Source organism: Pseudomonas sp. 8Z, assembly GCF_902506535.1.
Lineage (GTDB): Bacteria > Pseudomonadota > Gammaproteobacteria > Pseudomonadales > Pseudomonadaceae > Aquipseudomonas.
Genome location: NZ_LR733826.1, coordinates 511,200 through 567,773 on the forward strand (window position 1 = coordinate 511,200; position 56,574 = coordinate 567,773).

Annotated in this window: 55 protein-coding genes, 7 tRNA genes and 1 pseudogene (2 of these 63 running past the window's edge); 19 read left to right on the forward strand and 44 right to left on the reverse strand. The window is 56.6% G+C overall.

All coding sequences use genetic code 11. The annotated features are described in order from the left end of the window. Positions 1-73: pseudogene (locus tag AERO9A_RS22820) on the forward strand (site-specific integrase); its annotated part reaches 256 nt to the left of the window's first position; the annotation flags it as partial. A gap of 20 nt (positions 74-93) precedes the next feature. Beyond that, positions 94-1,680 carry an ABC-F family ATPase gene (locus AERO9A_RS11690; protein ID WP_159972119.1) on the forward strand — a complete coding sequence of 529 codons (1,587 nt, stop codon included), beginning with the start codon at positions 94-96 and terminating at the stop codon, positions 1,678-1,680. Between the two features lie 180 nt (positions 1,681-1,860). Here AERO9A_RS11690 and AERO9A_RS11695 read toward each other — a convergent pair whose 3' ends face one another. Together AERO9A_RS11695 and AERO9A_RS11700 are read right to left on the reverse strand one after the other, a co-directional pair. Continuing rightward, a complete protein-coding gene (locus AERO9A_RS11695) occupies positions 1,861-2,310 on the reverse strand; it encodes an Hsp20 family protein (protein ID WP_159972120.1) in 450 nt (149 codons plus the stop codon). Between the two features lie 257 nt (positions 2,311-2,567). After that, entirely contained in the window at positions 2,568-3,515 is a 948-nt protein-coding gene (locus AERO9A_RS11700; protein ID WP_159972121.1) for a tRNA-dihydrouridine synthase, read from the reverse strand. A 94-nt stretch (positions 3,516-3,609) separates the two neighbouring features. Here AERO9A_RS11700 and AERO9A_RS11705 point away from each other — a divergent pair, with 94 nt between their 5' ends. Next, positions 3,610-3,987: a hypothetical protein gene (locus tag AERO9A_RS11705; protein ID WP_159972122.1), complete on the forward strand. Its 378-nt coding sequence runs from the start codon at positions 3,610-3,612 to the stop codon at positions 3,985-3,987. Between the two features lies 1 nt (position 3,988). On the opposite strand, the gene AERO9A_RS11710 is transcribed toward AERO9A_RS11705, so the two are convergent. From AERO9A_RS11710 to AERO9A_RS11750, 9 genes are all read right to left on the reverse strand, one after another. Then, positions 3,989-4,420 carry a thioesterase family protein gene (locus AERO9A_RS11710; RefSeq protein WP_159972123.1) on the reverse strand — a complete coding sequence of 144 codons (432 nt, stop codon included), beginning with the start codon at positions 4,418-4,420 and terminating at the stop codon, positions 3,989-3,991. A gap of 250 nt (positions 4,421-4,670) precedes the next feature. Next, a tRNA-Glu gene (locus AERO9A_RS11715) sits at positions 4,671-4,746 on the reverse strand. A 48-nt stretch (positions 4,747-4,794) separates the two neighbouring features. Beyond that, positions 4,795-4,870: transfer RNA gene (locus AERO9A_RS11720), tRNA-Ala, on the reverse strand. A 47-nt stretch (positions 4,871-4,917) separates the two neighbouring features. Next, positions 4,918-4,993 (reverse strand) — tRNA-Glu (locus AERO9A_RS11725). A gap of 48 nt (positions 4,994-5,041) precedes the next feature. Then, positions 5,042-5,117, reverse strand: a tRNA-Ala gene (locus AERO9A_RS11730). 49 nt (positions 5,118-5,166) lie between these two features. Next, positions 5,167-5,242, reverse strand: a tRNA-Glu gene (locus tag AERO9A_RS11735). Positions 5,243-5,302: 60 nt separating this feature from the next. Continuing rightward, positions 5,303-5,378: transfer RNA gene (locus AERO9A_RS11740), tRNA-Ala, on the reverse strand. A gap of 250 nt (positions 5,379-5,628) precedes the next feature. Continuing rightward, positions 5,629-7,110, reverse strand: a complete 1,482-nt coding sequence (gltX, locus tag AERO9A_RS11745; protein WP_159972124.1) for a glutamate--tRNA ligase — start codon at positions 7,108-7,110, stop codon at positions 5,629-5,631. Positions 7,111-7,143: 33 nt separating this feature from the next. Then, the gene (locus tag AERO9A_RS11750) at positions 7,144-8,064 is read right to left on the reverse strand and encodes a LysR family transcriptional regulator (RefSeq protein WP_159972125.1); all 921 of its coding nucleotides are present in this window, start codon (positions 8,062-8,064) and stop codon (positions 7,144-7,146) included. 107 nt (positions 8,065-8,171) lie between these two features. On the opposite strand from AERO9A_RS11750, the gene AERO9A_RS11755 reads away from it, so the two are divergent. Continuing rightward, the gene (locus tag AERO9A_RS11755) at positions 8,172-9,221 is read left to right on the forward strand and encodes an HlyD family secretion protein (protein WP_159972126.1); all 1,050 of its coding nucleotides are present in this window, start codon (positions 8,172-8,174) and stop codon (positions 9,219-9,221) included. A 49-nt stretch (positions 9,222-9,270) separates the two neighbouring features. Then, entirely contained in the window at positions 9,271-10,764 is a 1,494-nt protein-coding gene (locus tag AERO9A_RS11760) for an MDR family MFS transporter (protein WP_178111135.1), read from the forward strand. A gap of 275 nt (positions 10,765-11,039) precedes the next feature. Here the strand turns inward: AERO9A_RS11760 and uvrB are convergent, their stop codons facing one another. Further along, positions 11,040-13,055 (reverse strand): excinuclease ABC subunit UvrB, encoded by a 2,016-nt coding sequence (gene uvrB / locus AERO9A_RS11765; RefSeq protein ID WP_159972128.1) that lies wholly within the window; start codon positions 13,053-13,055, stop codon positions 11,040-11,042. 245 nt (positions 13,056-13,300) lie between these two features. Between uvrB and AERO9A_RS11770 the strand changes: the two genes are divergently transcribed. Together AERO9A_RS11770 and AERO9A_RS11775 are read left to right on the forward strand one after the other, a co-directional pair. Further along, positions 13,301-14,497 carry an amino acid aminotransferase gene (locus AERO9A_RS11770; protein ID WP_159972129.1) on the forward strand — a complete coding sequence of 399 codons (1,197 nt, stop codon included), beginning with the start codon at positions 13,301-13,303 and terminating at the stop codon, positions 14,495-14,497. 339 nt (positions 14,498-14,836) lie between these two features. Next, a tRNA-Asn gene (locus AERO9A_RS11775) sits at positions 14,837-14,912 on the forward strand. Positions 14,913-15,312: 400 nt separating this feature from the next. Here the strand turns inward: AERO9A_RS11775 and AERO9A_RS11780 are convergent. The 25 genes from AERO9A_RS11780 to AERO9A_RS11900 form a co-directional block, all read right to left on the reverse strand. Then, positions 15,313-15,633 carry a helix-hairpin-helix domain-containing protein gene (locus AERO9A_RS11780; RefSeq protein WP_159972130.1) on the reverse strand — a complete coding sequence of 107 codons (321 nt, stop codon included), beginning with the start codon at positions 15,631-15,633 and terminating at the stop codon, positions 15,313-15,315. A gap of 74 nt (positions 15,634-15,707) precedes the next feature. Next, positions 15,708-17,714 carry a nucleoside-diphosphate sugar epimerase/dehydratase gene (locus AERO9A_RS11785; RefSeq protein ID WP_159972131.1) on the reverse strand — a complete coding sequence of 669 codons (2,007 nt, stop codon included), beginning with the start codon at positions 17,712-17,714 and terminating at the stop codon, positions 15,708-15,710. Between the two features lie 75 nt (positions 17,715-17,789). Continuing rightward, positions 17,790-18,341, reverse strand: coding sequence for a sugar transferase (locus AERO9A_RS11790; RefSeq protein ID WP_159972132.1), 552 nt, complete (start codon positions 18,339-18,341; stop codon positions 17,790-17,792). Further along, positions 18,325-19,260 carry an SDR family oxidoreductase gene (locus AERO9A_RS11795; RefSeq protein WP_159972133.1) on the reverse strand — a complete coding sequence of 312 codons (936 nt, stop codon included), beginning with the start codon at positions 19,258-19,260 and terminating at the stop codon, positions 18,325-18,327. The genes AERO9A_RS11790 and AERO9A_RS11795 overlap by 17 nt, the downstream gene beginning before the upstream one ends. Then, on the reverse strand, positions 19,257-20,588 hold the full coding sequence (locus tag AERO9A_RS11800) for a UDP-glucose/GDP-mannose dehydrogenase family protein (protein ID WP_159972319.1): 1,332 nt from the start codon (positions 20,586-20,588) through the stop codon (positions 19,257-19,259). Before AERO9A_RS11800 ends, AERO9A_RS11795 begins: the two co-directional genes overlap by 4 nt. An 8-nt stretch (positions 20,589-20,596) precedes the next feature. Then, entirely contained in the window at positions 20,597-21,547 is a 951-nt protein-coding gene (locus AERO9A_RS11805; protein ID WP_159972134.1) for a UDP-glucuronic acid decarboxylase family protein, read from the reverse strand. Then, positions 21,544-22,338, reverse strand: a complete 795-nt coding sequence (locus AERO9A_RS11810; RefSeq protein WP_159972135.1) for a glycosyltransferase family 2 protein — start codon at positions 22,336-22,338, stop codon at positions 21,544-21,546. The genes AERO9A_RS11805 and AERO9A_RS11810 overlap by 4 nt, the downstream gene beginning before the upstream one ends. Beyond that, on the reverse strand, positions 22,335-23,891 hold the full coding sequence (locus tag AERO9A_RS11815) for a capsule biosynthesis protein (RefSeq protein WP_159972136.1): 1,557 nt from the start codon (positions 23,889-23,891) through the stop codon (positions 22,335-22,337). The genes AERO9A_RS11810 and AERO9A_RS11815 overlap by 4 nt, the downstream gene beginning before the upstream one ends. Continuing rightward, positions 23,888-25,204, reverse strand: coding sequence for a hypothetical protein (locus AERO9A_RS11820; protein WP_159972137.1), 1,317 nt, complete (start codon positions 25,202-25,204; stop codon positions 23,888-23,890). The genes AERO9A_RS11815 and AERO9A_RS11820 overlap by 4 nt, the downstream gene beginning before the upstream one ends. Continuing rightward, positions 25,191-26,249 carry a pseudaminic acid synthase gene (gene pseI, locus AERO9A_RS11825; protein ID WP_159972138.1) on the reverse strand — a complete coding sequence of 353 codons (1,059 nt, stop codon included), beginning with the start codon at positions 26,247-26,249 and terminating at the stop codon, positions 25,191-25,193. The genes AERO9A_RS11820 and pseI overlap by 14 nt, the downstream gene beginning before the upstream one ends. Then, on the reverse strand, positions 26,242-26,886 hold the full coding sequence (locus AERO9A_RS11830) for a formyltransferase family protein (RefSeq protein ID WP_159972139.1): 645 nt from the start codon (positions 26,884-26,886) through the stop codon (positions 26,242-26,244). Before AERO9A_RS11830 ends, pseI begins: the two co-directional genes overlap by 8 nt. Next, positions 26,876-28,006, reverse strand: a complete 1,131-nt coding sequence (gene pseG / locus AERO9A_RS11835) for a UDP-2,4-diacetamido-2,4,6-trideoxy-beta-L-altropyranose hydrolase (protein WP_256665944.1) — start codon at positions 28,004-28,006, stop codon at positions 26,876-26,878. Before pseG ends, AERO9A_RS11830 begins: the two co-directional genes overlap by 11 nt. After that, positions 28,003-28,803, reverse strand: coding sequence for an SDR family NAD(P)-dependent oxidoreductase (locus AERO9A_RS11840; RefSeq protein WP_159972140.1), 801 nt, complete (start codon positions 28,801-28,803; stop codon positions 28,003-28,005). Before AERO9A_RS11840 ends, pseG begins: the two co-directional genes overlap by 4 nt. Further along, positions 28,800-30,428 carry an aldo/keto reductase gene (locus AERO9A_RS11845; RefSeq protein ID WP_159972141.1) on the reverse strand — a complete coding sequence of 543 codons (1,629 nt, stop codon included), beginning with the start codon at positions 30,426-30,428 and terminating at the stop codon, positions 28,800-28,802. Before AERO9A_RS11845 ends, AERO9A_RS11840 begins: the two co-directional genes overlap by 4 nt. Further along, a complete protein-coding gene (gene pseC / locus AERO9A_RS11850) occupies positions 30,425-31,582 on the reverse strand; it encodes a UDP-4-amino-4,6-dideoxy-N-acetyl-beta-L-altrosamine transaminase (RefSeq protein WP_159972142.1) in 1,158 nt (385 codons plus the stop codon). The genes AERO9A_RS11845 and pseC overlap by 4 nt, the downstream gene beginning before the upstream one ends. 3 nt (positions 31,583-31,585) lie before the next feature. After that, positions 31,586-32,584, reverse strand: a complete 999-nt coding sequence (gene pseB, locus AERO9A_RS11855) for a UDP-N-acetylglucosamine 4,6-dehydratase (inverting) (RefSeq protein ID WP_159972143.1) — start codon at positions 32,582-32,584, stop codon at positions 31,586-31,588. Further along, a complete protein-coding gene (locus tag AERO9A_RS11860) occupies positions 32,574-33,176 on the reverse strand; it encodes a DapH/DapD/GlmU-related protein (RefSeq protein ID WP_218580142.1) in 603 nt (200 codons plus the stop codon). Before AERO9A_RS11860 ends, pseB begins: the two co-directional genes overlap by 11 nt. A 22-nt stretch (positions 33,177-33,198) precedes the next feature. Next, complete coding sequence (locus AERO9A_RS11865) at positions 33,199-34,362, reverse strand: hypothetical protein (RefSeq protein WP_159972145.1); 1,164 nt, start codon at positions 34,360-34,362, stop codon at positions 33,199-33,201. Continuing rightward, entirely contained in the window at positions 34,355-35,251 is an 897-nt protein-coding gene (locus AERO9A_RS11870; RefSeq protein ID WP_159972146.1) for a phytanoyl-CoA dioxygenase family protein, read from the reverse strand. Before AERO9A_RS11870 ends, AERO9A_RS11865 begins: the two co-directional genes overlap by 8 nt. A 70-nt stretch (positions 35,252-35,321) precedes the next feature. After that, positions 35,322-36,593 carry a Wzz/FepE/Etk N-terminal domain-containing protein gene (locus AERO9A_RS11875; RefSeq protein ID WP_256665945.1) on the reverse strand — a complete coding sequence of 424 codons (1,272 nt, stop codon included), beginning with the start codon at positions 36,591-36,593 and terminating at the stop codon, positions 35,322-35,324. An 87-nt stretch (positions 36,594-36,680) separates the two neighbouring features. Continuing rightward, the gene (locus tag AERO9A_RS11880) at positions 36,681-38,147 is read right to left on the reverse strand and encodes an MBL fold metallo-hydrolase RNA specificity domain-containing protein (protein ID WP_159972148.1); all 1,467 of its coding nucleotides are present in this window, start codon (positions 38,145-38,147) and stop codon (positions 36,681-36,683) included. A gap of 194 nt (positions 38,148-38,341) precedes the next feature. Further along, positions 38,342-38,626, reverse strand: coding sequence for an integration host factor subunit beta (gene ihfB / locus AERO9A_RS11885; protein ID WP_037002350.1), 285 nt, complete (start codon positions 38,624-38,626; stop codon positions 38,342-38,344). 305 nt (positions 38,627-38,931) lie between these two features. Then, positions 38,932-40,128, reverse strand: coding sequence for an N-acetylmuramoyl-L-alanine amidase (locus AERO9A_RS11890; protein WP_159972149.1), 1,197 nt, complete (start codon positions 40,126-40,128; stop codon positions 38,932-38,934). Positions 40,129-40,323: 195 nt separating this feature from the next. Next, positions 40,324-41,031 (reverse strand): type 1 glutamine amidotransferase, encoded by a 708-nt coding sequence (locus AERO9A_RS11895; RefSeq protein WP_159972150.1) that lies wholly within the window; start codon positions 41,029-41,031, stop codon positions 40,324-40,326. A gap of 79 nt (positions 41,032-41,110) precedes the next feature. Then, the gene (locus AERO9A_RS11900) at positions 41,111-41,473 is read right to left on the reverse strand and encodes a ribonuclease E inhibitor RraB (protein WP_159972151.1); all 363 of its coding nucleotides are present in this window, start codon (positions 41,471-41,473) and stop codon (positions 41,111-41,113) included. A 320-nt stretch (positions 41,474-41,793) separates the two neighbouring features. Here AERO9A_RS11900 and AERO9A_RS11905 point away from each other — a divergent pair, with 320 nt between their 5' ends. Continuing rightward, on the forward strand, positions 41,794-42,672 hold the full coding sequence (locus tag AERO9A_RS11905) for a DNA-3-methyladenine glycosylase (RefSeq protein WP_159972152.1): 879 nt from the start codon (positions 41,794-41,796) through the stop codon (positions 42,670-42,672). Between the two features lie 3 nt (positions 42,673-42,675). Further along, a complete protein-coding gene (locus tag AERO9A_RS11910) occupies positions 42,676-43,173 on the forward strand; it encodes a methylated-DNA--[protein]-cysteine S-methyltransferase (protein ID WP_159972153.1) in 498 nt (165 codons plus the stop codon). Positions 43,174-43,179: 6 nt separating this feature from the next. Here the strand turns inward: AERO9A_RS11910 and AERO9A_RS11915 are convergent, their stop codons facing one another. From AERO9A_RS11915 to aroC, 5 genes are all read right to left on the reverse strand, one after another. Continuing rightward, positions 43,180-43,737 carry a histidine phosphatase family protein gene (locus AERO9A_RS11915; RefSeq protein WP_159972154.1) on the reverse strand — a complete coding sequence of 186 codons (558 nt, stop codon included), beginning with the start codon at positions 43,735-43,737 and terminating at the stop codon, positions 43,180-43,182. Next, positions 43,734-43,925, reverse strand: a complete 192-nt coding sequence (locus tag AERO9A_RS11920; RefSeq protein ID WP_159972155.1) for a PLDc N-terminal domain-containing protein — start codon at positions 43,923-43,925, stop codon at positions 43,734-43,736. Before AERO9A_RS11920 ends, AERO9A_RS11915 begins: the two co-directional genes overlap by 4 nt. 61 nt (positions 43,926-43,986) lie before the next feature. Next, positions 43,987-44,526, reverse strand: a complete 540-nt coding sequence (locus AERO9A_RS11925) for an acireductone dioxygenase (RefSeq protein ID WP_159972156.1) — start codon at positions 44,524-44,526, stop codon at positions 43,987-43,989. A gap of 16 nt (positions 44,527-44,542) precedes the next feature. Beyond that, positions 44,543-45,694: an MFS transporter gene (locus AERO9A_RS11930; RefSeq protein WP_159972157.1), complete on the reverse strand. Its 1,152-nt coding sequence runs from the start codon at positions 45,692-45,694 to the stop codon at positions 44,543-44,545. 13 nt (positions 45,695-45,707) lie between these two features. Further along, complete coding sequence (gene aroC / locus AERO9A_RS11935) at positions 45,708-46,799, reverse strand: chorismate synthase (protein ID WP_159972158.1); 1,092 nt, start codon at positions 46,797-46,799, stop codon at positions 45,708-45,710. A 124-nt stretch (positions 46,800-46,923) separates the two neighbouring features. On the opposite strand from aroC, the gene AERO9A_RS11940 reads away from it, so the two are divergent. From AERO9A_RS11940 to AERO9A_RS11960, 5 genes are all read left to right on the forward strand, one after another. Continuing rightward, the gene (locus tag AERO9A_RS11940) at positions 46,924-47,916 is read left to right on the forward strand and encodes an alpha/beta hydrolase (RefSeq protein ID WP_178111128.1); all 993 of its coding nucleotides are present in this window, start codon (positions 46,924-46,926) and stop codon (positions 47,914-47,916) included. Between the two features lie 36 nt (positions 47,917-47,952). Continuing rightward, positions 47,953-48,753, forward strand: a complete 801-nt coding sequence (locus AERO9A_RS11945; RefSeq protein ID WP_159972159.1) for a hypothetical protein — start codon at positions 47,953-47,955, stop codon at positions 48,751-48,753. A gap of 171 nt (positions 48,754-48,924) precedes the next feature. Continuing rightward, on the forward strand, positions 48,925-50,829 hold the full coding sequence (locus AERO9A_RS11950; RefSeq protein ID WP_159972160.1) for a phospholipase effector Tle1 domain-containing protein: 1,905 nt from the start codon (positions 48,925-48,927) through the stop codon (positions 50,827-50,829). Beyond that, positions 50,826-51,467 (forward strand): DUF2931 family protein, encoded by a 642-nt coding sequence (locus AERO9A_RS11955; protein WP_159972161.1) that lies wholly within the window; start codon positions 50,826-50,828, stop codon positions 51,465-51,467. The genes AERO9A_RS11950 and AERO9A_RS11955 overlap by 4 nt, the downstream gene beginning before the upstream one ends. Beyond that, positions 51,461-52,117: a DUF2931 family protein gene (locus AERO9A_RS11960; protein WP_159972162.1), complete on the forward strand. Its 657-nt coding sequence runs from the start codon at positions 51,461-51,463 to the stop codon at positions 52,115-52,117. Before AERO9A_RS11955 ends, AERO9A_RS11960 begins: the two co-directional genes overlap by 7 nt. A gap of 120 nt (positions 52,118-52,237) precedes the next feature. Here the strand turns inward: AERO9A_RS11960 and prmB are convergent, their stop codons facing one another. After that, positions 52,238-53,158 carry a 50S ribosomal protein L3 N(5)-glutamine methyltransferase gene (gene prmB, locus AERO9A_RS11965; protein WP_159972163.1) on the reverse strand — a complete coding sequence of 307 codons (921 nt, stop codon included), beginning with the start codon at positions 53,156-53,158 and terminating at the stop codon, positions 52,238-52,240. Between the two features lie 353 nt (positions 53,159-53,511). Here prmB and AERO9A_RS11970 point away from each other — a divergent pair, with 353 nt between their 5' ends. The 5 genes from AERO9A_RS11970 (at position 53,512) to AERO9A_RS11990 (ending at position 56,188) form a co-directional block, all read left to right on the forward strand. Next, a complete protein-coding gene (locus tag AERO9A_RS11970; RefSeq protein WP_159972164.1) occupies positions 53,512-54,108 on the forward strand; it encodes a cysteine hydrolase family protein in 597 nt (198 codons plus the stop codon). Positions 54,109-54,185: 77 nt separating this feature from the next. After that, the gene (locus AERO9A_RS11975) at positions 54,186-54,506 is read left to right on the forward strand and encodes a hypothetical protein (RefSeq protein WP_159972165.1); all 321 of its coding nucleotides are present in this window, start codon (positions 54,186-54,188) and stop codon (positions 54,504-54,506) included. A gap of 80 nt (positions 54,507-54,586) precedes the next feature. Then, a complete protein-coding gene (locus AERO9A_RS11980) occupies positions 54,587-55,147 on the forward strand; it encodes a Smr/MutS family protein (protein ID WP_159972166.1) in 561 nt (186 codons plus the stop codon). A 68-nt stretch (positions 55,148-55,215) separates the two neighbouring features. Next, on the forward strand, positions 55,216-55,761 hold the full coding sequence (gene folE, locus AERO9A_RS11985; RefSeq protein WP_159972167.1) for a GTP cyclohydrolase I FolE: 546 nt from the start codon (positions 55,216-55,218) through the stop codon (positions 55,759-55,761). A gap of 58 nt (positions 55,762-55,819) precedes the next feature. Then, positions 55,820-56,188: a glutathione S-transferase N-terminal domain-containing protein gene (locus AERO9A_RS11990; protein ID WP_159972168.1), complete on the forward strand. Its 369-nt coding sequence runs from the start codon at positions 55,820-55,822 to the stop codon at positions 56,186-56,188. Positions 56,189-56,193: 5 nt separating this feature from the next. On the opposite strand, the gene AERO9A_RS11995 is transcribed toward AERO9A_RS11990, so the two are convergent. Then, positions 56,194-56,574, reverse strand: partial view of a tRNA-uridine aminocarboxypropyltransferase gene (locus AERO9A_RS11995; protein ID WP_159972169.1) — the 3' portion only. It continues 213 nt past the right edge of the window; 381 of the gene's 594 nt are visible here — the last part of the coding sequence; its start codon lies off the right edge, out of view; it ends in the stop codon at positions 56,194-56,196.

Sequence of the window (56,574 nt, forward strand, 5' to 3'; positions counted from 1 at the left end):
GCTCTGGCTGGGGTGAGCTGGAAAAGCTGGAAACGGTATCAAATCGGTATCGGAGCAAACCAGGCGCACATAAGTCATTGATAGGTAAGTCCTTTGATCTCCACCGCTAACATCACCATGCAGTTCGGCGCCAAGCCGCTGTTCGAGAACGTTTCCGTCAAGTTCAACAACGGCAACCGCTACGGTCTGATCGGCGCCAACGGCTGCGGCAAGTCGACCTTCATGAAGATTCTTGGCGGCGATCTGGAGCCATCGGGCGGCCAGGTGATGCTTGAGCCGAACGTGCGCCTGGGCAAGCTGCGTCAGGATCAGTTCGCCTACGAAGAATTTAACGTGATCGACACCGTGATCATGGGCCACGCCGAGCTGTGGAAGGTCAAGGCCGAGCGTGACCGCATCTATTCGCTGCCGGAGATGAGCGAAGAAGACGGCATGAAGGTCGGCGAGCTGGAAGGTGAGTTCGCCGAGATGGATGGCTACACCGCCGAGTCCCGCGCCGGCGAGCTGCTGCTGGGCCTGGGTATTCCGCTGGAGCAGCACTTCGGCCCGATGAGCGAAGTCGCCCCCGGCTGGAAGCTGCGCGTGCTGCTGGCCCAGGCGCTGTTCGCCGACCCGGATGTGCTGCTGCTCGACGAGCCAACCAACCACCTGGATATCAACACCATTCGCTGGCTGGAAAACATTCTCACGGCGCGTAACAGCACCATGATCATCATTTCCCACGACCGTCACTTCCTCAATGCGGTCTGCACCCATATGGCCGACCTGGACTACGGCGAGCTGCGCCTGTTCCCAGGCAACTACGACGAGTACATGACGGCCTCGACCCAGGCCCGTGAGCAACTGCTGGCCGACAACGCCAAGAAGAAGGCGCAGATCGCCGAGCTGCAAACCTTCGTCAGCCGCTTCTCGGCCAACGCCTCCAAGGCCAAGCAAGCCACCAGCCGCGCCAAGCAGATCGACAAGATCCAGCTAGCCGAGGTCAAGCCATCGAGCCGCGTCAGCCCGTTCATCCGCTTCGATCAAAACAAGAAGCTGCACCGCCAGGCGGTGACCGTCGAGAAGCTATCCAAGGCCTTCGACGACAAGGTGCTGTTCAAGAACTTCGGTTTCACCATCGAAGCCGGTGAGCGCGTGGCCATCATCGGCCCCAACGGCATCGGCAAGACCACCCTGCTGCGTACCCTGGTTGGCGAAATGACCCCGGACGCAGGCGCCGTGAAATGGACCGACAGCGCCGAGGTGGGCTACTACGCTCAGGATCACGCCCACGACTTCGAAGCCGATGAAACCCTGTTCGAGTGGATGGGCCAGTGGACCAGCGGTGAGCAAAACATCCGCGCCGCACTGGGCCGTATGCTGTTCTCCTCCGACGAAATCCAGAAGTCGGTGAAAGTGCTCTCCGGTGGTGAGCAGGGCCGCATGCTGTTCGGCAAGCTGGCCTGCCAGAAGCCCAACGTGCTGGTGATGGACGAACCGACCAACCACCTGGACATGGAGTCCATCGAGGCGCTCAACCTGGCGCTGGAGAACTACCCCGGCACGCTGATCTTCGTCAGCCATGACCGCGAGTTCGTCAGCTCGCTGGCTACGCGCATCATCGAGCTGTCGGATAACGGTGTGACCGACTTTAGCGGCACCTACGACGATTACCTGCGCAGCCAGGGCGTCATCGTCTGAGCCTAAGTTGCACGCAGGCTTGAAAGAATGCCCCTGTCTATCGACAGGGGCATTTTCGTTTATGGGCAACGCTACGCTCAGCAACCCGCTCCTGAGCCAGACAAAACGCAAACGCCCCGAATCGATCGGGGCGTTTGGTTGTTTCACAGACGAGGCGTGAGCACCGTCTACCCCGTGCAATCAGCTCTCCAAAGCCGGGCGCTGACTGCCGATGGGGATGCGCTTGGCCTTGGCTTCTTCCGGCACGATGCGCTCAAGCTCGATATTGAGCAGGCCGTTAGCCAGAGCCGCACCCTTGACCTCGATATGGTCGGCCAGACGGAAAGACAGCTTGAAGGCACGCTGGGCAATGCCCTGGTGCAGGTAACTGACGCTCTCGGCGCTGCGATCACGCTTGTTGCCGACGACGGTGAGCACACCGCGCTCGACCTGCAGCTCCAGATCGTCCTCTTGGAAGCCAGCCGCTGCAACCACGATGCGGTAGCTGTCTTCGCCATGCTTCTCGACGTTGTAGGGCGGATAGGAGCTGCCCGCGTCATTGCTGCGCAGGGCGGACTCGAAAAGATCGTTGAAACGATCGAAACCGATGGACTGGCGGAACAAAGGGGCCAGGGACAGTACATTGCTCATGAGTATTCTCCTGATAAGTCAGCAAGTGTCATAGCGCGGAACCCGACTTCGGCATCCCGCAGTCACTTATCTAGGGTCGTCCAGAAGAATTTCAAGGCATGTCTTGAGCACCGAGCACAACACCGGAAATGCTCGCGAAAAGGCATTGGCGAGCAGAGCTCGCGCCTACGCTGAGTGTTCAATCAACCGCAGGAACTCGGGCGTAAATGGGTAGCTTGGCGCCCGCTACCCCTGGCTTTTATCCAGACAAAGGGGCTTTAACTGGCCGCCATCAGCAGCCGATCAATACGCTCGCAATGCTGCTCACGACGCACCTCGGCGAACAGCTCGACCGCTTCGGGATAGGTACGCGTCAGCATCGCCAGCCACTGCTTCAGGCGTCCCGGCGCATAGCGTGGTGCGAGCTTGCGCCGCGCCTGCAGCCAGAAATCCAGCAGCAGCGGCTGCAGCTCACGCCAAGTCATGTCCTGCGGCTCATCACCGGCCCTGACCGACGCGATCTGTCGCGCCAACCCCGGACGCGAGACCAAGCCGCGCCCCAGCATGATGTCATCGACGCCACTGATTTCACGGCACCTCCGCCAGTCATCCAGCGTCCACACCTCACCATTGGCAAACACCGGCACAGCGACCACGTCCTGCACGCGCGCCACCCACTCCCAATGCGCAGGCGGCTTGTAACCCTCGACCTTGGTGCGCGCATGCACGACGATCTGGCTGGCACCGCCATCGGCCAGCGCTCGCGCACAATCCAGAGCCCCCTCCTTGCTCTCGAAGCCCAGACGCATCTTCGCCGTCACCGCAATCTCGGCAGGCACGCTGCGCCTGACTTCACGGACGATGGCATGCAGCAACTCCGGCTCCTTGAGCAACACGGCACCGCCACGCGACTTGTTCACCGTCTTGGCTGGGCAACCGAAATTGAGGTCGATCACCGGCGCCCCCAAGGTGCAAGCGAAAGCCGCGTTATCGCCCAGGCACTGCGGATCGGAGCCGAGCAGTTGCACTCGCATCGGCGCTCCAGCCCGCGTACGCGCCCCCTCGAACAACTCAGGGGCGAGCTTGTGATAAGTCGCGGCAGGCAGCAGGCGGTCACTCACACGGATGAACTCCGTTACGCACCAATCGATGCCACCTACGCGCGTCAGTACATCACGCAGGATTTCGTCAACCAGCCCCTCCATGGGTGCCAGAGCGATTTGCATGGGGTCTTCCAGAAAAATGGGGCGCACAGTTTAAGAGCTGGCGCCAGCCGTGCAAGATGGTTGGCCTCGAACGGTCGACAAAGGAGTCATTTGCATGCGCCCTCTGCTCATCACCGCCCTCACCCTACTCTGCAGTCACGCAGCGGCTACAAAACTGCAGCCGCCAGCCCCGGTTGCGGACGCGCCAGCCCGACTGATCATCAACCGCGATGGCAATGCACCGACCGCCTGCGATGTGGAGCTGTACCTCAACGAGCAAGTCGTCGCGACCCTGGCCCCGAATCAGCACACCAGCCTGGACGTACCCAGCGGGCAAATGAGCCTGGCCGTGGCGATATCGCCTTCAGGCTACTGCGGCGGCACGGGGCCAACGGTTGCCCAGTCGATCATCGTCGCGCCAGGAGAGACGCGCCAATTCGACGTGGTGGTGAAGCCGGAGCAGATTTTTCTATCGCCGCGCCTGAGCGACTGAGTCACGCCAACAGCGCACGGCCATAGCCCTCAACGAACTCAGCAGGCATTCGCTTGGGCCGCCCCGTGGAGAGTTCGATACAAACGAAGGTGGTGCGGGCACGCAACAACGTCAGCCCATCCTCAAGTCGCAACAGTTGAAAGCATCGATCCATTTTCAGGCGCTGGTCAGATTCGACGATCCAGGTCGCCATCTGCAGTTGCTGGCCCTCATAAGCACTGGCCAGGTAGTCGATTTCATGCCGCACGACCGCCATGGCGCGATCCAGTCGGCGATACTCCGTCAGATCCAGCCCGAGATACTGCGAGTGCCGCCAGGCGCAACGCTCTAACCAACTGACGTAAACCGCGTTGTTGGCATGCCCCAGCCCATCGATATCTTCGGCGCCCACGTGTAGATCGATGACGAAGGGCGCGGGACGATCCCAGCTCATAGCCGTGCCTCCAAATCCCTCACCAGCCGCAGCACCTGATCCATCTTCAGCTTCATCCCGCCTCCTGTAACGGCTGCTAGGGTTCGCTGCCTAGCGAACACCCGGTACGGCGGCATGATACGCCGCCCACTCAAACACCGCGACAAACCGAGCAACCACGCAGAGCCTCAAACAGATTCTTTCTTCGACGCAAACAAAAAGGGCCACTTCCTAAGAAGCAGCCCTGGTTCCGCAAACGCGGCAAGAAAAATGGCGTCCCCTAGGGGACTCGAACCCCTGTTACCGCCGTGAAAGGGCGGTGTCCTAGGCCACTAGACGAAGGGGACGAAACCTTCGAACAACAAGGCCAGCACGAGGCTGGCCTTGAGTGTGATTGGTGGAGCTAAACGGGATCGAACCGTTGACCTCTTGCATGCCATGCAAGCGCTCTCCCAGCTGAGCTATAGCCCCGAAACCTTGCGGTCGGCACACAACGCCTAAGTGTTGCGGCTGGAAAATGGCGTCCCCTAGGGGACTCGAACCCCTGTTACCGCCGTGAAAGGGCGGTGTCCTAGGCCACTAGACGAAGGGGACGAAACCTTCGAACGACAAGGCCAGCATGAAGCTGGCCTTACGTGTGATTGGTGGAGCTAAACGGGATCGAACCGTTGACCTCTTGCATGCCATGCAAGCGCTCTCCCAGCTGAGCTATAGCCCCGAAACCTTGCGGTCTGGCTGCAACGCCTGAGCGCTGCGGCTGGAATAAGTGGCGTCCCCTAGGGGACTCGAACCCCTGTTACCGCCGTGAAAGGGCGGTGTCCTAGGCCACTAGACGAAGGGGACGCAAAACCCTAATCGTGAACCGACTTATATCGATTCTGGCACCCCCGAAGGAGTCGAGATTGGTGGAGCTAAACGGGATCGAACCGTTGACCTCTTGCATGCCATGCAAGCGCTCTCCCAGCTGAGCTATAGCCCCATCTCGAGGACGGGGCGCATGTTAAGAGCGCCCCGGTTACCTGTCAACAATATTTTTCCTGCAGCCCTAAATTTTTTGCCACTAGAACAATTACTTAGGGCCTTCACTCGCAGAGAGTTAGCCGTAACCGTGGGAGGCGCTTTCGACTCTGGCATCCTGCTTCGTTCTACCTCCTGCATCCCTGCAGTCGTAGCGGCGACAAAATCAAATCATCGCGGCTAAAGCCCCTCCCACAGTTGCACGCCTCGACTTAGCCGATGCTCGCCAGCAGCTTTTCCCACTCCTTGGCTTCTTTCTTCGAGGTGCCGCCCAGAAGCTCCAGCGCCTGGCGCAAGCGGAAGCGGGTCAGATCCGGGCCAAGGATTTCCATGGCATCGAGTACCGATACCGAGCTGGCCTGACCGGTGATCGCGGCGAACATCAGCGGCATGGCATCACGCAGTTTCAGCTCCAGATGCTCGACCACAGCCTGGATGCAGCCGGTGATACGGTCTTTCTCCCACTGGCGCAGCGCTTCGAGCTTCCACAGGATCAGTTGCATCAACTGGCGCACCTGATCGGCCGACAGTTTTTTGTGCTCGAACAGCTTGGCATCCAGGTTCAGCCCACCGGAGAAGAAGAAGCCAGCCAGCGGTGCAATCTGGCTAAAGGTTTCCACCCTGCCCTGCACATGCGGCGCAATTTTCATCAGGTAATCGGGGTTGAGCGCCCACTTCTGCACTTCAGCGGCGAAGGTTTCCACCGGCAGCTCACGCAGCCACTGGCCGTTGAGCCAGGAGAGTTTTTCCAGATCGAAGATCGGCCCGCCCAGCGACACACGGCTGATGTCGAAGTGTTCGATCATCTCGTTCAGGGAGAACTTCTCGCGCTCGTCGGGCATCGACCAGCCCATGCGCCCCAGGTAGTTGAGCATGGCTTGCGGCAGATAGCCCATGCGCTCGTAGAAGGTGATGCTGGTGGGATTCTTGCGCTTGGACAGTTTGCTCTTGTCCGGGTTACGCAACAGCGGCATGTAGCACAGCGCTGGCTGCTCCCAACCGAAGTATTCGTAGAGTTTGATCAGCTTGGGCGCCGACGGCAGCCATTCCTCGCCGCGCAGCACATGAGTAATACCCATCAGGTGGTCGTCGACCACGTTGGCCAGGAAGTAGGTGGGCAGGCCATCGGCCTTCATCAACACCTGCATGTCCATGCGATCCCACGGAATCTCGACATCGCCACGCAGCATATCCGGCACCGTACAGACGCCTTCGCTCGGCACCTTCATGCGTACCACGTGCGACTCGCCCGCCGCGATGCGCGCCTGCGCCTGCGCTGGATCGAGGTGCATGCAGTGACCGTCGTAACGCGGGGTTTCCTTATTGGCCATCTGCTGCGCGCGCACTTCATCGAGGCGCTCGGCGCTGCAGAAGCACGGGAAAGCGTGGCCCTTGCCAACCAGTTCGTCCGAGTATTTCTTGTAGATCTCGCCACGCTCGCTCTGCCGATACGGGCCGTGCGGGCCGCCAACGTCCGGGCCTTCGTCCCATTCGATACCCAACCAGCGCAATGCATCGAAAATCTGCTGTTCGGACTCGCGGGTCGAACGCAACTGGTCGGTGTCTTCGATACGCAGGATGAACTGACCACCGTGCTGACGAGCGAAGCACAGGTTGAACAGTGCGATGTAGGCGGTGCCGACATGAGGGTCGCCGGTCGGCGATGGCGCGATACGGGTACGAACGGTGGTCATGAATGCTCTCGGATGGAAGACACGAGGTTTAAATCAAGCGGGCGATGTTAGCAGGCCGATGGCCCCTGGCTCCAGCAACCCACCACGGGTGATCGGCAAGCTGGCAATAAGGAAGTCGAGAAAAGCCTTGACCTTCATCGCCTGGAAACGCCGCGACGGGTAGATGGCATACACCTCGCCCACCGGCAGTCGCGCCTCGGGCAGCAACTCGATCAAACGCCCGCTGCGCACGGCGTCCTCGCTGATCATCACCGGCAAACCGGCAATGCCGGCGCCGGCGACTGCCGCTTCGCGGGCAAAGGTGATGTTGTTGCAAGTCAGCACCCGCTGACAGGGCACGCTTTCATCCAACAGCGGCCAATAACGCGGCGCATCGTGGTGCAACAGGATTGCCCGATGCGCCTCCAACTCCGCCACGCTGCGCGGCGTGCCATGCGCAGCCAGGTAAGCCGGGCTGGCACAGAGGCGCCGACCACTCTCGAACAGCTTGCGCGCGATCAGAGTGGAATCCTGCGGATGGCCGACCAGGATGGCGATATCCACGCCCTCCTCCAATGGATCGACCTGGCGCGAGGTGATTTCCACCTCAGCGTTGATCTGTGGGTACTGGCGCATGAACTCACCGAGCACTCGCCCGAGAAACAACTGACCGAACTCGATCGGCGCGGTAATCCGCAACAACCCTGACGGCTCGCGCTGCAGTTGCATGACGGCCTGCTCAGCCTCGGCGAAGTCGAGCATGATCTGCCGACAGCGCTCGTAGTAAGCCTGCCCCACTTCGGTCAGGCGCAGCTTGCGCGTAGTGCGATTGAGCAAACGCACGCCGAGTCGCTCTTCGAGCAGAGCGATGCGTCGACTGACCGTGGACTTTTGCATGCCCAGGCTGTTCGCCGCCTGAGTGAAACTGTGGCACTCCACGACGCGGGTAAAGATCAGTGCGTCATCCAACCCCATGATTGTTCCTCATAAGCAACAAAGCATGCAGATTCTAGGCTCTACTATCGAAAAGGGAACATTGATAAATTTAATTACATTTTTTCGATGCATATTGAGCCCCAAGCATGCCCGCAAAACTACAACGCCGCCTCCTTGTTTTCGTCATTCTCCTAGCGCTGGTCATCGGCGCTTTTTTTGCTGAATGGCTGCTGGTCGGTCGTTACCACGAAAATACTGACAACGCCTATGTACAAGGTGAGATCACCCGAATTTCCAGCCAGTTAAATGCACGTATCGAGAAAGTCATGGTGCGCGACAACCAGCACGTCGAAGCAGGTGACGTACTGGTGACCCTGGAAGACAGCGATTTTCGTCTGGCGCGCCAACGCGCCCTTGCCGCCCTGGTAACCCACCAGGCCGAGCGGGCTCAGGCGCAGAGCAAACTCGACCAACAAGCGAGCCTGATCGCCGCCAGCCAGGCTGATGTGGCCGCCAGCCAGGCAACACTGGAGCGCGCTCAGATCGACCTTAGCCGCGCGCAGACCTTGCGCAAGCCTGGATATGTGTCCGAAGAGCGCGTGACCACATTGGCCGCCGACAACCGCGTAGCTCGCTCGCAACTGAACAAAGCTCAGGCCGACCTGCAGGCACAGCGGCAACAAGTGGCAAGCCTCGAAGCCGAGCTCAAGCGCCTTGATGCGCTGATTCTCTCCGCCCAGGCCGACCTGGAACAGGCAGACCTCAACCTCTCCCGCACGCAGATCCACGCCCCCATCAGCGGTATGGTCGGCCAGCGCTCGGCCCGCGAAGGCCAAGTGGTACAGAACGGCGCCTACCTTTTGTCACTGGTGCCAGATCAGGACATCTGGATTCAGGCCAACTTCAAAGAAACCCAGATCGGCCGCATGCGCCCAGGACAGAAAGCCGAACTGCTATTCGACAGCTATCCCGACACCCCCATCGAGGGTCGCATCGACAGCCTGTTCGCAGCCTCTGGGGCGCAGTTCAGTTTGCTGCCACCGGATAACGCCACTGGCAACTTCACCAAGGTGGTACAGCGCATTCCGGTCAAGCTGACCTTCGCTGCCGACAATCCGCTGCGTGGTCTGATCCGCCCCGGCATGTCGGTTGAAGTGACCGTCGACCTGCGTAGCGACGAACACCATGGCGGGTGATGCCCTGATCCGCCCCACGGCGGAACCCAGCCGCCGCGACTGGATCGCGGTGATGAGCGCCATGCTCGGCGCCTTCATGGCGGTGCTGGACATCCAAATCACCAATTCCTCGCTCAAGGATATTCAGGGCGCGCTGTCCGCCACCCTGGAGGAAGGCTCGTGGATTTCCACCTCCTATCTGGTGGCCGAAATCATCATGATCCCCCTGACCGCTTGGCTGGTGCAGCTACTGTCGGCACGCCGTTTGGCGGTGTGGGTATCGGCGGGCTTTCTGGTTGCCTCGTTGCTGTGCTCCATGGCCTGGAGCCTGGAGAGCATGATCGTTTTTCGCGCCCTGCAAGGGTTCACCGGCGGTGCGCTGATCCCGCTGGCGTTCACCATGACGCTGATCAAACTACCCGAGCATCACCGCGCCAAGGGCATGGCGCTGTTCGCCATCACCGCCACCTTCGCGCCCTCCATCGGCCCCACGCTGGGCGGCTGGCTGACCGAAAACTGGGGCTGGGAATACATCTTCTACATCAACGTGCCACCCGGCCTCATCATGATCGCCGGCCTGCTCTACGGCCTGGAGAAAAAGGCGCCACACTGGGAGCTGCTGAAGACCACCGACTACGCCGGCATCGTGACGCTGGGCCTGGGCCTGGGCTGCCTGCAGGTGTTTCTTGAGGAAGGTCATCGCAAGGACTGGCTGGAATCGCAACTGATCGTCGGCCTCGGCAGCGTGGCGCTGGTCAGCCTGATCCTGTTCGTCATCCTGCAGATTTCCCGCCCCAACCCACTGATCAACCTCGGCTTATTTCGTGAGCGCAACTTCGGCCTGGCCAGCATCTCCAGCCTGGGGCTTGGCGTGGGTTTGTACGGCTCGATCTACGTGCTACCGCTGTACCTGACACAAATCCAAAACTACAACGCCCTGCAGATTGGCGAAGTCATCATGTGGATGGGCATACCGCAGCTCTTTCTGATTCCGCTGGTGCCCAAGCTGATGCAGTTCATTGCGCCGAAATGGCTCTGCGCTGCAGGCTTCGCCCTTTTTGGCGCAGCAAGCTTTTTTTCCGGCACGCTCAACCCGAACTTCGCCGGCCCGCAGTTCAGCCATATCCAGATCGTTCGCGCACTCGGTCAACCCATGCTGATGATCACCATTTCGCTGATCGCCACCGCCTACATCCAACCGCAGGATGCAGGCTCAGCCTCCAGCCTGTTCAACATCCTGCGCAATCTCGGCGGCGCCATTGGCATCGCCTTGCTCGCAACACTGCTCGATGCCCGCGCCAAGATTTACTTCGACTACCTGCGCGAATCCATCGTGCCCACCAACCCACAGGTTGACGAGCGCCTGCAGTTGCTCACCCAGACGCTGGGCAGCGAACAAGCTGCGCTGGCCAAGCTGAACCAAATCGTGCATGAACAAGCGACCATCATGGCCTATAACGACGCCTTTCACTTTATTGGCATCGCCCTGGCCGTGAGCATGCTGGCGATCCTGCTGACGCGAAAGCTGCCGCAGAACATGGCAGGCGGTGGCGCGGCGCATTGAGGCCTGACAGAGATACGCCGCCCTGCCGTAGGGGGATGCCGTTTTTCGCATCCATCGAGGCGGTGGATCGGTTAAGCGTGATCCACCTTACGCCGGCGCCTCATCCGTAGGAGCGGCTTCAGCCGCGAACTCAGTCGCAGAGCGGACGCAGTTTTTGCATCCGCCGTGGCAATGGATCGATCAGGCGTGATCCACGCACGGGGACACGTAGAACCGTGGGAGGGGCTTCAGCCGCGACCGTCGCCGCTAAAGCGCCTCCCGCACTCACGGACACATCAAACCTGCAACAACCGATCCCGCAGCTTCTGAATCTCGTCACGCAACTGCGCGGCGGCCTCGAACTCCAGATCGCGCGCCAGGGCGTACATCTTCTCTTCCAACTGACGAATGCGTTTAGTGATCTCGCTTGGCGAACGCAGCTCGTTCTCGTAACGCGCGCTCTCTTCCGCGGCTTTGGCCATCCCCTTGCGCTTGTTGCTGCGCGCACCCGGCACCACGGCACCTTCGAGGATGTCCTTGACGTCCTTCTGCACGCCCTTGGGCACGATGCCATTGGCCTCGTTGAAAGCGATCTGCTTGGCACGGCGCCGCTCGGTTTCACCGATGGCGCGCTGCATCGAACCCGTCATGTTATCGGCGTAAAGGATGGCCTTGCCGTTGAGGTTACGCGCCGCACGGCCGATGGTCTGGATCAGCGAACGCTCGCTGCGTAGGAAGCCTTCTTTGTCCGCATCGAGGATCGCCACCAGCGACACCTCGGGCATGTCCAGCCCCTCACGCAGCAGGTTGATACCCACGAGCACATCGAAAGTGCCCAGACGCAGATCGCGGATGATCTCCACCCGCTCCACGGTATCGATATCCGAGTGCAGGTAGCGCACCTTGACGTCATGGTCGCCCAAGTAATCGGTCAGATCCTCGGCCATACGTTTGGTCAGCGTGGTGACCAGCACGCGATCCCCCGTGGCCACGCGCAAACGGATCTCCGAAAGCAGATCATCGACCTGCGTACGCGCCGGGCGCACCTCGATTTGTGGGTCGACCAGACCAGTAGGCCGCACCACCTGCTCAACCACGCGCCCAGCATGCTCGCCCTCATAAGGGCCAGGTGTCGCAGAGACGAAAATAGTCTGCGGGCAGGCTGACTCCCACTCCTCGAAGCGCATCGGCCGGTTATCCAGTGCCGAAGGCAGACGGAAGCCGTATTCCACCAGGGTTTCCTTACGCGAACGGTCACCCTTGTACATAGCGCCGACCTGCGGCACCGAGACGTGGGACTCGTCGATTACCAGCAGCGCCTCATCCGGCAGGTAGTCGTACAGGGTGGGCGGCGGCGCGCCGGCCGGGCGACCCGACAGATAACGCGAGTAGTTTTCGATGCCGTTGCAGTAGCCCAGCTCCAGAATCATCTCCAGATCGAAGCGCGTACGCTGCTCCAGGCGCTGTGCTTCCACCAACTTGTTGGCACCGCGCAAGTACTCCAGGCGCTGCTGCAGCTCGGCCTTGATGTGTTCCACCGCCTCCAGCAGGGTTTCACGCGGGGTGACGTAGTGGCTCTTGGGGTAGAAGGTGAAACGCGGCAGCTTCTGAATGACCTCCCCCGTCAACGGATCGAAGGCGCTGATGCTCTCCACCTCGTCGTCGAACAGCTCGACACGAATGGCCTCCAGATCCGATTCCGCCGGGAAAATGTCGATCACGTCGCCGCGCACACGAAAGGTGGCGCGGGCGAAATCCATGTCGTTACGCGTGTACTGCAGCTCGGCCAGGCGGCGCAGCAGTGCGCGCTGATCCATCTTGTCACCCCTGTCGAGGTGCAGCACCATCTTCAGGTACTCCTCGGGGCTACCCAGACCGTAGATCGAGGACACGGTGCAGACCACGATCACGTCCTTGCGCTCAATCAGCGCCTTGGTCGCCGACAGGCGCATCTGCTCGATGTGGTCGTTGATCGACGCATCCTTCTCGATGAAGGTGTCCGACGACGGCACATAAGCTTCCGGCTGGTAGTAGTCGTAGTAGGAGACGAAATACTCCACCGCATTGTTCGGGAAAAACGACTTGAACTCGCCATATAACTGCGCGGCCAGGGTCTTGTTTGGCGCCAGTACCAGCGTCGGACGCTGCACCTTGGCGATCACATTGGCGATGGAAAAGGTCTTGCCCGAACCGGTCACCCCCAGCAGCGTCTGGTGCGCCAGGCCAGCTTCCAGCCCCTCGACCATCTGCCGGATTGCCTCAGGCTGATCGCCAGCAGGCTTGAAGCGGGTCACCAATTGAAACTCGGACATGCAGCACCTCGACAAATGACTGTGACGCCTCCCTTCCGGCTGCGTCAAAAGTCATGAATTGCAGGGCGACCTGGCAATAGTGCCAAGTAGAGTCGAATTAGCGGGCAAAAGGCCTTAATTCAGGGCATTGCGCTGTCGCCCCCTGGATTCAGGGTCGTTATACTAACGCCCCGTTTACGCGCCCCCTAGCGCTTTCGTTGGGGACGCCTGGCCACCCACCCCTCACTCGAGTTGCCGCACCCACCATGAGTCTCTTCTCCGCCGTCGAAATGGCTCCGCGCGATCCCATCCTGGGCCTCAACGAAGCATTCAACGCTGACACCCGCACCACCAAGATCAACTTGGGCGTGGGCGTTTACTACAACGAAGAAGGGCGAATTCCGCTACTGCGCGCAGTCGCAGCAGCCGAGAAAGCGCGCATCGAGGCCCACGCCCCGCGTGGTTACCTGCCAATCGAGGGCATCGCTGCTTACGACAAGGCTGTGCAGGAATTGCTGTTCGGCAAGGGCGCCGCCCTGATCGAAGCAGGCCGAGTCATCACCACCCAAGCCATAGGCGGTACTGGCGCACTGAAAATCGGTGCTGACTTCCTCAAGCGCCTGCTGCCGGACGCCACCGTGGCCATCAGCGATCCAAGCTGGGAAAACCACCGTGCATTGTTCGAAGCGGCTGGCTTTCCGGTGCAGAACTACCGCTACTACGACCCGTTCAGCAACGGCGTGAACCGCGGCGGCCTGCTCGAAGACCTGCGCAACCTGCCTACCCGTTCCATCGTCGTGTTGCACGCTTGCTGCCACAACCCAACCGGCGTCGACCTGCAACTGGAAGACTGGAAAGCCGTACTGGACGTGCTGCGTGAACGCGAGCACGTACCCTTCCTCGACATCGCCTACCAGGGCTTTGGCGACGGCATCGACCAAGACGCCGAAGCCGTGCGCCTGTTCGCCGAGTCAGGCCTGGAGTTCTTCGTCTCCAGCTCCTTCTCCAAGTCGTTCTCCCTGTATGGCGAGCGCGTCGGCGCCCTGTCGCTGGTCACCAGCAGCCGCGAAGAATCGACTCGCGTGCTGTCGCAGCTCAAGCGTGTGATCCGCACCAACTACTCCAACCCACCGACTCACGGCGCCACCGTCGTCGCCAACGTGCTCAACAGCCCGGAACTGCGCGCCATGTGGGAAGCCGAGCTGGGTGAAATGCGCGACCGCATCCGCAGCATGCGCCTGGCCATGGTCGAACAACTCGCGGCACTGGGCGCCAAACGTGACTTCAGCTTCGTTGCACAGCAGCGCGGCATGTTCTCCTACTCCGGCCTCACCGTAGAGCAGGTCGAGCGTTTGAAAGACGAATTCGGCATCTACGCCGTAGGCACTGGCCGCATCTGCGTTGCCGCATTGAACAACAGCAATCTGGACAGCATCACCCGCGCGATTCACGCGGTGTTGTAAGCCTCGACGACAAACAAAAACGCCAGCCCATAAGCCGGCGTTTTTGTATGCGCCAACAGTCACTGTAGGAGCGGCTTCAGCCGCGAATCGTTCGACAGAGCACCGCAAAAGCCAAAGCTTCGACCCGAGGCGGGGTTCCTACACCAATACCCAGGCACCGCTGGCCTTGGAACGACTGGGAGACATTCTGCCTCAGCCACGATCTGTTACGGACTGACAGCCATCGCGGCTAAAGCCCCTCCCAACACACCATCGCTGGACACCCCGAATTCTAAGCACGTAGATATCGTGTTGAAGTGTTGACTTCTCTTTTTTAATCAGTAACATACGCGCCGTTGTTCCGCGATAGCTCAGTCGGTAGAGCAAATGACTGTTAATCATTGGGTCCCTGGTTCGAGTCCAGGTCGCGGAGCCAAATTCAAAGCCTCAGTTCATACCGAGGCTTTTTCGTTTTCGGCGGACTCTCACCAGGGACTACGTCCCAGGTTATTCGCTTCGCTCACCCCTTCAGGGCCGCGCTAAAGCGCGTTCAGCTTCGCTGTCGAGTCCAGGTCGCGGAGCCAAAATTCAAAGCCTCGGTTCATACCGAGGCTTTTTCGTTTTCGGCGGACTCTCACCAGGGACTACGTCCCAGGTTATTCGCTTCGCTCACCCCTTCGGGGCCGCGCTAAAGCGCGTTCAGCTTCGCTGTCGAGTCCAGGTCGCGGAGCCAAATTCAAAGCCTCGGTTCATGCCGAGGCTTTTTCGTCTAAAACAGCACCGTTAACGAAAAAGGCCGATCAAAGACCGGCCTCAGTTAGCAGCGATGGCGAGCGTCAATTCACGCTCAATTTGTCACGATTCTTCGCCAAAGTTGCCTCACCGATCCCCTTAACCTCCAGCAACTCGTCGACCGAAGCGAAGTTACCGTGTTGTTCACGGTAAGCGACAATCGCCTGCGCCTTGGTCTCGCCGATACCTGCCAGTTCACGCTGCAGCGTGGCAGCATCTGCGGTATTCAGATTGACCACAGCCGACGCCACCTGAGCGGCAACAGGCTTAACCGCATCGGATTTAGGTGGTTCGGCAGCGCAAACAGCCAGAGAGAAGGAAGCCAGAGCGGCAAACAACAGAGAAGCAAAGCGGACTTTCATCATGTGTATCCTTACGTGAGTTGATCCATATGTGGCTGTGTGCCACGAGATTCAACATACACGCTCATGACAACCTGTCAAATCTCCGTGCGCTTTTGCAAATACAGCCAATCCACAATCTCTCCCTCGGGGCGGTAGCCTGAAACGACCTCACGCAAAAGCTGCCGCACGCGCTCGTAATCCTCACGAACAACCGCCTCATGGAGAGTCTGGAGCACTTGCCTGTACTCCCCCCATGGCAGCATTTCCTCGTTGGCACGCATGATCATCGAGTGCTCGGTAGGGCTTACGTTGTCACCAATCAGCAACTCTTCGTAGAGCTTCTCGCCTGGGCGCAACCCAGAGAACTCGATGGCGATATCACCGTGCGGATGCTCAGCAGAGCGCACACTCAAGCCGCTCAACTGAATCATTTTCTCGGCCAAATCGGCAATTTTTACCGGTTGCCCCATATCCAGCACGAAAACATCCCCCCCCTCGCCCATCGAGCCCGCTTGAATCACCAACTGCGCTGCTTCTGGAATCGTCATGAAGTAACGCGTGATATTAGGATGCGTCACCGTCACCGGGCCGCCACGGCGAATCTGCGCATGGAAAAGAGGAATCACCGAACCAGAAGAGCCCAACACATTACCGAAGCGCACCATGGTAAACCGAGTCTTGTTGACCCGGTGAACAGTCTCATCGCGCCCCCACAGCACAGGAGCCTGCTCAAGACTCAACGCCTGCAAGACCATTTCAGCCAAACGCTTGGTGCTACCCATAACATTTGTCGGCCGCACGGCCTTGTCTGTCGAGATCAGAACAAAATGCTCCACGCCTGCCTTGATGGCAGCCTGGGCAGTGAACAGTGTGCCAAAGACGTTGTTTAGCACGCCTTCAGCAATGTTGTGTTCGACCATCGGCACATGCTTATAAGCCGCAGCGTGATAAACCGTATCCACCGACCAGCTCGACATGACCTCCTCAAGTCGCTCGGGATTACGGATAGAGCCCAGAATCGGAATCAACTGAACCGCTAAAGACTCGTGCTTAATCCGACGCACCAACTCGGAGTGAATACTGTAAAGATTGAACTCACTGTGCTCAAAGAGCAGCAGTGTTTTCGGTGTGTTGGCTACAATCTGCCGACAAAGCTCCGAACCAATCGACCCTCCTGCACCAGTAACCATGACCACCTGATTACGGATGCAACGCTCGAACAAGGTCTTCTGCGGCGGCACCGGATCACGCCCCAACAGATCGGCGATATCAACCTCCTGAACATCATCGACCTTGACTCGCCCACTGGCCAAATCCATAAAACCGGGCACGCTGCGCACGTGCAGGCTGTACTGACCTAGCAGTTCAAGAATCTCGCGCCTACGCGCACGCGAAGCAGAAGGAACAGCCAAGAGTATCTCTTGCGCCCTGGTTTCCTCGATCATCTGCCGAATGTGCTTTGGCTTATAGACCTTAAGCCCTGAAATGACGCGATTGGCAATCGATGAATCATCATCGATAAAGGCAACAGGCGCCAGTGAACGCCCCATACGCAACGCCGCCAGCAACTGGTTACCAGCAGCCCCAGCCCCATAAATGGCAACACGAGGCAAGCCCCGGTCACGCACCTGAAACTGGTTAGGGTGCTCAGCAGAAAACCAGTCCCCCATAAAGTACTGCCGCATTAACAAGCGCAGACCGCCAATAAGCATGAGACTCAACCACCAATAGTTGAGCACCATGGAGCGCGGAATCACGACTGGCGCATCGCGATACCAGTACACAGCCAAGGCAAGTAGCAATGCAGAAAGAGAAACCGCCTTGAAAATGCTCTTCAGTGCGTCATTACCGAAATAACGCATGACTGCACGATACATCCCCATACGGATAAAGATAGGCACAGAGATTATGGGCGCCAGTGCAAAGATCCAGGCATGAACCCCAAAAGGATTAACAGCACCTGGCTCACCCAGGCGCACCACAAAGGCCAACCACAGCGCACACCAGACCAGCACAACATCCGCCACGACCTGAAGCATGCGCTTGGAGCGTCGAGATAACCCAATCAAACGCTCACGTAGGCGATCAGCAGCCTTTAACATCACAACCTCTTAAGTCTTCATGTCCCTTGAATACGATGTCAGCCCCATGGATGGAGGGCTACTAACGCTTCATAACTAACGAACCACTCGATCCCCAGCCCCCTTGCCGAGAACCGTCATTAGGATGTACTTGAAATAATGCGCCAGCGTTAGCTCACGTATCATCCGCTGATCGGTTTCAGCGAGCAATTGCGGTGTCGACATATCGATATCACTCACCTGAGCCAACCCCGTGATACCCGGCCGCACTTCGAACACACCGCGCTCGGCACGCGCCGCTGTGAGCTCCTGCTGATTGAACAAGCCAGGGCGTGGGCCAACCAGGCTCATCTCCCCCTTGAGCACATTCCACAACTGAGGCAATTCGTCGAGCTTGGTTTTACGCAGAAAAGCGCCGAGTCGCGTGATGGATGCACTGGAAGCCAGATGACTGGCAACAGAGGCAGTGTCGACCGCCATCGTACGAAACTTGACCAGAATGAAAGGCTTCTGCTGACGCCCTACCCGCTCCTGACGGAACAACGGCGATCCGGTATCGAAAAGACCCAACACATAGATCACCAGCAGTACGGGAAAACCGAACACCAACCCCAGCGAAGCAAATAGAACATCAAACAGACGAATCACGAACACACCTTCTCAAACCTTCTTTGACGGAAACGGGAGGCTCCCAGCCCAGCAAATTTCGTGCTTTGCTGATATCCACCTGAAGAGAATCCAGCAAACTCTGAGCCATCGCTTTCTTCCCCAAAGCGTTAGCAGCCAATCTAAGGAAGCTGGACGGGACTGGCAGTAAACATCCAGGGCGCGCCATAGCGTCTGACACCTGCCGTAGCAACTCCGTTGTAGACAAATCTTCGCCATCACCCGCCAAAAACACCTGATTAGCGGCTGCAGGATGGTCGATGCAACGAATGATTAGATCAACGAGATTATCGACACCAACCAGCGAGCGCTTGTTGTGAATCGCGCCAAGTGGCAATGGAACGCCACGACCGACCCAACGCATCAGGCTAGCGAAATTGCCTGGCGCACCTGGGCCGTAAACCAACGGCGGGCGTATGACAACGAGCTCCATACTGCTCTCACGACACAACGCCTGGAGCGCCACTTCAGCCTCATACTTGGAGCGCGCATAAGGTGAGTGGGGCTCCGGCTCACTGAGCGCGGTAAAAGCCTGGCCATCTTTTGTGACGGCACCGTTCACACCAATTGAACTAATAAAAACGAAACGTCTAACACCAGCATCAATTGCTTGAGCTGCCAGCGCCTCGGAAAGCTTGCAGTTGGCAACCCTGAAGCTTTCTAGCGGATCCTCGCTGGCGTCCTTGAGTTGGTGCGCTCTTCCAGCCAAATGCACAACACAGTCGACACCTTCGAGAGCCCCCCTTGAAACCAGTCGATCATCTATAGAGCCTTGGACAAACTCAACAGCCACTTTAGGTCGCGTACGACCTAAAGTGCGAATAGTGCGCCCCTGCTCAAATAGACACTTAGCAAGGGCTCCACCCACAAAACCAGAAGCCCCTGTAATAAGGATCGTCATTGACTCAACCCACGACCAATAGCGTGATACAGCAAACCTGCGTCGGCCATCTCAACCGGATCGAATAGGTTTCTCCCATCTACTACAACTGGAAAACGCAGACTCGCTTTGAGCAAAGATGGATCAATCGTGCGAAAAGCCTTCCACTCCGTACAAATGACGAGCGCATCGGCGCCTTTAAGAGCGGCCTCACGAGACTCGCATAACACCAGATCAGAGCGCTCGCCATAGATACGACGACACTCTTGCATCGCCTCAGGATCGAATGCCTGCACGCAGACGCCTGCCTGCCAAAGAGCTTCCATCAACACCCGACTAGGGGCATCACGCATGTCATCGGTATTTGGCTTGAAGGCAAGCCCCCACAAGGCAACTTTCTTTCCAGCGAGCTGGCCATCGAAAGCACGCGAGAGCTTGTCAAACAACACCTGTTTCTGACGATGGTTAACCCGCTCAACAGCCATTAGCAAATCAGGCTCGACTCCGACCTCCATGGCTGTGCGCGCAAGCGCTTGCACATCCTTGGGGAAACATGAGCCACCGTAACCACAGCCGGGATAAATGAAGTGATAGCCAATCCGAGGATCCGAACCGATACCAAGACGCACTTGCTCAATATCTGCACCCAAGCGCTCAGCTAATGTGGCCATCTCGTTCATGAAACTGATCTTAGTTGCTAAAATTGCGTTAGCTGCATACTTAGTCAGTTCTGCCGAGCGCACATCCATAAACATCAATTTATCGTGATTACGATTGTAAGGCGCATAGCAGTGACGCATAGCATCACGCACCTCAAGTGAATCCGTTCCAACAACGATACGCGCGCCCTTGGTGAAGTCCTCGATTGCCGCGCCTTCTTTCAAGAACTCCGGATTCGAACACACCTCAAAATCAACCCGCATGCCACGCTCGGCCAGTATCGAATCGATACGATCACGCACCTTGTCTGCCGTACCAACGGGCACAGTTGACTTGTCGATAACGACCTTCTTGTCAGTCATGTGACTGCCGATGGTAGCCGCCACAGCCAGAACGTATTTCAGATCAGCCTTGCCATCCTCATCAGGCGGAGTCCCAACAGCAATAAACTGCAAATAGCCATGATCGACGCCAGCAACCGCGTCTGTCGAAAAACTCAAACGACCTGCTTTGCAGTTCTTGAGGATCATTTCCTCAAGGCCTGGCTCGTAAATAGGAATGACCCCGCGATTAAGGCCGTCGATCTTGCCTTGGTCGACATCGATGCACATGACCGAGTGCCCAACGTCCGCCAAACAAGCCCCAGTTACTAAACCGACGTAGCCGCTACCAAAAACCGTAATTTTCATCAGCGAACTCAAACCAGAGGCTCCTCTTTAAGCAGAGCATCAAAATAGCTAATAGTCTTTGCCAAACCCTGATCGAGCACGATGGTCGGTTGCCAATCGAGAACGGCTTTTGCCTGAGTAATATCGGGCTGGCGTTGCTTCGGATCATCTTGAGGTAAAGGGCGGAACACCAGCTTCGAAGACGACCCAGTAAGCGCCAACACACGCTCAGCTAACTGCAGCATGGTGAACTCGCCAGGGTTGCCTAAGTTGATCGGCCCGGTCACTTCATCGGACGTCCCCATCAGGCGCACAAAGCCCTCGACCAAGTCATCAACGTAACAGAAGCTACGGGTTTGCTGGCCCTCTCCGTAGATAGTGATGTCCTCGCCACGCAAAGCCTGAACGATGAAGTTACTCACGACGCGCCCATCATTGGGGTGCATCCGTGGGCCATAGGTGTTGAAGATCCGGGCAATCTTGATTCTTACACCGTGCTGCCTGTGGTAATCGGAGAAAAGTGTTTCAGCACAACGCTTGCCCTCGTCATAACATGAACGAATACCAATAGGATTCACACGCCCCCAATAGGATTCAGGTTGAGGATGAATCTCTGGATCGCCATACACCTCACTAGTCGATGCCTGAAAAATCTTCGCCTTGGTGCGTTTGGCAAGCCCCAGTACGTTGATAGCACCATGCACACTGGTCTTGAGCGTCTGCACAGGGTCAAACTGATAATGCACAGGCGATGCCGGACAAGCGAGGTTATAGATTTCATCGACCTCGACATACAGCGGAAAGGTCACATCATGGCGGATCAACTCAAAGTAAGGATTGCTCAGCAAATGGGCAATATTGCGCTTGGCTCCTGTAAAGAAGTTGTCCACGCACAATACTTCGTTACCTTCGGACAATAACCGCTCACACAGATGCGAGCCAAGAAAGCCGGCCCCGCCGGTCACCATGATCCGTTTCATAGACCTTTCCTTAAAATACGGTAATAAAAACCACCCAGCGCATGGGTAAGCGTAAATAGCGCCGCCGCTGAAATTCGAGTATTAGGAAACTCCCGATGCAGCATATACATTCGTTCCAGCATGTAACGCTTGGAACCGGAAATCTGACCTGCGATACGACGATAACTAAGCAGCGGATACTTGACTTTCCAATTCACAACTCCACTGTTAAGGATCCTTAACCAGCAGTGGTAGTCCTCCACAGCCTTGTAACGAATATCCTCATTGAACGGGAATGCGATCATCAGCTCACGCGTGACAAGCACACTTGAAGTAGGAATCCGTCCTTTAAGGCGCTGCCGAGTGAAGGTTACCGCTTCCAGTTCAGCCCCCGTCACGGCAGGAAAAGTCAATTCAGACTCATCCCAGAAATCTTTCATCTGTGAGCTAACGAACACCGCAGACTTCGCCACGGCCGCTTCCAACTGCATGCTGAGCTTAGCCGGATGCCAAATATCATCAGCATCAAGGAATGCAATCCAATGCCCCCTCGCCTCACGCACCCCAATATTACGGGGCGCGGCTGGAGCACCATTGTTTTTCTTAAGAGCGATCAGGCGAACCCTCTCATCGCGCGCGGCATAGGCAGCAACGACTTCCCGCGTAGAGTCTTTGGAACAATCGTCAATAACGAGCAACTCCCAATTCTGGAAAGTTTGCGCGAGAACGGACTCTATAGTTCGCCCAATCAGTTTCTCTGCGTTATAAGACGGCGTGACGATAGTAACCGCCGGGATACCTGCTTGATTCAACCTCTATCTCCCCTGGGCAACATAGCCCTGAAGTCATCGACCCAACGCAAAGCTAGGCGACGCTTGATTTCCATTATCGGCAGCATGCGACTCGGCACGTCGTAATCCGCAAGCTCTCCCCATTTTTTCGCCTTGAGCAACTCAAGGATGGGATTTTCTCCGCTATCAGATGCGCCATAGACAGGATCGTCCGCGGCCAGAACACCTGTTTTAAACATATCGATTATCCGACCGGCATCCGCCCCTTGAAAATATTGATAACGCGTGGTTTCAATGGGGCGAACGTAATCAACAAACTGAGGATGACGGTGGGAGCGCACATAGATAAACCGTAGTGTCTTGCGCATTACCTGGTCGGGGTCGAGATCTCTACGTGCATGAGGCTCATACAGACTTGCCTTATTAGGAAAGGCTCTCACAAAGCCTGCCCGCGCGTAGCTTGAGGGGCCGAGGCAAATGACTTGCTTACCGCAGGCCCCCGCTTCGACGGCGGAACTCCCCCCATTGAGCACGACAATGTCAGCCTGCTGGATAAGGTCGTATGTATTGGCCTTTTGTTCACTGGACACACAATGAACACCACGCAGGTGAGCCCACTTCTTATAGAGTGTCAGTGACCGATCACCACCAACTTGTCCGATTTTCTCGGCCCAGTTTGGATGGCAACGCAGCACAACCTGTTCTGGCTTTATGGAAAATGCCTCGAAAAAATCGTCAAGGGCCTGAGTATTGTCAATCCAAGGCGTTTTCCACTCAGCATGACCGGCAAACTCATTCTTGCTACTGGGCAGTATCAAGACACGCAAGCCATCTGACTGGAGAGGCCAAGGTGCTGGCTCCGGATTCGTATTGTAAAGGCGCCACTCCAGGGAATTGCGCTGGAGGAAGCGCTCGCCGATATGCCTACCTGCAATTCTAGCCTGCGCCAAAGTCAGTGGCCGCTCATCAAATTCGGCCACCATATCGCTCACTGCCTTGAGCGACAGGCAATTCGCATTCGGCGTCAAGTTGAGTCCTTGGCTGAACCAGGGACGCTCGTGGGTAATAAAAGGAACTCCTGCTTGTTCGCACGCGAACGTCACTGCACGCGTCAAGTCCATCCGCCCATTGAAACAGATGACACCTTCAATATCGTTGTCTTCAATCCAGCGCCGCGTACTCGAATAAGTGCTGGCAATGGGCTCGTAGAGCGACTGCCGTACACGCACCACTTCCGGCTCCATCCATTCTGCTTCTGACTCGGTGCGCGTCAATGTGCATGAGCTGGATAATGCGAGCTCGTCCAGAATGGACTCAGGCAACTCACTCACAGAACCCCGTCGAATCGCAGTAACGTCCTCCCCTGTATAGCTTCGGACACCGCCAACCATGCATTTAGCACACTCTTTGAGCTTGCCAGTGCCTTTGATTGCGCGTGGGTAGCAGTTGCTAACGGCAGAATCGCAGGTCAAAAAGAATGTTTCATGCCCAGCCTGTTCTAACAGCGTTGCTAAGTAATGGAGTTGCTCAACATGAGGCCGAAATGAAAAAATATTAGCAAACCCAATTCTCACAGCCGCATCCTTCTCAAAACAAAACCAAAAAAATGGAACACAAGGAAATAAAAGAACAAGCAAAATATCACAAAAACAAAGGATATTACATTAAAAATAGATAACACTGGAGAAACCAACAGCAACATATAGAGCAGATAAAAAAACACCAGCGACAACACCCCCTTATAGAAACGCAAACAAAACATAGCCAGCGCCAAGAGAAAACCGACAAGGCCAGCACCAACTGCAACCCCCCACCCCCCCCATTTGTAATAGAGAGACCCCGGCATGGAGTTAAACAAACCTGCAAACTCATAACTACCAGAATCAAACTGCAGCCAACGAGAAAAAACACTCAGCACAGCACCAAACAAAGGATCCCCTCCCGAACTCATAAATGGAGAGTCGACATTTTCAGCAAGGACCCAGAAAACGTGAGTAAAGTACAAAAGAGAAAGATAAAAGTAATTCTTTATATCACAAATAAAATCCACCCCACACTGCCCTAACGGCAACAGGGAAACACCATGCAAATGAAATAAAAAATTATTCAAATATTCAACCGAACTTGTCCCCCCAACAGAAGACCGCATATAAAAAACATAAATAACTACAAACAAAAACATGATCGACATGAAAAAAAACAAAAGTAAATTCTTACCTTTAAAAAAAGCACCAAAAGACGAAGCCCCTACGACAACCCGCGCAACAAACCCCGCCAAAACACTCAAAAACACAACAGCAATAATCGCCCGCCCCCCAAGCAAATAAGAGCCCAATAAAACACACGCACAAATAAAAAACACATAGACCAAAAATCTTTGAGCAGATATAAACTCCCTATAAAAAACGGCAGCAAGCAACGTAAAAAAATATGAAAACTGAAAAAGATTACCAAAAAAACTAAACACAGAAGATATCGAACCCGTAGCGCTAGAGTTTAAAGCCGCACGCATTTCAACAAAATTATTACTGGCAAAGTCGACCCCTCTATAGAAAGCCCTATCTACAAACAGAGAAAAAATAGCCAACACAGACAGAAATAACGAGAGATTCATTGCCTGCGACAGACCGACCGGCAGCCTTCTCTGCCCCCCACCTGAGACCGGCACGCTCATAAAACACAGCGAGAACAATGAATAAAATAAAACAAACACACAAAAAAAAGAGGTGTAAATAAAATATGCCGGAATCACATCTGCGTAGGCAGACGTGAACGGCATCAGAACATCTAAAACAAGCAAAAAAACAGCTCCAACAATAACAATAGCAGCACTACCGATTGTTGCCCGCAAATCTTTTTTTGAAACGACAAAACTAAGCCTTGTCACTTAATACTCCCCACGTGACTGCTGAGGCGGCAGCAACATCGGCATTTACACGACATCCGACAATGTTATTTGCAAACTTAGGCGGAACTCCAAACCCTGGCCGTACGCTACGAATCGCGTCTGGCGTTACAACATCTCCCGCGTTCAAATTCTTTACAAAATACAGTGACCGCCTAAATTTGACATTACCCTGTTCGCTTGATTTGCGTCCATAGTCCACTTGCCCCAACGCCTGCCAAGCTGTCTTGGTATCACGGCAAAGCGCAACGAGCTCGTGGGGTTCAAGAGAAAAACTGTCATCAGGGCCGCCACCGGATCGGTCTAGAGTGAAGTGCTTTTCGATAATGGAAGCACCCAAAGCGACGCTCGTGATTGCCGTAGTGTTATCCAAGGTGTGATCGGACAATCCAGTTACTAAGCCGTGCCGAGCGATCATGTCCGGGATTGTACGCAAATTGTAATCTTCAGCCGGCGCCGGGTAACCGCTAACGCAATGCAATATGGCCAGCTCCTTGCACCCACCTTCACGAGCAGCTTCAATGGCCTCAGCAATTTCCTCAGCGTCGGCCATACCAGTGGAAATGATCATCGGTTTCCCGGTACTGGCAACGTATTTGATCAACGGCAAGTCTACAGCCTCGAAAGAGGCAATCTTGTAGGCTGGCGCATTAAGGTTCTCCAAAAGATCAACAGCCGTCGAATCAAATGGCGAGCTGAAAATAGTGATACCCAACTTGCGTGCGTAATCGAATAAAGGCGCATGCCACTCCCAAGGAGTATGAGCCCACTCGTAAAGCTGGTAGAGCGTTTTGCCTGCCCATAGGCCATCATGGATCTGAAAATCTGGTAGAGCCGAATCTAATGTAATCGTATCGGGACGATAAGTCTGTATCTTGATGGCATCAGCACCAGCTTGCTTGGCCTGAGCAATAATTGAAAAAGCTGTATCAATATTGCCATTATGATTGGCAGACATCTCCGCAATCACGTAAGGAAGGTGAGCGCCACCAATTTTACGACCATCAATCTCAATACACTCACTCATCGATCTTCTCCAGGGTCAATTTGTATTTGCAACCATACAACTCAAAGAATGCAGGATAGCGAAGAGGGTCGCACACACGCATTTGGTCAAACTGGCTTTCGATACTAAGCCGTGGATCGAGTCTACTATCCTCGGGTTTTCGCCGCGGATAGTAAGTCACCTCACCACATTCATCTTGCTGGGTAGGCACAATCGCAAGCCATTGACTCACAGCAAAATCAATCAACTCGATTTCCGCCACGAACAACTGATGATTGATCTCATCCCAGAGCATGTCTTTAGCAATAGGAATTTTGATCTTCTTCCAGATACAGCCCGTATCGACTCTGTCTTCTGCCTCGATCAGGCTCAGTACGATTTCTTCGGCACCTTCAAGTATTTGCCAAATATGCGGACTCCAGCCCCGCCCATGCGGGAGATCACTGGCATGCAGAACCAAGCTATGCGAATAGGCTGCTCTGTCGTCAGCAGTAATGATCTCCGAACAAGAAATCAGGAACAGAATATCGCCACCACTGAGCTCTCTCTTGCTCCTTACCAGCTCAACCGTGGCGCGTGTGCGGTTTGCCTCCATCCAGCGTAGCAAGAACGCATTTACCGGATGGCGTGCATCACTACACAACAGGCTAATTTTCATTACAGAATCCAACCGAATATAACTGAGAACCGCTAATTGATGACATCGCATCCAGCACGCGCTCGACGCCTATACCATCGGTAATACGACGGGCAGCGCTGGAGTGTTCTCTGAGCGCTTCAGAGTTGGACATCAACATGAAAGCCCGCTGTAACTTCGCGCACAAGTCACCATCTGCCTCAATCATTAGAGCGGCTCTACTTCTGGCAAGCTGCTTGCTGGCTGGCAGTTGGTTTTCGGCCAATACCAATAACAATGTTGGCACACCGAGACAACAGCGTTCCCATGACGTGGCACCACCGGCCCCGATAGCCAGATCAGCAGCAGCCATGTACTGTGCCATGTTGTTGATGCCGGATAGTACTTCTACAGGCCAAGGACATTGCTTAGCTAACTCGCGAACGCTTTGAAAATGAGGTGCTGTAGCCCCTAAAACGACAGTAAACCGAATGCCATCAGCTAATTTGCAACCCTGCAAAGCCTTCAATATTTTGCTGGTGTAATTATGCTGGTCCACACCGCCTAGCGCGATAAGCACCCTACTCAATAGTCCCTCTTCACGACGTGCCAGCGAATCAGCTCGTACTGCAGCAAACTCCGCGCGCAGAAGAGCGTAATGAGGGCCCGCCAGGACTGTGCAATCTTGCGGTAACAAGTCCTGATAATCGAGGTGAGAGCGCCCCAGGTTCTGATCCAACAGCAGCTCACAACTATGTTGCCTATCTGCAAGATCATCGATTACCAACACACGGCAACCCACAGGGCGCACGCTGACTTCCCATCGATAATCCAGCGCATAGTGGTCGACCACTAGCCAGTCAGGAGACCAGGATACCAGTAGTCCCTTGCAAGACAATGCATCTTCGGCCTGAGACGCACCCAGCCACTGTGCGTGCGCCAGTTCGCTATCAAGCTCATTGCCGACAGGCAGAGCATGCACTGCAAAACCATCTTCGCTGATCAGCTTGAGAAGATTGCCCGGATGCTCGCGCGAGATGAATAGGCAATCGTGCCCGCGCTCACGCAGCGCACGAGCAAGCGTCAAGCAACGCATGATGTGCCCTGTGCCTATTTGCAGTGAAGCGTCTGCGCGTATAGCAATCCGCATTTTGCTACTCACCACGACGTCCAGCCGCCATCGACGCTAATGTTGGCGCCATTGACGAACGAAGAAGCAGAAGAAGCCAGAAATAGTACAGGCCCTTTGATTTCATCTGAGTCCCCTATGCGACCAAGCGGCACCTTTTTAGACAGCGACTCAACGAACGAAGGATTGTCTATCTGCACAGACTTAGAAGGAAATGGCCCAGGAGAAATACTATTTACACGAATGTTCTCACGGCCAAATTCACAGGCAGCATAACGTGACCACTGAATCAAACCGGCCTTTGCAGCACCATAGAACGGCGGGTTTACAGATTGCGGAGAGCTGTATACACCATGATCCGGGCTCACCAATCCATACATTGATGCAATATTAATAACACTTGCATAACCAGATACTTCTACAGCTTGACGTAAACAAGGTAACGCGTGACGCAACATATTGTGCGCTGCAACCAATGTAACTTCGTAGCTTTTGATATAAGAGCGCGAATCGGAAATTTCGATCGTGCCCCCACCCCCGGCATAAGCATTGTTGACCAACACATTCAGTTCGAGCCCAGCATTTTGCTCAAAAAAGCTTTTAACGGCCTCTTCATCGGCAACATCAAAAACTGCCGGAGACGCTGAAAAGCCAGAGCGACGAATACTTTCTACCAGTGCCTCACTACGAGAGCGAGAACGAGAATTGACCAGCACCATCGCCCCTGCTTCAGCCAAAGCAAAAGCCATCGCCGAGCCAAGATAGCCCGTAGCACCAGTTACCAATGCGGTTTTACCACGAAGAGAAAATATATCGACACCCAGACTCATCTGTGACTGCTCCAGCGGGCTGGGTTTAAGCTGCTCTCAGACAATACGGGCCGTTCCCTGTCTATCACTCGAACTTGTTCAGCCGTCAAACCTTGCAAACCAAACAGTTCAATATTTGATTCCAGTTGTTCAATCGTCTCCACACCTACAACAACTCCGTCAACCCAATCAAGAGAGCTGAGGTATCCAACACACAAATCTGCAACACTGCGTCGCCCTAATTTGCTGGCAGTGTCATTCAGCCATTCAATACAGTCGAGTGCTTTGTCTACATTCGCAGCATGCCATACCGCAACTTCTTGACTAAGAAGAACCCCTTGCAAATAAGCGCTCCGAACATGAACATTCAAGCGTCTCGATAATTTTGTCTCTCGGATTTTAGGAACAGCATCTTTCCAGCGCCAGTCGAAAATATTCATTGGCAACTGAATATGGGACACACTCTCGCTCGCAAGAGCATCCATTAACTCATTTGGCGACTGAACCGAGACACCCAATTCGCCAATAAAACCAAGCGCTTTAAGCTCAAGCAATCGACGCCACACAGCGCCACCCCATGCATAAAGGTGGCTAGCCCGATGCAGCATGAGTACATCAATTCTTTGCTGCCTTAAATTTGCACGTGATAAATGAACGCTTGCATCAACAAAAGCATTTACAACATGATCCAGAGCATCTGCCGGGCAATCATCCAAAGGCGAAAGTTTCGTAATAACTTGTGCACGCCCTTGCCAACCATTCTGCAAAGACTGAGCAACGACCCTCTCCGACTCGCCATATGCACGAGCCGTATCTATCAGAGAAACTCCATTAGAGATCGCAAGCTTTACAATTTCACCGCTCACCGCCGAACTAGGGCGCCCTGTATTGTTGGCAATCCCATAATCTAAGCCTAGCTGCGCAGTACCCAGAACGAATTTACTAGCAGGGCTCTTTGCAATCGGCTGATAGCGCTTTCCATCAAGGCGCGCTATCAACTCAAACACTGATACCGACAGAGGGTCTTCAATCCCAGAAAAAACGTCTTGAACGACCAGGTAATCATCTAAACAGTCAATGGTACAACGGTAGTTGCCCTTCAACATTGATGAATACTTTTCGAAAACCCTACGACCATAGGTTCTTGCAACATACGGCGTAACATGCTCAATATCGTAAGGGGCATCAGTATTAGCCCAAGCCTCTCGCAAGTGCTTCAGATAAGTCACCTCAGCACTGACGCCATAAGGAAGCCCTGACAAAACGCCATTACAGGACATATATGCTGCACCCGTGGACAGAAAATCTTCTTCTATCTCATCCAATAGTGCACCATCTGGAAATACATTATCCCCAGTCAAACGAAAAACAACGGTGTCGTCAGTGTATACAGTCAGGGCTTCAACGACGCGACTAAGCGTATTATTCAAACTCCCCCTAAAACATTTTACGCCATAAGCCAAGGCGACATCAGCCAGCTTGTCGTCGCTCCATTCATCAGATGTAGCAATGACGACATCACGACCAGTGTTCGCCGCTCTTTTAGCTGCAAGTATGGCAACTGGAATCCCGTTGATAGGGAGTAGAGCCTTTCCAGGAAGCCGAGACGAAGATGTTCTCGCCTGAAGAACAGCTACACTTTTCAACAAAGCACCTCGCGCAACACCTCAATAACTCGATCCTGCTGGGCATAAGTCATGGTCTGAAACATCGGCAAACTGATGGCTTCGGCGTAATAACGCTCAGCCTCGGGGAAATCCCCAAGCATGAAACCCATGCGCTGATAGTAAGGCTGGGTGTGTACAGGGATGTAGTGCAGGTTCACGCCAATACCCTGCTCACGCATCGACTCAAAGACCTGACGATGGCTTTTACCGATCTGCACCAGCTTCAGGCGCACGACGTATAGGTGCAGGCCGGAGTAGCTGTCGGGATGCTGCCAGGGCGTTGTCACTGGCAATGCCGCCAATAGTTGGTCATAGCGGGCGGCCAACTCATGGCGACGCGCCACGAATTGATCGAGACGCTGCAACTGACTGAATCCGAGCGCGGCCTGCAATTCGGTCATGCGGTAGTTGAAGCCCAGGTCGATCTGCTGGTAATACCAGGGACCATCGGCAGCGTGGGTCATTTGCTTCAGGTCACGGGTGATACCGTGACTGCGTAGCAAAGCCATTTTTTCTGCCAGCTCGGCGCTATTGGTAAGAGCCATCCCCCCCTCTGCGGTGGTAATGATCTTCACTGGATGAAAGCTGAACACAGTGATATCGCTGTGACGACAGTTGCCGATGAATTCACCCTGGTACTTGCCACCAATAGCATGGGAGGCATCTTCGATGACCTTAAATCCATAGCGCTTGGCCAGTACCGAAATAGCTTGCATGTCACAAGGCTGGCCACAGAGATGCACGGCAACGAGCACCTTGGGCAAGGTTCCCTCGCGCTCGGCCACCTGCAACTTGCGCTCAAGAGCTTCGGGACAGAGGTTATAGGTACGCGGGTCAATATCGACGAAATCCACCTGCGCCCCACAGTACAGCGCGCAGTTGGCAGAAGCCACGAAAGTGATAGGTGATGTCCACAGGCGGTCGCCTTCTCCCAAACCCAAAGCTAGGCAGGCGATATGCAGTGCCGAAGTGGCGCTGTTGACCGCCAACGCATGCGCTGCTCCGACATGGCGCGCAACACTTTGCTCGAAGCGAGGCACCATCGGGCCTTGGGTGAGAAAATCAGACTGCAGAACCTCGACAACCGCATCAATGTCAGCTTGCGTAATGTCCTGGCGACCATAGGGGATCACGACTCAGATACTCCCGATTTTTTCGCGGTTTTGTTCGATCCAGGCGCAAAGCGCCTCGTCACTCATCCATTCTGCATTGTTGTCACTGGAGTACACGAAGCCTTCTGGCACTTTCTTCCCATCCTTTATGCGCTTGGGGCAGTTCGCCCAGTCATGAATCACCGGAAGAATTTTGAAGTGTTCAGGATACTCGTAGGTCGTATAGGAATCTTCAGCACTGATCATCTGCTCGTGCAGTTTTTCACCCGGACGAATGCCAACGATCTTCTGCGATGCTTCGGGAGCAACGACACGGGCCAGGTCAGTCACTTTCATGGAGGGGATCTTTTTCACATAGATCTCACCGCCTTCCATATCATCGAACGCGTGCCAAACCAACTCGACGCCCTCTTCCAAGGAGATCATGAAGCGCGTCATGCGCTCGTCAGTAATTGGTAGTTCGCCTTTGTCCTTGATCGACATGAAGAACGGAATCACTGAGCCACGTGACCCCATGACATTGCCGTAACGCACGACAGCCATGCGGGTGTCATGCCCACCGGCATAGGAGTTACCGGAGACGAAGAGTTTGTCGGAGGCGAGTTTGGTAGCGCCGTAGAGGTTGATCGGGCTACTGGCCTTATCGGTGGACAGTGCAACAACGCGCTTGACGCCCTTATCGATGCAAGCATCAATCAGGTTCATGGCGCCGTTGATGTTGGTTTTGATGCACTCGAACGGGTTGTATTCAGCGGTCGGTACAATCTTGGTGGCGGCGGCATGTACCACGTAATCCACGCCATCGAGAGCACGGTATAGGCGATCCTTGTCACGTACGTCACCGATGAAGAAACGAACGCGTGGATCACCCTCGAACTTCTTGGCCATATCCCACTGTTTCATCTCATCACGGGAGAAGATGATGATTTTTTTGGGGTTGTACTTGGCGAGCGTCATAGGGACAAAAGTATTGCCGAACGAACCAGTCCCACCAGTAATAAGGATAGTTTTATTACTCAGCACAATTTTTTTCCTCAAAGCCTAAACGATAATCCAATATTTTTGCAGGCACACCTGCAACAACAGCCCCTTCAGGCACATTTTTTGTTACTACGGCATTAGCACCAATAATGGCATGAGCACCAACTTGCACTCCTGGCATCAACACGGCATTAACACCAATCCAAACATCATCCCCAATCAAAATAGGCCGATTATAGAGCCGCAAAAATTCATCCCGAGGCAACGCACCCTCTTGCTCTCGAATTGGCATCCCTGGAAACCGATCATGAACATGAGAGGTAGAAGAAATAAACACATTAGGCGCCAATAAACACCCCTCTCCTAGACCCACCTGCCCATTGATGGTCACATTCCGCTGCAATGTCGTACCGCGCCCAATACGAACTTCGCTAATTGCTGAAATTTCCACACCATCATTGAGCCAACAGCCTGAGCTCAAGCGGATGTTACCAAAGCTACTATCCAATGCCGCCCGTCGAACAGAACAACCAGCCTCAATGGTAAGCGCGTTTCCTTTCATTCGAGCAAATGGATGGCAACGATAGCCTCGAAATAGGCCGGCTCCACATACCCAGACAGCGTAAAATCGCATCCATATCACATCCCAAAGACGCCTAAGCAAAGGACACCCTCCAAGAAACCAGCGCCAACACCGCAGTGAAAAATATCATTCCACTCACCATTGAAACAACGAAAGGTACAAAACCCGAAGAATACGAAATAACAGAAAGAATCGCATACACAAACAGGCCAACGAACTGAATCCAAGCCAATAACTTTTTCTTGTGCATCACGATAAGAAAACTAGAAAAAAACTCCGCCGCCCTACAGGACACGCCTAAAACAAACAAGACAACCACTATAATATCCACGCTAACCCAAGAAGCAGAGAACCAACTAAAAAACAGAACATACGCTGCGCACGCCATTAGCAGCAAGGCAATTAAAAACACGCCACCTGAGACCTTCAGCAAATAAGCAAACGCATCACGCGGCGATTCTTTACAACGTACTGCAAGCAAGGTTATCACTTTAGTGTTTACTATTTGCTGAATTGCCAGAGCACCGACCATCAGCAGAGAAAGGTAAGAGTATGCCGAAAAAACCACCGCCGGTAAAAAAAACGAAGCACACAGACGATCAACATACTGACCCAGCCCACCTAGGAGACTAACGGGAATAAAACTAAAGCAACGTCGCACATAGTCAACATCAGGAAGCCTAAAGTTCAAGACCCAGTTAACGACCGTGGTGCCACAAGCAAAAAAACCAAGAACAACCTCAGCCAAAATTGAAAACCAAGCAGACCCCGTCAAGTAAGCGGCAGCCAGCCCACCAAACAACAATAACAAGTTACGCAAGAACACCGCGCGCGCATAACCAAGAAAGTCCCCGTCGCTTTTCCGCGCCACAACATCCAAGGTAAACAAAAACATGACCAAAACCTGGACCTGCGTGAGCAAAGTCAGGCTAAAGTCCCAAAGCAAAGATCCCGCAATTACACTTGGGAGACTTAATAACAACCAAAAAGCGAACCCAACCGTTCGCCCCTGCGCAACGAATAAAAAGCGCTGCGCTAGCTCCATTGAGGGAAGCTCAGAATGAGCCCTCAGAATTACGCCACTGCCGACAAGCAGCCCGCCAACTCCCAAAGCCAGTAAATAATATCCAATCGCCGCATACTCTATCTCACCAAGCACATGTGCATATAAAAATCCTTTCAGCGCAGCAACCCCGACACCTGCAGCGGCAAAAATTAGATAAGACCACTCACGCATTTTGAAGCACAATACGCTGGCGAGAAGGATCCACAACGCAACTCATTTCTGGATAGGTATTAATCGAAAACTCAAACTGCAGCAGCAATCGCGGGCGACGCAATGGTGTCACGCCTTTATGCAATGTTATGGTGTCTTCAATCAAGCAGGATCCCGCCCCCCCGCACACCTCGACAATATTATTTTCACCGTAGGCCGCAAGGACCTCTTCATCAGTAAAGCGCTTAGCCTTGAACACGCTATTTTTATAGCGTATATCGTGATTAGATGTCCTTACATACACATGAGGCCCACTTTCACTATCCACGTCCGTAAGATAAAAAAAGAACTTCACGAACTTGATATCGTCCAAATCATAGTGAAATACATGAGCGTGCTTTGACCGATCCTCAGGACTTGCATCCACAGGAAATGTCCACCACATATTAGCACTCATCAATTTCGGAGTAGCCCCCAAGTAGGCCGCCGCAAGATCCAGAATAAAGTCATCGCGAGACAACTGCTTCACCACCGGATCATCCTGAATATTCAAATACTGAGCCAACAAAAGGCGCTTACCCAAATGCGCCTCCATCGCACACAAGTCCTTCAAATAAAACCCCAGCTCTGGGTTTCTATCTGCAAAACACGGCAAGCGATCAGCAAGCCGTCTTAAATAAGCAACTTTATCAACAGAAAGAGAGGGGCCCAGCGTCGCACCATCAGAGCGAAGACGACTCAGATAATACTCACTCTCAAGCGCCCCGCTCAACACAGTCTGAGATGGTTTAAGAGATTTTCGGTAAGCTTGAACTTTACCAAGATTTTTTAACCATATTAAACGCCACAGAAAGTCCCTAACGACCTTGCGCTTCAGGAGCCCTCGCATCATTCGATATTTTGAAATCATACCCCGCCCTCAAAGATGTGAAGCCACGAGGAGACGATACCCCTCTCTCAAAATACAGAGATGCTACAAGTCAATTTTTACGCTGAAAAACAACTCGTAAGAAAGCAACACACACACCCAACATAAAACCCATCACCATAGACAAGCTTACGATGAGTAGCTTTTTAGGTTTGATTGGATTTAGAGGCTTAACCGCCGGCCGATCAATTCTCACCAGATTCAATTGATTGAGGTCCAGATTGATACTGCGTAAACGCGCGGCCTCCTCTCGCATTTCGGAGAGTTTAGCCAGAAATAGATCCTCGTTATCCCGGCTCTGCATCATCTCTACCTGCCGGTTGTGTTCGAGCATCTGCAGTTTGTTTTGAATCAGGGCAATCTTCGGCTCGGTGTAGTCATCAGACTTACGCTTGAGCAACGCTGCTCGTTCAGCCTCGAGTGCTTCCGTGCCCATGAAATGCAGCGGGAATTGCTGATTGATCACCTCAGTACGAAACACATTGCCCTGCCCTCCGGCATTATCAGCATCACCTAACGATGTCGGGTTGGTTGGCTTGGTGATGCCCAACGCCTTGGCAATGCTGATCGCCTCATCAAGCTGGGCAATGCGGTTCTGCCGACGCGTGCGTAACTCGGTTCTGAGCGCCTTGAGTTCATCCTGCAAGATGGCCCGCTGCAATTTGTCGTCTTCTGTCAGCTTGGCGATGGCTGCTTCTTTTTTAGCTTCATAGCTGGCGCGGGCAGCCGCCATTTGCCGCTCGATTTTGTTCAAGCGATTTTGAATCACGCCCTCCATATCCAGAGCCACGCGCTGGCGCTCATCGATGATGGCTTGCTGCACAATGCCATTAAGAATTTCAACACCATCGAGGGTCTCGGGATAAACCAGCTTCAAACCAACAAAGTCACTCAGATTGTCCGTTCGTTTTGAATCAGGCTGTATCAGGCTAAAACTTTCAGCATTGAATGCCTCAAAGCGTTGTTCCAAACTTTTATTGATACCCTTCAAATTGGCGAACAACTCGGGGTTATTACGAAAAAACTCGGCGCGTGTGCTGTAGGACTCCAATGCTGAGCCAACTCGCTTTAACGCATCTTCAGGTGTCAAGCTATAGACACCGGTGCTGTTAAGCTCATCAAGCTCCTTCAGTGGTGCCGGGCGTAGAACACTTTGCACCTCATAGGAAGGCGTGGAAAGAAAAGCATAGGCCGCCGCACAAAGTGTCACAGCAAGCGTACAACCCGCAATCAACAACTTCTGCTGCCATAGCTTATGGAAGAGTTCTACCAGGTCGATCTCATCCGCTCTGGTTTCACGGGGTATCACAGGCTGAATACTCACAGACACTCCAAAGTCGTTTGCTGCTTTTAATCATTGAGGTGCGCGGCATAACCGGCACACAAGAGAATTTATATTGAGCCAAGGCCATCATGTAGGCATTTGCACCTCTACTTCATGCCCCAAGCAGGCAAAGTGGCTTGCCAATGCCTGAGCAAGCTCACGCTTGGCATCTGGCGCACCATGCACGATACGGATTTGTTCAGGGATGTTGCGCATCCCCGTGGCGAAGCGAATTAGCCCTGCCTTATCGGCATGGGCTGAGTAGCCGCCTATGGTATGTATTTGAGCGCGAATGTCATAGCGCTGCTCATCCATTAGCACATAGCCATTACGCGGGCCATATTGCTGGATTAACCGCCCCGGCGTGCCCTCAGCTTGATAGCCCACGAAGAGAACATCGTGCCGCTCATCACTCAGCATGGCTTTCAGGTAGTTGACGATACGCCCACTTGAGCACATGCCATTGCCTGCAATTACGATGGCAGGCTGAGCGGTTTGAGCCAGACGCTTGACCATTGCCAGGTGCGCTTTGTGGCTGTCTACCGTCAGCAGGTTACGAAAAACCAGGGGATTACGCCCTTCATTAAGGCGCGCTCTGGCCTCTGCATCCCAGAAGTGATCAAGCTCTCGATAAACCTGGGTAAAACGGCTCGCCAAGGGGGAATCGAGAATGATCGGCAGGTTGCTCCAATCGAGCGCGGGTACAGGCTCTCGCTTGCTCGTTCGAGTAGCGGCCTGCCTATCCAGGTTTTTGGCAACACGGCGATGGATAATGTCTTCCAGCTCGTAAAGCAGCTCTTGAGTGCGACCAATGCTGAATGCAGGAATCAGAACGGTGCCCTGGTTACTCAGCGCATGTTCGAGCACCTTTTCCAGTCGATTTCGACGGGTGCGGCGATTTTCATGCATACGATTACCGTAGGTGCTTTCAATCACCAGCATGTCAGCTTTGTAGGGCGGTTTAGGCGCAGGAAGGAGCGGTGCATGAGGAGCGCCGAGATCGCCAGAAAACACGATGCGCTTCGTCTCACCGCTTTGCGGGTAGGTCAGATCAATCTCAACATATGCCGAACCGAGGATGTGCCCTGCTCGCTGCAAGCGAACGCGAGCGATCAGTCTCTCGGTGTCGGCCAGCGTGAACCATTGCTTATATGGCAATGCGATGATGCGCTGTTCGACTAGGCGAATATAGCGCTCAACCTGCTTCTGATCTCGACTGAAACCCAGCTTGAAGGCATCTTCAAGGACTATAGGAAGCAGTTTTGCCGACGGCTCACTACAAAGAATCGGCCCCTGAAAGCCAGCCGCAAGCAGGTATGGAATGCGACCAACATGGTCGATATGGACATGGCTTGCAATAAGAGCCCTGACGCCATTCAGAGGGAAATCGATGGCGAGTTGCCCGGCGCTGGCGTGGCCTTGGGGAGAGGTTTCTGCCCCCTGAAAAAGACCGCAATCGATCAATACGCTGAAATCTTCATCCATCAGCAACTGATGACAAGAGCCCGTCACACCGCTAACGGCGCCATGATGGATGATGTTGGGGTATCGCACAGGCCAATCCTTTAACACTGACGACTTCTAAAGGGACTGCCCCAAAGACGCGACGTTTATCTACTGGCGAATAAGTGGGAGTAGCCTAAGCAGATAGCCTCCACCGTGAAGGCCGACACATTTTGACGATTTTTTACTATTTGACAAGCTAAACGACGCCGATAGCGATTAAGCAAAGGCGCACTAAAACGCCATCACTCGTCCTCATTGACGCGATCACGCAACTCTTTGCCCGGTTTGAAGTGCGGCACGAATTTGCCATCCAAACGTACCGACTGGCCGGTCTTGGGATTGCGGCCCACACGGGGCGCCCGATAGTGCAGGGAGAAGCTGCCAAAGCCGCGAATCTCGATACGATCCCCTGTCGCCAACGCCTGGGACATTTGCTCCAGCATAGTCTTGATGGCCAGCTCGACATCCTTTGAGGAGAGCTGACCCTGGTGAGTGACGATTTTTTCGATCAACTCCGACTTGGTCATGGTTTTCCCTTCGTTTTCAAGCGGCTAGAAGACTCGACGGTTTGGTTGTAGCACGCTGGTCAGCTTTTGAACAGCCTAAAAACAAGGTGTTAGCGAGGTCATGAGGATTAGTCACATCGAGGAAAGCTTTGCAAAGCAATACAACCCATGACCACGAGCATTAGCGTGCCGAGAGAGCGGCCCGACACTGACGGCCGCTGCTCAGCGACTGGCAACACGTCTGGCTGAGTAAGCCATAGCCGCATAAAGGCACTGTCAGGCTGTACTAACGCGACTGGTCGCCTGGCGGTGCACATACCCAATGCTCAGGCCGGTGCTTTAGCAACCATGGCGGCAATCAGACTGCCAACAGGCGGACGCTTGCGGAAATAGCTGTCCACACCGGCGAAGATAGCGTCAGTCAGATTGTACTGGTGACGAGCATCGTGCAGACGCCTGCAGTCGCCGACATTGGAAATAAAGCCGGTTTCCACCAAGATCGATGGCACTGCAGCGGATTTGAGCACGGCAAAGCCAGCTTGTTCGACACGCGACTGATGCAGCCCTGCCACTGAACCCAGCCGCTGCAAGACCTGATGCCCTAAATCCAGGCTGGTGGAGATGGTAGCCGTCATCGACATATCCAGCAGAACACTGGCCAGCACCGGGTCACGCTGTTGCATGGCGACTGGCAAGCCACCGCCTATGAAGTCGGCCTCATTCTCCCGTTGCGCCATCCAGCGCGCCATAGAGGAGCTTGCGCCATGTTCGGACAAGGCAAATACCGAGGCTCCCGACGCCGTCCGCCGAGGCGCAGCATCGGCGTGCACTGAAAGAAACAGATCGGCATTGAGGCGCTGAGCCAGTTCGGCACGCTTGCGCAGCGGGATAAATACGTCACTGGTGCGCGTCAGGCGTGCTTTATAGCCCTTTTGCGCATTGATTTTCTTCGCTAGCAGTGTGGCGATCTGTAATGCAACGAGCTTCTCCTGCTCACCCTTGGCGCCCAGCGCCCCAGGGTCTTTGCCGCCATGGCCTGCGTCAATCACGATAAGCAGATCGCGATGTCCGGGCACCTCCGTAGAGCGCTGATCAGCCGTAGCCATCTTTTGCTGGCCGGGCGTTGGCGTGATCTGTGGTAACTGCACTTGCAGAGTCGAACCGATCATCTGCAACGGTCGAATTGATGCGAGCACAGAGGCGTCGGTCAAATCCAGCACGATGCGCAACTCGCCGTTCGGCGTTAGCCCACTGCGTAGCGCTCTGATAGGCGTGCCCTCAAGGGGCAGCTCACTGAGCGGCGCGGCCAGCGTGGCACCCTGTAAATCGATTACCAGCCGCGCAGGCGCATCGAGGCTAAAGCTGCTGGCTTTGATCGGCCCGGTGAGCTCAAGTTGTAGAAGTGTTTTGCCACCCACCTGGAGAATCTCGACACGACGCACGGCCTGAGCAGCCTGAGCGGTGAGCGAGGTCGGCAGCACCAGACCGGTGAGCAATAATTGCAGCAGTTTTCGTCTATCCATGCAGGTTTCACAGCCTGAATGTGCGAGAGAGCCGTGTTTAAAGCCACCCTTTTTAAGTCGCCCCAAACACCAAAAGAAACTTTATAACATATTATTACAAAGTAACAGGCTCACCCACACCATTCCTCCCACCCCCAAGGGCAGCTCCAAGGTTACGCCGCAATAAACGGGTTAGTAGGGCCGCTTCGCCACGAGTCAGAGACCGGCAAGTTCCAGCCAGCGCATATAGAAACCGTTAGCCACCTGATGTAATGCCGCCACTTTATCCGCCAGATGAGCACGCATTTCGTTGGACGCCTGCTGGCTGGGCTGGCTTGGATCAAGCAAGTGCGACCAATCTGTCAGCCATTGCTCAATCAGGGCCTCGGTCATTTCCGGGTGCCCCTGCAAAGCCAGCACCTTGTCACCCCAGGCGAAGGCCTGATTGGCGCACCACTGGCTGGAAAACAGGGGCCGCGCAGCATGCGGAACGGCGAATGTGTCGCCGTGCCACTGGAAGACTTCGAAGCGCTCCGGCAAATGCGCCAACCAAGGACTATCTGCCGCCTCGGGCAGGCACTGCATCGGCTGCCATCCAGACTCGATGTACGGCATGCGCGTAACCGACGCCCCCAGCGCACGCGCCAAGAGTTGACCACCCAGGCAATGGCCAATAATGGGGACATCCCGCGCGATTAACTGCTGCAACGCTGCAACCTCATCAGCAATCCAGGGCAGCGGATCATTGACGCTCATCGGCCCGCCCATTACGGCTACAGCCTTGGGCCGCTGCAAGTCATAGCCTCGCAGTTCGCCAAGATCGGCACGCAGCACGTCATGAGCGATACCACGGTCACGCAGCACCTGGCCCAGGTGTGCGGGTGGGCAGTAATCGATATGGGTAATGATCAGGACATCAGGCATGCGCTGCAGTGTGCGCGATGACAAGAATCAAGTCGAGGCGCGGATGAGCCTGATAAGCGGCTCATCCGCACGCCGATGGCTAACGTGCTGACGACTGTAAATCCGCTTTGCTGGGGCGTATCTCTTGAGTGACGCCCCAGCCGTCGAGCATGCCCCCCAGCGGGGCGACAATGGACTCCAGGTTCTGCTCGAACGCGCCAATTCCTACACCGGTGGCGTACATCACTTTGCTGACCTGCAAGTGCCAGACCCCGTCCGCACGGGCAGTGATCTGGGTATTGAGAGACTCGCCGCGAAACTGGCCTGCGGCCATTCGTGCCCGCTCCTCATCGGGGAAAATGGCGTAGAACTCGATGGGGTGAAACTGGGCGAAATCGAAACCGCCCTCTTTCATCCGGCGCAGCACCGAGGTGCTGGCATCTTCATGCATGGCTGTGCTCATGAAACGACCTCCTCTCAGGCGATGGATGATCCGCGTGCCCATTGCAACCGTTCCAACCGAACGGTGGCGCGGCGACCAAAGGTGCCGCCCCGAGATCAAGCTAGCTTGACGTGTGTTCCGAAGCGCAACGACAAACGCCCGACGCGAATATCGGGCGCTTAGCTACAGACTAGACACTATCTGGGAAGTTCGTCCAGCCGCCTTGTAACAAGGCATCTAGCTGCGACGGTATCGAGCTTTGGCGACTCGCGCGCACCTTTCGCAGTTTGAAGGTCATGTGCACGCTGACAAGCCATCAACAGCAAGCTAGGGTGCGAGCCATGAACATGATCACCCTGCTTCTGCCCTATCAAGCGCCCTGGGATTGGCAGCAATTCCACAGTCATTTCGCCCTGCGCGCGATTCCCGGACTGGAATCGCTGAGCGCAGATAGCTATAGCCGCGGTTTCAGCATCAACGGCCTGCATAGTTGGCTTCAGGTAACGCCACAGCCTGCGCTGAACGCGCTGGCGCTATGTTGTGAGTCAGCCGCCCCTGCTCATGTAACCGAACTCGAACGGCGCGTGCGGCGCATGTTCGACCTCGACTGTCAGCCCGAGGTAATCGCCCAGCACCTCAGCGCCGACCCGCTGCTCGCACCGCTTCTGCTGCGCAACCCCGGCCTGCGCCTACCGGTGGCGTTCGATCCGTTCGAGCAAGCCGTACGCGCCATCGTGGGTCAACAGGTCACGGTCAAGGCAGCGGTCACCATAGTCGGGCGCTTGGTGCAGCGTTTCGGCGCGCGGATCGAAACAGCGCATGCGCCGAGTATCAGCCATTTGTTCCCGACCCCGCAGGTGCTCGCCGCAGCCGACCTCACCGGTATCGGTATGCCCGGTAAACGCGTGCAGTGCCTACAGCATTTCGCTGGGCGTATTGCCGATGGCAGCCTGAAACTGCAGATTCAAGACGGCAGCGCCGCACTGATCGAGCAACTCTGCGCTCTGCCCGGCATCGGCCCATGGACGGCGCAATACATCGCCCTGCGCGCGTTCGGCGAGGCAGACGCCTTTCCAGCCAGCGATCTGGGTTTGCTCAAAGCGCCGATATGGGGGGCCGACGGCATCGATGCGCGGCGTCTGCAACGTCGCGCCGAGGCTTGGCGTCCCTGGCGAGCCTACGCTGCAGCCCACCTTTGGCAGTGCTACTCAGGAGGTTGATGCATGCATTACCGCTACCACGACAGCCCACTCGGAGAGCTGTTTATCGCAGGCCACGAGAACGGCCTGCACCTGCTGCTGATGGAGCTCGACAGCCATCCGTGGCGCATCGAGCCAGGCTGGCGCCCCGCCACGAATGAACTGGACAGCGTATGCCGCCAACTCGACGAATACTTCGCAGGCCAACGCCGTCAGTTCGAGCTGCGCCTGGCGCCACGTGGCACCACCTTCCAGCAGGCCGTGTGGCAAGCACTGCTGGCTATTCCCTACGGCAGCACCTGCAGCTACTCGCAGCTTGCCGAGGTCATAGGCCGCCCCAATGCGGTGCGCGCGGTCGGCTCAGCTAATGGCGCCAACCCGATTTCCATTATCGTGCCCTGCCATCGCGTAATCGGCCGCAACGGCAGCCTTACCGGCTATGCCGGGGGACTGCCGCGTAAGCAGCGCTTGCTGGAATTGGAAGGTGTGCTGCAACCGAGGCAGACGCACTTAGCGCTATAGCTTCAGCTACGGCGCGGGAATACGCGCCAATGGCTGCATATTGCGCTGCAATGGCAACGCGAGGATCAGGGCTTCACCAGAGGCAGGAAAGATACCCGTCAACGCGGTGATGTTGACCTGATGGGAAACCAGCACCAAAGGCGCTCCGACCGGCAAGACGTTGATCGCGCGAATCAGCTCGGCGGTTTGTTCGGCGCCATCTTCGGGCTGCCCGAAGAATGAATCCAGTGCAGGCAATGACTGCACAGAGCCTAGCTGCATGTTGCTGGCGGTATCCTGCGCGCGACACCAGCGGCTACTGAGAAGACGCGGCTGCTCGATGCCCTGACGTGTTAACAACTCGCCCCAACGTCTCGCCTCGGCTCGTCCTTGTTCATTGAGATTACGCTGGGTTACGCACTGGCCAAGACGGAAATTAGCCGGATCGCCCGTACCCGGCGCGGTGGCATGCCGCATCAGCAATAATGCCCGCCCTTCGCGCAGCGCCTGCCAAGCCTCGGCATTCTGCGCAGCGCTGCTCCAGAGCGGCAACAGCATCAGAACCATTAGCCATAGGCGGCTCATAACCTGACGTTGCCGCGTGGGCCCATCAGCGCCCAAATGATCAAACCGAGCACCGGCAACAGCACGATCAGCAAGATCCACAGAATCTTGATCCCGGTTTCGGCGCTACTCTTGATCACGTTGAGGATGGCCCAGATATCCAGGGCGAAGATGACCAGGCCGATCAGCCCATTGAACATAGAACCCATGACGACACTCCTGTCTGAGAGGTTGTCTTCATAGGATAGTCAGCGGCTGGCGCGGGTTCCCTCAATCGCCGAGGCGGGCAAAGCGGCTGGCGATATCGTCATCGGTACGCACAGGCGCCTGCTCGCTGGCACTCAGGCGCACCACCAACGCATGCGGCTCCTCACCCAGATCGAACCAGTGGCGCGTGCCAGCCGGCACACTCAGCAGATCGCCGCGCTCGCCGCGCAGGACATAGACGTAGTCATCCAGGCGCACGCTGAGCTGGGCAAAACCGCCGATGAACAACCAGGCGCTGGTGCTCGCCTGTACCTGCTCGTCGAGATGGCGCGCGCGCAGCTCCAGTTTCTGCGGATGGTTGCGCTGCAGATTGAACAACTCCTGCTGCACATGACCTTCCTGGCCCATCAGCGCTTGCAGCCACAGACCATAAGCGGCATCGAACTCGGCCTGTTCGCAACCGGGGCGCAATTCGGTCGGCAGCTCCACCTGGCGATAGTCGATGCCCGCCGCCGCCAGGGTGCTGGCGATATCGTCGGCGTGGTTCAGCACCTTGTTCGGCAGTTCCGGGGCGGTATGCAGATGGACGGCGAGGCTGCTCATGACGGGTTCACTCGATTCAGGGCTGCTCGGGCGGCAGACGGGTGGCAATGATGAAGGCGGCCAGCAAGGCTACCAGACTGGCGATGGCGAAGGTCCAGGCCGGGCCCAAGCTCTTCCAGCTATAGCCGGCATACAGCGCGCCAAAGGCACCGCCGATTCCGGCCAGGCTGACATACAGCGCCTGCGCCTGGCCCTGTTGGCGGTCGGCGAAACTGCGCTGCACGAAGTGGATACACGCAGCATGGAAGGCGCCAAAGGTGGCGGCGTGCATGCACTGCGCCAGCAACAGCACCGGCAAATACTGAGCCAAATTGCCCAGCAGCAGCCAACGCACGGCGGTAATCAGGAAGCTGGCCAGCAATACGGTGCGCAGCGAGTAACGCTGCAGCAACCGCGCCATGACCAGAAACAACAGAATCTCCGCCACCACGCCCAGCGCCCAGAACAGGCCAATGGCGCCGCGAGTGTAGCCAACGCCCTCCAGGTGCAAAGTCAGAAAGGTGTAGTACGGGCCGTTGCTCAACTGCATCAGCCCAACGCAAACATAGAACGCAAGGATACCGGGGCGGCGCAATTGGCGCAGAAAACCCTCCGACTCCAGCGTGTTCGGGCGCAGCACGGGCTGCACATTGGGCACCCAGAAACTGCTGGCGACGATACCGGCCATAATCACCAGCAGCGCAGCCGGATACGCGTCCAGGCTCAGCCACTCGAACAGCAGGCCCAGGCCGACTACAGCGACGATAAAACCGATGCTGCCCCACAGGCGAATCTGGCTGTAGCGCGCCGCCTGCTCGCGCAGATGAGCCAGGGTGATGACCTCGAACTGCGGCAGCACCGCATGCCAGAAGAAGGCGTGCGTGGCCATGATCAGCGCCAGCCAGGCGTAGCTCTGGCTGAAGAAGATGCCGGCGAAGCAGACCAGGGTACACAGCGCGCCAAAGCGCACGATCAGCAGGCGCTGGCCGGTGTGATCGCCCAGCCAACCCCACAGGTTCGGTGCAAGGCAGCGCATCAGCATGGGAATGGCGATCAGCTCGCCGATGCGCGCCGGAGCAAAGCCCAGGTGGTCGAAGTACAGCGCCAAGAACGGCGCCGTACCGCCGAGCAGGGCAAAGTAGAAGAAGTAAAAACCGGACAGCCGCCAGTACGGCAGGGCCGCGCTCATGCCGCTACCCGAATCACAGTTGCGGCAGCACCGGTGTGGTGACGCGCACGTCGGCGTTCTGCGCGCGGTGACGCAGCAGGTGATCCATCAGCACAATGGCCATCATCGCCTCGGCAATCGGTGTAGCACGGATGCCGACACAAGGGTCGTGACGGCCCTTGGTGATGACATCCACCGGGTTGCCGTCGACGTCGATGGAACGCCCCGGCGTGGTGATGCTGGAGGTCGGTTTCAGAGCCAGGTGGGCGACAATCGGCTGGCCGCTAGAGATACCACCGAGAATGCCGCCAGCATTGTTGGAGAGAAAACCCTCCGGGGTCAGTTCGTCACGGTGCTCAGTGCCGCGCTGGGCGACGCAGGCGAAGCCAGCGCCGATCTCCACGCCCTTGACCGCATTAATGCTCATCAGCGCGTGGGCCAGTTCGGCATCGAGGCGGTCGAAAATCGGTTCGCCGAGGCCCGGCATCACCCCTTCGGCCACCACGGTAATCTTCGCACCGACCGAATCCTGGTCGCGGCGCAGTTGATCCATGTAAGCCTCCAGCTCCGGCACTTTGGCAGGATCAGGGCTGAAGAAGGCGTTCTCCTCCACCGAATCCCAGGTCTTGAACGGAATCTCGATGGGGCCGAGCTGGCTCATGTAGCCACGGATGACGATGCCCTGGCTGGCCAGGAACTTCTTGGCGATGGCGCCAGCGGCCACGCGCATGGCGGTTTCGCGCGCCGAGCTGCGGCCGCCGCCACGGTAATCGCGCAGGCCGTATTTGTGGTGGTAGGTGTAATCGGCGTGGGCCGGGCGAAACAGATCCTTGATGGCCGAGTAGTCCTTGGACTTCTGGTCGGTATTGCGGATCAGCAGGCCGATGGAGCAGCCGGTGGTCTTGCCCTCGAACACGCCGGAGAGAATTTCCACCTCGTCAGCTTCCTGGCGCTGCGTGGTGTGGCGGCTGGTGCCCGGCTTGCGACGGTCGAGGTCGCGCTGCAGGTCTTCCAGGGTAATCTCGACACCGGGCGGGCAACCGTCGACGATGGCGACCAGCGCCGGGCCATGGCTTTCGCCAGCAGTGGTGACGGTGAACAGCTTGCCGTAGGTATTGCCGGACATGGGAAGAGGCTCCGCGAGATTCAGCTCAGGCCCGGCGCTACGCAGGCCCAATTCACAAGGTCGGCGAGTATACCTGCCAGCCCCTTGCAGTTCACCCCGAACCTTGCGCGCGCGCAAACGTCCAATGCCAGTCCGCCACTACCTCAAGTTCATCATGCTGCGAGCCCTGCTCTTGTCCCTCACTCTGCTCACCGGCCTGGCCCAGGCCAACACCACGCGGCAACTGCCCGTCAGCCTAGACACCGACCAAGGTACCCTGTACGGCAGTCTGCTGGTGCCGCAAAGCGATAAACCGGTAACGGTTGCCCTGCTAATTGCAGGCTCTGGCCCCACCGACCGCGATGGCAACAACCCCGAAGGCGGCCATAACGATGCCCTGAAAAAGCTGGCCCAGGTGCTGGCGCGCAATGGCATCGCCAGCCTGCGTTATGACAAACGCGGTGTGGCCGCCAGTCGTACCGCCACTCCGGACGAAAAGAATCTCAGCGTCGAGCGCTACGTGGCTGATGCCGAAGGTTGGGCCAGATTGCTCAGGGCCGACCCACGCTTCAACCAACTCATCCTTATCGGCCACAGTGAGGGCGCGCTGATCGCCAGCCTAGCGGCACCCGCCAGCCAGGCTGATGCGCTGGTGTCCATCGCCGGGCCCGCCTACCCCATCGGCCAGGTGCTGGATATGCAACTGGCCATGCGCCTGCCACCCCCCCTGCTGGCCGAAAGTCGGCACATTCTGGCCAACCTGATTCGTGGCCAACTGCAACCGCAGGTGCCCAAAGAACTGCAAGCGATCTATCGCCCCAGCGTGCAGCCTTACCTGATCACCCTGCTACGGCAAAACCCGGCCGAGAACTTCGCCGCGCTGCAAATGCCCGCCCTGATCGTGCAAGGCACGCACGACGCCCAGGTCAGCCCGGACAACGCTGATGTACTCAAGCAGGCCAAACCCGATGCCGAGCGGGTGCTGATCCCCGGCATGAACCACATCATGCGGATCACCCCAGCGCCCTGGAACGAACAACTAGCGTCCTACGACAATCCGCAGCTACCCTTGGCCCGTGCGCTGGGTGAGCAGATAGTCGCCTTCATTCGCTCCAGCGCAGAGAAAAGCGGTCGATAACCAGCCTAATGATCCGATCAAGCGCACAGGACGCCCATGAGCGAGAACCCAGCCCCGCAGGCGCAAGCCGTCGACGCCGCAGCCGCAGCAGAAGAACAACCTGCCGCGCCACACCCCTGGGCTGACCTGGCGGCAGAACACTTCAGCCTGCTACGCCTGGCCCCCCTGCCTATCGACCGCGAAACCGGGCCAAGACCACTGCGTTTCGTCCAACTGGGCCGTGTGGAGCGCCATGCCAGGGATATGAGCATGTTGCGCCTGACTATCCAGGTGCCCGGCCAACGCCTGCATCGTCAGCAGAACATGCTGGAAGTCTGGGCTGACCATCAACGTAAAGAAGTGCGTTTCGGCCCGGACAAAGGCTTCACCGTAGAGCCAGCCAACCGTGGCCTGGGACGTTTTCTCATGGCTCAGGGCATTACCTGGGCGCGCAAGCAGTTTGCCCACTACACCGTCGAAGGCGGTGCATTGCCAACCAAGGACAACTTCAACGAAGCCGCCTGCGCCCGTCGCGACCATGCGGTGAAAGCACAAGGCTTCACTGTCGAATACAGCGACCCACTGCAGCTCAAACCCTTCTACAGCGCACCACGGGTCAGCTCCCTGCATGGCGACTGGCACGCCGAGAAGGTGCAGATTCTCGAACTGCTGGACGCCGCCGCGATGCTGCAAAAGGCCGACCAAAACCTGCAGGAACAGGAAACAGCGCTACGCAAGCTGCAAGATCGAGTCGACCGCCTCAAGCGCGAGGACAGCGGCCTGCGCTTCACCATCACCTGCCTGGTGGCCTTCAGCCTGTTTCAGGCCGGGCTTTTGATCTGGATTGCCACGCGCTGAGGCAACGGTCAGCGGCGTTAAGCAATCTGAGGCATCGCGCCAGGAACTGTGCAAGCCATCACCGCTCTATGTTTCTGTGATGCACAGCATAGGTCGACCAACCGCGCGTATACGGCCCGCGCTGTGCTTGCCAAGATACCGACGTTGCCACGATTAATAAGGACGTTAATCATGTCAGGCAAACCCGCCGCCCGTATCGGCGACTCCGTCGCATGCCCCATGTGCGGGCAAACCGCAATCGTGACTGGGGTTTCCAGCGTTATCATCGAAAACATGCCCGCCGCGACGCAAACCCAAGGCTGCGGCTGTGGTTCCACCCTCACCGGCGCCATTATTCCCAATGTCATCATCGGCGGTTTGCCTGCGGCAACCCTGGGCAGTACGGGCACTCATGGCAGTGTCGTCACCAGCGGCGCAGGCACGGTGATCATTGGCAACAGTCATACGCCGGCCGCCTTTACCCCGCCGACACCAATGGCCATCAGCGCAGGTGCTGCCCAGGCTTTGTCGCCTGCCGCGCCGAGCCTACCGCAGCGCCCAGGTGCACCCCAAGCCCGCGCCTGGCAGGAGCACGCCGATAACGCCGCGCCCTGGAGCCTCGAAGAGGAGGAAGAAGAGGAAGAACTGGAAGCACCTGCCCAGCAAGGCATCACCTTACGTGTGGGGGTGTTCTTCGACGGCACAGGCAATAACGCCAGCAATAGCGAAGTCGGCGCCCAATGCCGCGCCGCCGCGCTGAATTTCAGCGAGCAGGAGAGCCTGGCCATCTACCAGCGCTGCCAGGATTATCAGCTCGACCCCGATAGCAGCTACGGCAACGATGTCAGCAATATTTGGCGGTTGTATGGCCTGTATCGCGAAGATGCTAAGCCAACCCTTGAGAACGAAGTACCTACGGTCTTTTTGCGCGCCTATGTCACCGGCATCGGTACTACTACGGGCGAAAAGGATACGTTGATGCCGGGGCAGGCATTGGGGCGTGGGGCTACGGGAGTAGTGGCCAAGGTCGAGGAAAGTTTTGTCTCGCTGAAGGAAGCCCTAGACCGGTTCGTCAGAGAAAACCCCGAGGCGGCCTTGGGGACATTGGAGCTGGATATCTTCGGCTTTAGCCGAGGCGCCGCAGCAGCACGACACTTTGCCAATCAGGTATGCAAGCGCAAACAAGGCCCACTCGCCGAGTTACTGCGGCCTGAGAAGGTCAAGCTAAGCGCTGGCTTTAACTGGCAGACGCATGTGGCCATCAACTTTATCGGCCTATTCGACACCGTGGCAGCCATTGGTGGCTGGGATGACTGGGGCAATCCAGCGGATGCCAACAACGGCGACATCGAACTTTATCTCGCGCCAGACTGCGCCCGCCAAGTGGTGCACCTGGTGGCCCGCGACGAGCGGCGGCGCAATTTCGCCCTCAATCGCGTAGCCGCAGCGCACCGGGAAATCACCCTGCCTGGCGTCCATTCCGACCTGGGCGGGGGGTATCAGCCAGAGGCCAGCGAACGGCTTTACATGACGCGCCCGCATAGCAGTTGGGTCAGCCGCGCGACTGCCGCACAAAATACCCCGGCCTACCGCAACGCCCTGAGCGATACGCAAAGGGTTCGTGCGCTCGACCTGCTTGATCCACAAGACACCAGCGCGTCCCTGACCACTCAAGTTTGGGAGCACTTCCTGCCCTTTGCCGGCAGCCGTGATGACCAGATGAAGTTTGTGCAGGCAGCCCCCTCTATCGTGCGCCGGGTTTATGGCCATCTTTCACGGGTTTATCTGCGGGTTATGCATGCGCTGGCGTTGGAGGCGGGGGTGCCTCTAAAAAACGTGCCGACCACTGAAGATCTGAGCCTGCCTACAGAGCTCGTTCCGATTAATGAAAAGCTGGTCACATGGGCCATAAGCGGCAATGGTGCACTGGATGAACGCGAGGAACGCTTGCTACGCCAGCGCTATATACACCTTTCGGCCAACTGGAACGCCAGCGTAGGCAAAGGCGGTAGCGTACTCGATGTGCTCTTTATCAATGCCCCGGTCGAGCGCGAACGGGCCCGCTATGCCGATATCCCCGGAGGAAATTCCAAATGAGAACGCTCCTGCTCTTTATCGCCCTTAGCCTGTTGGGCGGCTGCGCCCATGCCGACAAAGGCCCTGGCAGCCTGCCCTACAAATACTGGCGCTTGGGCTTTCTGGCTCCCGACTATATGGAAGTCTGGGTGGAGACGGCGAATGTGGAAGACATTCGCGGGCAAAAGTTCTTCCAGATGGGGGCCGGTACTGTCTCCGTCCACCTCCCAAAAGATGGCAGCGGTAATGCCAAAGGCTGGGGTGAGCGTTTTGGTTGGGGTGCTGGCCGCTATGTCAACGGTGCCGATCTACCCAAACGTATTTATGTGCGCTGGCAGTCCCTGGCAGAACCCCAAACCTACAGCACCACCCTGGAAATTCCCGAGCGCGCCCGGCAATTGATGAGCGAGCGATTGGAAAACCCTTGCCCAACCATTGCCTATCGCCATGCGTTGGCCATTGGCCTGGCCCCTGGTGGCGTAATCAGAGGCTGGGTAATGAGCACCTGCGACGACCCCATAGAAGTCTTTCGCGCCCAAGCGGAAGTTGAGCCCAAGGGGCCCTCCCAAGGTAAAACAGACGGGCAATACGCTTTACCGCTGGAGCCAGAGTCTCGAACCTACATCGAACAGCATGGCATTCCCTACGGCTCATGGTAGCGCTCAAGCCTGCAAGAAAAGCCTTGTTACTCGGCCTCGCCCTTAGCCTGTTGGGCGGCTGCGCCCATGCCGACAAAGGCCCTGGCAGCCTGCCCTACAAATACTGGCGCCTGGGCTTTCTGGCTCCCGACTATATGGAAGTCTGGGTGGAAACGGCGAATGTGGAAGACATTCGCGGGCAAGAGTTCTTCCATGTGGGAAGCGGAACGGCCTCCGTCCACCTCCCGAAGGATGGTAGCGGTAATGCCAGCGGCTGGAGAAAAACGTGGGGCAAGGGCCGCTATGTCAACGGAGCCGATCTACCCAAACGTCTTTATGTGCGCTGGCAGTCCCTGGCAGAACCCCAAACCTACAGCACCACCCTGGAAATTCCCGAACGTGCCCGGCAATTGATGAGCGAGCGCCTGGAGAAGCCATGCCAAACCAGCGAATACCGCGAGGCGCTGGCCATTGGCCTGGCTCCTGGTGGCGTAATCAGAGGCTGGGTAATGAGCACCTGCGGCAGCCCTACCGAAGTCTTTCGCGCCCAAGCGGAAGTTGAGCCCAAGGGGCCCTCCCAAGGTAAAACAGACGGGCAATACGCTTTACCGCTGGAGCCAGAGTCTCGGACCTATATCGAACAACATGGCATTCCCTACGGCTCATGGTAGCGCTCAAGCCACAGTAGAATGTGGCATTTAGCCTGGGATAGCCGACGCGCCCCTATCGTGACTCAAGCCGCTCCGGTGAGGTAAGTGTAGGAGCGGCTTCAGCCGCGAAAGCCCCTCCGCTCAGCCCTTGACCCGCGAACGGAAGAGTTCCTGATGCTCGCGGCACTGCTTGGCGGCCAGCAGGAACACGCCGTGCCCGCCGCGTTGGAAGTCCAGCCAGGTGAAGTCCACTTCCGGGTACAGCGCCTCGACATGTACCTGGCTATTGCCCACCTCAACGATCAGCACGCCACGCTCGGTGAGGTGATCGGCCGCTTCGGCCAGCATGCGCCGCACCAGATCCAGGCCGTCGTCACCACATGCCAAGCCCATGGCTGGCTCGTGCTGATATTCGGCAGGCATGTCGGCGAAATCCTCGGCATCGACATAAGGCGGGTTGGATACGATCAGGTCGAAGCGTTGCCCCGGCAAACCGCCGAAACCATCGCCCTGCACACAATAAACGCGCTCCTCCAGAGCATGGCGCTCGATATTCTGGTTGGCCACTTCCAGCGCGTCGAACGACAGATCGCCCAACACCACTTCGGCCTCGGGGAACTCGTAGGCGCAGGCGATGCCGATACAGCCGGAGCCGGTGCACAGGTCGAGAATGCGTGCAGGTTCAGTCGGCAGCCAGGGCGCGAAATGCCGGTCGATCAGCTCAGCAATCGGTGAGCGCGGTACCAGCACGCGCTCATCGACAACAAAAGGCAGGCCGCAGAACCAAGCCTCCCCCAACAGATAGGCGGTAGGCACTCGCTCGTCGATGCGGCGTTTTAGCAGGGCTTGCAGACGGGCATGCTCGTCGTCTTCCAGGCGGCAATCAAGGTAGGCATCGGAGATTTCCCAGGGCAGGTGCAATGCCCCCAGTACCAGTTGCCGCGCCTCGTCCCACGCATTGTCGGTGCCATGCCCAAAGAACAGTTGCTCGGCCTGAAAACGGCTGACAGCCCAGCGAATGTAGTCACGCAGGGTGCGTAAACGGGTGGTAAGAGCAGTCACAGGCGGCCTCCGGCTGAAAAAGCCCAGCAGTGTAGCCCAAGCCGGGCCAGGCACGCACAAGCGTTAGAGACAAACAGCCAAGCGGAAGATTTGCTATTCCTGCTCGTCTTTGCGCCGCAACTCGCGAAAAACGGCGATGGCAACGGCAAGGGAGAACAGCAGCCAGAAGTATGGCGATATCTGTGAAATGAGGGACATGAGCAACTCCTTTTGCGTGTGACCACTCGTGTTCGCGGCGGGTTCCAGAGCGACTGATTCTCTCTACACCAGCAAGTATTAGCGCGCAAGAGGTTCACAGAGCGCCCCGGCAAGCGGACAATGGCACATCATCACCATCAGCCAGGAGCCCAGAGATGTCTCTTCCGCAAACCATGTTCCAGATTACCGGGCGTGGACACGCACCGGCCTCCCTGGCGAATGCGACCCTGCTGATCATCGATGCTCAGGAAGAATACCGCAGCGGCGTGCTCGCCCTGCCCGGCCTGAATCCGGCGCTGACCGAGATTGCCAACCTGCTGGCAGCGGCACGGGCAACCGGCACCGCAGTGGTACACGTCAAGCATATGGGCATTCCTGGCGGTCTGCTCGATCCGAGCGGCCCGCGTGGTCGCCCACTGCCGGAAACCGCACCGCTGGCAAGCGAAACTGTCGTAGAAAAACGCCTGCCCAATGCCTTCGCAGGTACCGAATTGCACGACCGCTTACAGGCGCTGGGGCATCTTGATCTGATCGTCTGCGGTTTCATGACCCACTCCAGCGTCAGCACCACGGTGCGCGCCGCCAAGGACTACGGTTACCGCTGCACATTGGTTGATGCCGCGTGCGCCACGCGCGATCTGCCTACGCCGGACGGCGGCGTGATTGCCGCAGACGAGGTGCATCGCATCGAGATGGTTGCCCTGAGGGACAATTTCGCCACCGTGGTGCCAAACGCCAAGGCACTGATCTAAGGTGACCGGGCAAGCGCGCAGAGGAACCGTGCTTGCCTTGGCCGGTCTACCGCCGACAGTCCGCTGAGAGGATCGGCATGAAACTGTCTAACAACTTTGACGCCCGCAGGCTGCGCCCACGCCCAGCCAAGAGCTGGCCTTTACGCCTAGGCGCCATGCTCGGTGCGCTATTTGCCGCGTTCGGTATCCTGCTGGCCATGGCCGGCGCGGCTTCGCTGGCTGGCCGCGCGCCAACTCTGGGTGCGCTCAACGACTCCACGGGTGAAGCTATCGTGGTACTGATGCTAGGGTTGTTCCTGCTCTGGGCCGGTATCGCTTTTTGGCGGCGCTGCCGCCTGCGCCTGCGCCGCCCTTCTGGCCTGGGACTTTCCCCGCATCTACTGAAAAAACGCGATTGAAACGCCACCCGCGATCACCTGCCGGGTGACGCTTAGCAACGGCGGCCCTAAAATGCCTGCCTGTTTCGCGGAGCGCTCCCATGCAAGACGACGATTTCTCCCTGTTTAAAGCCGAATTGCGCGGCGTAAAACCGATCAAGTACGACCGCGCCGACACCGGCAAACCCAAGGCTGATCGCAAGCAATTGGGCGCCCTGCGCCAGGCGGCCACCGTCAGCCAGGGCGAAATAAAGGTGGATGGCCTGTCCGATCAGTTCATCATCGATGTCGGCGCCGAAGATGCCTTGCACTGGGCCGGTAACGGCATCCAGGAAGGCCAGATGCGTAAGCTCAAGCTCGGCCAGATCCCCTTCGAGGGCAGCCTCGACCTGCATGGCATGAGCGTGGAGAAAGCCCGCGACACCCTCTGGGAGTTTATTGCCGAAGCCACCAAGCTGGAGGTGCGCTGCGTGCGCGTGACCCATGGCAAGGCAGCGCGCATGGATGGCCGCAAACCGTTGATCAAAAGCCACGTCAACACCTGGCTGCGCCAGCATCCATCAGTGCTTGGGTTTACCTCCTGCCAGGCCAAGCATGGCGGCACCGGTGCGCTGTACGTGTTGCTCAAGCGCGTGATGATGGACGGCCGCGACGAATACTGAGCCGCCACCCTTGCCAGTCAACCAGTGGCGCCCTACCCTGCGCCCTTCGTTACCCAACAGGTATTTCCATGTCCCTGGAACAACACTACACCGCCATTCTCGGCCAACTCGGTGAGGATGTATCCCGCGAGGGCCTGCTCGACACGCCCAAGCGTGCCGCCAAGGCCATGCAGTACCTCTGCCGTGGCTACCAGCAAACGCTGGATGAAGTCACCAACGGCGCCCTGTTCAGCTCTGACAACAGCGAAATGGTGCTGGTCAAGAACATCGAGCTGTACTCGCTGTGCGAACACCACCTGCTGCCGTTCATCGGCAAGGCTCATGTCGCCTACATTCCCAACGGCAAGGTGCTCGGTTTGTCGAAGGTGGCGCGTATCGTCGATATGTTCGCGCGCCGCCTGCAGATTCAAGAAAACCTCAGCAGGCAGATTGCTGAGGCCATCGAACAGGTTACTGGGGCTCTCGGCGTGGCGGTGGTCATCGAAGCGCAGCACATGTGCATGATGATGCGCGGCGTGGAGAAGCAGAATTCGTCCATGGTCACCTCGGTGATGCTCGGCGAATTTCGCGATAACCCCTCGACCCGCAGCGAATTTCTCAATCTGGTTCGCTGACCCCTTGAAGGCCACTCAGCTCACAGAGCTGCCGCCTGCATTTTCAGGAGACTCCAGCATGTTGCTCAAAGCACTGCGTATCGGCCTTGGTCAGTTGGTCATCTTCGCCGACTGGATCAGCCGCCCGCGCAAGCTCAAGCGCAGTACCGCCGCCCAAGCCGAGGTGGAGCGCGCCAGCGCACAACTGGCGCTGTATCAGTTCCACGCCTGTCCGTTCTGCGTCAAGGTGCGCCGCACCCTGCACCGCCTCAATCTGCCGGTTGAACTGCGCGACGCCAAGAACGATGCAAGCCACCGGCAGACACTCGAACAGCAAGGCGGGCGTATCAAGGTGCCTTGCCTGCGTATCGAGGAAAACGGCCAAAGCACCTGGCTGTACGAGTCCAAGGCGATCATCGCCTATCTGGATCAGCGCTTCGCGGCCTGAGCCATTCAGCCGCCGTGGTTGCGGCGATAGGTGTGTTCACCCATCGCCGCGATCTGCCCGTCTATCAGCGCGTCGAAAGGCCGTAACAGCGCCTGAAAGCTGGCCGGTGCCTCGACTGTTTCAAGTGCACTGACGACGGCCTCGATGGTCGATAGTGCCCCCGCCTCCGGGGCCTTGCGCAGGCGATAGCGCGACGTCGGCGCAGCGCTCAGGCTGACGCGCGGCAAGGCCGCCAGTAATGGATTGAGGTGCAGCAGCTTGCGTGCTTTGCGCCACGTACCATCCGGTACCACCAACAGCAGCGGCAACTCATCAGCCTGGCAGGGTTGCAGCGCTATTGCCTCATCGCCGGGAAACAACAAACAGGCTCGATAACCCGGCAGGGC

Bases quoted from the DNA above. Each gene is read 5' to 3' on its own strand.
- AERO9A_RS11695 (WP_159972120.1), bottom strand. From the start codon at position 2,310: ATGAGCAATGTACTGTCCCTGGCCCCTTTGTTCCGCCAGTCCATCGGT.
- AERO9A_RS11700 (WP_159972121.1), bottom strand. From the start codon at position 3,515: ATGCAAATCGCTCTGGCACCCATGGAGGGGCTGGTTGACGAAATCCTG.
- AERO9A_RS11705 (WP_159972122.1), top strand. From the start codon at position 3,610: ATGCGCCCTCTGCTCATCACCGCCCTCACCCTACTCTGCAGTCACGCA.
- AERO9A_RS11710 (WP_159972123.1), bottom strand. From the start codon at position 4,420: ATGAGCTGGGATCGTCCCGCGCCCTTCGTCATCGATCTACACGTGGGC.
- gltX (WP_159972124.1), bottom strand. From the start codon at position 7,110: ATGACCACCGTTCGTACCCGTATCGCGCCATCGCCGACCGGCGACCCT.
- AERO9A_RS11750 (WP_159972125.1), bottom strand. From the start codon at position 8,064: ATGGGGTTGGATGACGCACTGATCTTTACCCGCGTCGTGGAGTGCCAC.
- AERO9A_RS11755 (WP_159972126.1), top strand. From the start codon at position 8,172: ATGCCCGCAAAACTACAACGCCGCCTCCTTGTTTTCGTCATTCTCCTA.
- uvrB (WP_159972128.1), bottom strand. From the start codon at position 13,055: ATGTCCGAGTTTCAATTGGTGACCCGCTTCAAGCCTGCTGGCGATCAG.
- AERO9A_RS11770 (WP_159972129.1), top strand. From the start codon at position 13,301: ATGAGTCTCTTCTCCGCCGTCGAAATGGCTCCGCGCGATCCCATCCTG.
- AERO9A_RS11780 (WP_159972130.1), bottom strand. From the start codon at position 15,633: ATGATGAAAGTCCGCTTTGCTTCTCTGTTGTTTGCCGCTCTGGCTTCC.
- AERO9A_RS11785 (WP_159972131.1), bottom strand. From the start codon at position 17,714: ATGTTAAAGGCTGCTGATCGCCTACGTGAGCGTTTGATTGGGTTATCT.
- AERO9A_RS11795 (WP_159972133.1), bottom strand. From the start codon at position 19,260: ATGACGATCCTTATTACAGGGGCTTCTGGTTTTGTGGGTGGAGCCCTT.
- AERO9A_RS11800 (WP_159972319.1), bottom strand. From the start codon at position 20,588: ATGAAAATTACGGTTTTTGGTAGCGGCTACGTCGGTTTAGTAACTGGG.
- AERO9A_RS11805 (WP_159972134.1), bottom strand. From the start codon at position 21,547: ATGAAACGGATCATGGTGACCGGCGGGGCCGGCTTTCTTGGCTCGCAT.
- pseI (WP_159972138.1), bottom strand. From the start codon at position 26,249: ATGAGTGAGTGTATTGAGATTGATGGTCGTAAAATTGGTGGCGCTCAC.
- AERO9A_RS11830 (WP_159972139.1), bottom strand. From the start codon at position 26,886: ATGAAAATTAGCCTGTTGTGTAGTGATGCACGCCATCCGGTAAATGCG.
- AERO9A_RS11840 (WP_159972140.1), bottom strand. From the start codon at position 28,803: ATGAGTCTGGGTGTCGATATATTTTCTCTTCGTGGTAAAACCGCATTG.
- AERO9A_RS11860 (WP_218580142.1), bottom strand. From the start codon at position 33,176: ATGCGATTTTACGCTGTCTGGGTATGTGGAGCCGGCCTATTTCGAGGC.
- AERO9A_RS11865 (WP_159972145.1), bottom strand. From the start codon at position 34,362: ATGCGTGAGTGGTCTTATCTAATTTTTGCCGCTGCAGGTGTCGGGGTT.
- AERO9A_RS11870 (WP_159972146.1), bottom strand. From the start codon at position 35,251: ATGATTTCAAAATATCGAATGATGCGAGGGCTCCTGAAGCGCAAGGTC.
- ihfB (WP_037002350.1), bottom strand. From the start codon at position 38,626: ATGACCAAGTCGGAGTTGATCGAAAAAATCGTCACTCACCAGGGTCAG.
- AERO9A_RS11890 (WP_159972149.1), bottom strand. From the start codon at position 40,128: ATGGATAGACGAAAACTGCTGCAATTATTGCTCACCGGTCTGGTGCTG.
- AERO9A_RS11895 (WP_159972150.1), bottom strand. From the start codon at position 41,031: ATGCCTGATGTCCTGATCATTACCCATATCGATTACTGCCCACCCGCA.
- AERO9A_RS11900 (WP_159972151.1), bottom strand. From the start codon at position 41,473: ATGAGCACAGCCATGCATGAAGATGCCAGCACCTCGGTGCTGCGCCGG.
- AERO9A_RS11905 (WP_159972152.1), top strand. From the start codon at position 41,794: ATGAACATGATCACCCTGCTTCTGCCCTATCAAGCGCCCTGGGATTGG.
- AERO9A_RS11910 (WP_159972153.1), top strand. From the start codon at position 42,676: ATGCATTACCGCTACCACGACAGCCCACTCGGAGAGCTGTTTATCGCA.
- AERO9A_RS11915 (WP_159972154.1), bottom strand. From the start codon at position 43,737: ATGAGCCGCCTATGGCTAATGGTTCTGATGCTGTTGCCGCTCTGGAGC.
- AERO9A_RS11920 (WP_159972155.1), bottom strand. From the start codon at position 43,925: ATGGGTTCTATGTTCAATGGGCTGATCGGCCTGGTCATCTTCGCCCTG.
- AERO9A_RS11925 (WP_159972156.1), bottom strand. From the start codon at position 44,526: ATGAGCAGCCTCGCCGTCCATCTGCATACCGCCCCGGAACTGCCGAAC.
- AERO9A_RS11930 (WP_159972157.1), bottom strand. From the start codon at position 45,694: ATGAGCGCGGCCCTGCCGTACTGGCGGCTGTCCGGTTTTTACTTCTTC.
- aroC (WP_159972158.1), bottom strand. From the start codon at position 46,799: ATGTCCGGCAATACCTACGGCAAGCTGTTCACCGTCACCACTGCTGGC.
- AERO9A_RS11940 (WP_178111128.1), top strand. From the start codon at position 46,924: ATGCCAGTCCGCCACTACCTCAAGTTCATCATGCTGCGAGCCCTGCTC.
- AERO9A_RS11945 (WP_159972159.1), top strand. From the start codon at position 47,953: ATGAGCGAGAACCCAGCCCCGCAGGCGCAAGCCGTCGACGCCGCAGCC.
- AERO9A_RS11950 (WP_159972160.1), top strand. From the start codon at position 48,925: ATGTCAGGCAAACCCGCCGCCCGTATCGGCGACTCCGTCGCATGCCCC.
- AERO9A_RS11955 (WP_159972161.1), top strand. From the start codon at position 50,826: ATGAGAACGCTCCTGCTCTTTATCGCCCTTAGCCTGTTGGGCGGCTGC.
- AERO9A_RS11960 (WP_159972162.1), top strand. From the start codon at position 51,461: ATGGTAGCGCTCAAGCCTGCAAGAAAAGCCTTGTTACTCGGCCTCGCC.
- AERO9A_RS11970 (WP_159972164.1), top strand. From the start codon at position 53,512: ATGTCTCTTCCGCAAACCATGTTCCAGATTACCGGGCGTGGACACGCA.
- AERO9A_RS11975 (WP_159972165.1), top strand. From the start codon at position 54,186: ATGAAACTGTCTAACAACTTTGACGCCCGCAGGCTGCGCCCACGCCCA.
- AERO9A_RS11980 (WP_159972166.1), top strand. From the start codon at position 54,587: ATGCAAGACGACGATTTCTCCCTGTTTAAAGCCGAATTGCGCGGCGTA.
- folE (WP_159972167.1), top strand. From the start codon at position 55,216: ATGTCCCTGGAACAACACTACACCGCCATTCTCGGCCAACTCGGTGAG.
- AERO9A_RS11990 (WP_159972168.1), top strand. From the start codon at position 55,820: ATGTTGCTCAAAGCACTGCGTATCGGCCTTGGTCAGTTGGTCATCTTC.